The following is a 57522-nucleotide window of genomic DNA, read 5'->3' on the forward strand; positions in this document are numbered from 1 at the left end:
CCGGGACCGGAACGGTGGACGTACGGGCCACCACGCCCGGCGGTACCAGTGCGCCGTCCCCCGCCGATCGCTTCACCTACATTCCCGTACCCGTGGTGACCTCGCTCAGCCCGTCCGCGGGCACGACGGACGGCGGTACGGTCGTCACGGTCAACGGCACCGGCCTGAGCGGCGCCACCTCGCTCACCTTCGGCCCCGGCAACCCGGCCGGCGGTCTGTCCTGTACCGCCACCACGTGCACGGCCACCGCCCCCGCGCACGCCGCGGGCCCGGTCGACGTACAGGTCACCACCCCGGGCGGCATCAGCGCCGTGGTCGGCGCGGGCCGGTACACGTACCAGCTTCCGCCCGCCGACATCGACGTGGACCTGACCGCGCAGCCGGGCCTGAGCCTCCTCGTTCCGTACCTCACCTATACCCTGACCGCCCACAACACCGGCCCCGGTACGGTCACTTCGGCCACGCTCACCGCGACGCTGCCGCCGGGCTCGTCCGCCACCGCCCTGTCCCCGGGGTGCACCGCCCTGGGGGCCACCGTGACCTGCGTCTACGGCACCATCGCCAACGGCACCGCTTCCGCCAAGACGTTCCGGGTCCCGCTGGGCCTGCTCTCGCTGGGCCGCGTCTCGGTCACCGCCACCCGGACGGTGTCCGCTCCGGCCGACCCCAACCCCCTGAATGACAGCGCGACCGCCGCCTGCACGGTCGTCTCCGTCCTCCTGGCCACCTGCCCCTGATCCCCGGACAACACCCGGAATCACCGACGGACCACGCCCGCCTTCCCGGGCGCGGCCGCGGCCCCCGCAAGCCCACCGGCTCGCGGGGGCCGCGTCCCTTCCGGGCCGTCGCGACGGATTCCTTGACTTTGTCCGGCCGCTGCTCGACCCTCAGCGCACCCCCGCCTGCTTCCTCAGGGGCCCCACAGCGCGGAGGACGTATGGGACAGCTCGACGGCAAGGTCGCGGTGGTCACCGGCGGTTCGTCCGGCATCGGCCTGGCGATAGCCGCCCGCTTCGTCCAGGAGGGCGCCCGGGTCTTCCTCACCGGCCGACGGGAGGCGGAACTCGCCGCGGCCGCCGACGCATTGGGCAGCTCGGTGATCGCCGTCCCGGGGGACGTGACCAGGGAGTCCGACCTCGCCCGCCTGTACACGGCGGTGGAGGCGGCGGGCAGCCCCCTGGACATCCTGGTGGCCAACGCCGGAGGCGGTCAGCCCACCGGACTCGCCGATCTCACGCAGGACCAGTTCGACCTGACATCGAACCTCAACTTCAAGGCGACCTTCTTCACCGTCCAGCACGCACTGCCCCTGTTCAAGGACGGCGGCTCGATCATCCTGCTCGGCTCGGCCGCCGGCTCTGCCGGGTCCAGGCGCTTCGGCGTGTACGCCGCGACGAAGGCCGCCGTCCGATCGATGGCCCGCAGCATGGCCCTGGAACTGGCCGGCCGCGGAATCCGCGTCAACACGCTCAGCCCCGGCCCGATCGCCACCGCGTCCCTGGCGCAGGCCCCCGCCGAGGTCGTCGAGGAGGCGACGGGCCGCGTTCCCCTCGGCCGCCCCGGCCGCCCCGAGGAAGTCGCTGCCGCCGCACTGTTCCTCGCCTCACGGGAAAGCAGCTACATCACCGGGATCGAACTCTTCGTGGACGGCGGCGCCCGCCAGGTCTGACGGGGAGGACCTCAGCAGCCGGTGGATCAGGTCACGGACAGAGCGGCGCGCCCCGACCCGCTGCGGGGCGCGCAGGGTTATGGCCTCGCTCTCCCTCTATCGCGTCCTGCCCTCCGACCGGCGCGAGCAGGTCCTCGCCGACACTGCGCAGGTCCTGGAGGCCCACGGCGGCGGCATCGAGATGACCCTGTCCAGCGACCTCTTCCTCGCCCGGGTGCGGTGAGTGGCCCAACAGGATCATCCCGCCCGGCGCCAGACCTGACGACAGCCCGCAAGAACCTAGGCGGACCTGCGGCGCAGCGCACGGCGGACCCCGTACAGGACCACGAGCAGCACGATCACGACGATCGCGATGATCACGAGCTTCCCGAAGAACCCGCCCTTCTTCTTGCTCTTCTTGCCCTTCTTGGGGCCGGTGGTCGCCCGGTTCTGGGACGACATCGGCGCGCGCAGGCCGGTTGCCGGGCCGGCACCGACCGCGAGGGCGTCGTGCGGGAGCGCCGCCGCGGCGGGAGCCTGCCGTGCGGCCGGTGTGGCTGCCGCGGTGGTTGCTGCGGGGCCCAGCAGCAGCCCGGCGAGCACGAGGAGCGGTACGAGTGCTGCGGCCGCTGCGGAGCGCTTGCCGGGGGGACTGCTGTTCTTCGTCACTGTCTCTCCTGTTGTCCGATGCCCGGCCGGGCAGGTGGCATGCCGAGGCGACCGGGGTCGTGGAGCATCGTCGACGAGTTCGACTGCCCGGGCAAGGGGCGTGGACTGTTTTCTCCTTGCAACAGGCCCGAGGACCTCAGCCCGCGATGCGGGCCATCCACGCCTCGACCTCGTCCGACGAGCGCGGCAGACCCGCCGACAGGTTCTCGTGGCCGTCGGCCGTCACCAGCAGGTCGTCCTCGATCCGGACTCCGATGCCGCGCCATTCCTCGGGCACCGTGAGATCGTCCGGCTGGAAGTAGAGGCCGGGCTCCACCGTGAGCACCATGCCCGGCTCCAGCACGCCGTCGACGTACTCCTCGTTGCGGGCCTGGGCGCAGTCGTGGACGTCCAGGCCGAGCATGTGGCCGGTGCCGGCCATGGTGAAGCGGCGCTGCAGACCGAGTTCGTACGCGCGGTCCGACGGACCCTCGATGAAGCCCCACTCGACCAGCTTCGCCGCCAGGTACCGCTGCGCCGCCAGGTGGAAATCGCGGTACGCGGCCCCCGGCTTCACGGCGGCCATGCCCGCCTCCTGGGCCTCGTACACCGCGTCGTACACCTCGCGCTGCACGGACGTGAACGTGCCGCTGATCGGCAGGGTGCGGGTGACGTCGGCGGTGTAGAGGGTGTGCGTCTCCACGCCGGCGTCGAGCAGGAGCAGGTCGCCGGGGCACACCGGCCCGTCGTTGTCGGTCCAGTGCATGATCGTGGCGTGGTCGCCCGCGGCGCAGATCGAGCCGTAGCCGACGGAGTTGCCCTCCAGCCGTGCGCGGCGGAAGAAGGTGCCCTCGATCCACCGCTCGGAGGACGCGACCGCCCGCGAGAGCTCGCCCACGCAGTCGGTGAATCCGCGCACGGTGGAGTCCACCGCCTTGCGCATCTCGCCGATCTCCCACGCGTCCTTGACGAGGCGGAGCCCGCTCAGAACCTCCTCGAGTACGGCGTCGCGCTCCGCGTCGGTGGTGACGGCGGCCTCCAGCGCCGGGTCGACGCCGCGGACGATGCGGGTGGGCACGTCAGGGGCGGAGGCCAGGTCGCTCGCCGCGGTGCGGACGTCGCGGCAGGACAGTCCGAGCAGGCGCTCGGACTCGGCGAGGGAGGAACGCCGGCCCATCCACAGCTCGGCGGTGTAGCCGAGCCAGAACTCGTCCGTGTCCCGGCCGTCCCGCGGCAGCTGGTAGCAGTACGCGTCGTGGCCGCCGTCCGGGCGGGGTTCGAGGACGAGCGCGCCGTCGCGGGCTTGGTCCCCGGTCATGTGGACGTAGCCGGAGTACGGGCGGAACGGGTAGGTGTCGTCGTTCGAGCGGGCCTTGAGGTTGCCGGACGGGATCACCAGCCGCTCGCCGGGGAAGCGCGCGGAGAGTGCGGCGCGGCGGCGGGCCGCGTAGGGAGCCTGCTCGTCGAGCGGGAGGTCGCGCCGTTCGGTGTCCGCCCAGCCCGTCTTCATCAGAGCGGACAGTTCTGCGGAGACCCCCGAGTAGAGGCCGTTCTTCCGACCCTTCGCCACGTCGTGCACCTTCTTCCGGATGGGTTCGACTGCCGCGCGAGGCCTCGGCGGCTCCCGGACGGTACTGCGGGACGGCGCGACGGAGGGGGTCGGCGGTGTCAGTGGCACCGATCGGCCACTCCTGCCCCGCGGGCGTCGATAATGCGGTGCATGGCGAACACGAAACTGGGCGAGGCCCTGCGGCTCCTGGGGATCGATCCGGTGGCGGGCCGCGTGTACCTGGCACTCCTGGAACTGGCCCCCGCTCCGCTCGGCGCGATCGGGGCGGCAGCCGGACTGGACAGCGCCGGGCTCGCCGCGGCGTACGGCGAGTTGGTCGATGCCGGGCTGGCCAGCGCCGCCGGGGAGGGAGCCGACGTGGTGGCGCCGGTGCCGCCCGCTGCGGGCCTGGAGATCCTCGCGCGGCACCGGGCGGCGGAGCTGGAAGAGTCGCGCATCACGGTGGGCGGCGCGTTCGAGACGTTCCGACGCCAGCGGCTCGCGGCGTACAACGACAACCTGGTCGAGGTGGTGACCGGTGACGCCATCGGCCCGCGGATGCGCCAGGCGTGGGCCAGCGCCCGCGAGCAGATCCGGCAGCTGGACTCGCCGCCGTACTTCCCGCTGACCGGCGCCACCGACGACGCACTGGCGACACTCGCTCGCGGCGTGACGCAGCGGGTCGTCTACTCGAAGGCGTCGCTGGAGGTGCCCGGGCAGCTGGAGACGGCCATCGAACCGTGCATCGAGGCGGGCGAGCAGGCCAAGGTGGCGCCGTCGGTGCCGGTCAAGCTGGTGATCATCGACGAGGCGTACGCGCTGGTGTCCCTGTCCATCAGAGAGGCGGACGTGCACAACACGATGCTGGTGGTACAGCCGTGCGGTCTGCTCTCCGCACTGATCGCCCTGTTCGAGCAGACCTGGCAGGCGGCCCTGCCCCTGCACGGCCGCACCACCCGCCCGGCCGGCTTGCCGCCGGCCGACCGCCGCCTGCTCCGCCTCCTCGCCGGAGGCGCGAGCGACGAGGTCATCGCCCGTGAACTGGGCGTCAGCCGTCGCACGTTCTTCCGCCGGCTCCAGATCCTGATGGCCCGCTTGGGCGCCGAGAACCGCTTCCAGATGGCCCTCCAGGCGCAGCGCTGCGGCTGGCTGTGAACGGGGAGCCGCCTGCGCCGAAGACGGGCCCGTCGGTCCGCCCGAGGCCAGGGTCGGCACGATGGGCCGAGTCGCTCGTCTCATCGCTTTAATCGCGCTTCCGGGTGTGGCGGGCCGAGGAGGATCTACCACCGTATTGGTAGATCCTCCTCCCATCCCAGCGGGGCAGCTTGCCCCGAGGGCTTTCGTGATCACACAGTGCGGTCCGGGCGGCGAAACCGAACCCGCGCCGTTCTGCCCCGATGATCAACAGGTGAGGAAATGCGAAAGCTCTACGCCCTTTTGCCGGTGGTGGCGGTGGCGGCCACGGCATTCCCGGCCGCACCCAGCTATGCCGCGTCCACGCTCGTCGTCTCCGCCACCGGAGTCACGGCGCACTGCCCGAACGCCACCTTCACGACGATCGGGGCCGCCGTCGCAGCGGCGGCAGCCGGTGACACCATCCATGTCTGCCCCGGCATCTACAACGAGATCGTCGAGGCCAACAAGGCGAATCTCACGCTGGAGGGCGAGACCACCCTCCCCGCGGACTGCGACCGGTTCGTGGCACCCGACCCGACGGTCGATTCCATCATCGAGGCCACGACTCCCACCGGCGAGGGGATCGTGAACCTCCGCGAGGACGGCATCAGGTTTCAGGGCTTCACGGTCCAGAACAACCCGGGCTCCCCCCTCGGCGGCTACGGCATCAACACAGTCGTCGGTCACTCCGGCTACCTGGTCACCAACAACGTGATCCAGGGCAACCCGGCGGGGATGTACTACAACACGAGTGGGACGACACAGTCCCAGGTCACGCGCAACTGCATTCGCCTGAACAACACGGGATTCCAGGAGCAGCCGGCGGCCGGAAACGGCATCTACTCCGACCAGGGCCTGGACAACGCGCTGATCGACAACAACGCGTTCTTCCAGAACAAGAACGGCGCGATCACCCTCGACAAGTACCAGAACATCGTGCGGGTCGACATCAACCACAACGTCTCGCACCAGGACGCCGCGCTCCTGAACATCTTCCGCTCGAACAACAGCGTAGTCGCCGACAACCAGGCCGTGGGGAACACCGGAGCCGCCATCTTCATCGGAGACGACAACCACGGGCTCCAGGTCCTGCGGAACAACATCCAGGGGAGCAACGACGGAGTTCGCTCACGAACCTTCTCGAACGTGGGGAGCGATCAGGTCCTGATCGACCACAACACCATCCAGAACGCGAAGCGCGACGGTATTTCCGCCGGTCCGAATTCGCTGACGGATTCCACCGTCTCGGACAACAGCGTGACCGGCAGCGGGCGCGACGGCGTCCTCATCGAGGACAACGGCGGCAACGGCGGCAACGTGGTCACCCGCAACGTGCTGCAGAACAGCGTCCAGTACGACTGCGAAGACCTCACCACGGGCACCGGCACGGCCGGGACGGCGAACACCTGGACGGACAACCAGGCCGCGACGAGCAACCCGGCCGCCCTGTGCCCCGCGAGGCCCTCCCTGACCATCAAGAAGACGCACAAGGGCGACTTCGCCAGGGGGAGCAAGGGCACGTACACGATCACGGTAGGCAACGCCGGGCCCGGCCCCACGGACGGCAGCACGGTCACCGTCCATGACGTCCTCCCCCAGGGGCTGACCGCCGTGAGCATGTCGGGCACCGGATGGACCTGCTCCGTGGCCACGCTGACCTGCACGCGCAGCGACGTGCTGGCCGCCGGAGCCAGATACCCGGCGATCACTCTTACCGTCAACGTGCCTTGCTCGCGCAAGACGGGGCAGGGGATCGATACGGTGACCGTCACCGGGGGCGGTGACAGCGCGACGCACACCGCCACGGACCCCACGACCATCAAGCGCGGCAAGCACTGCGAGGACCACAAGCCTCACAAGCCCAGCAAGCCTCACAAGCCCGGTAAGCCCGGTAAGCCCCACAAGCCTGGCAAGCCCCACAAGCCCGTCCACCACCGGCCGGTAGCCGTCAACTGAGGCCCGGGCCTCGCCGCAGAACTGCAGTCGGCCTCGTGGATCATCGCGGCCGGGCAAGCCTGAAGCAGGAGGCTGGGCGATCCCAGGGGAAGCCTGGGCAAGCCTCGCCGCTCGGAGGCTTGCCCGGCCCGGCGGCGGCTCGCTGAGGTGGCGACCGTCCTGCTCGATGTTCCGGCCGGGCCGTCGTGGAGGAGGACCTGGTGGAGAGGTTCGAGGCGGGGAGACGGTCGTACGGCGCGACGTGTACCGCTCTGGCCGGGTGCGGAGCGAGCAGGCGTTACGGGTCATCGCCGACACGAGCGAGGCCCTGGCATCCGCCTGCGCACCGAGGGAGTTGCGGAGGTGGTGACCAGCACCAGTGCAGGTCGCGGTCGAGAGGCAAGCGGCCCGTGCCCCGCATGTGATCAGTATGTCGTGATCGTGTCACGATCCGGCGGGGCCCGCCCGGATGGGCGCAACCAGGCGACATAAAGACGATATTAAAGTGACGTGCGCCTGCCAAGGCGCCTACCTGCTCGTCACTCTTTACAACGGGATTGAATGTGAAGCTTCGTCATGTCCGCGCAATAGCCGTCTTCGGTGTCGCCGTCGTCGCACTCACGGGAGCTCGCGGCTCCCACGGAGGCAGCTGTGGCGGCAGCCACGGCTCCAGCTCCTCGCACTCCGGCAGCTCGGGCAGCTCGGGCAGCGGTACCACCGGCGGCAGCGACAGCAGCAGCAACAGCGGCTCGTCCGGCAACTCCTCCGTTACGGGCGGTTCGAGCAGCGCCAACAAGGCCGAGCGTGACATCAAGATCGACAAGTGCCGCCTGGACGAATCGGGCAAGAACCTCGTTGCCCGGCTGACCGTCACCAACAGCAGCTCGTCGAGCTACACCTACAACATCACCATGAAGTTCGAAGGCGCGCCCGGGTCGAGCGCCCTCGCCGCCACGGCCAGGGTCACCAACCTGACGGTCAAGGCCGGTGGATCCCAGCAAGCCGAGGCCACGACGCCGTACACCGGCAAGGGCGACGGAAGCGAGTACAAGGAGTGTGTCGTCTCCAGCGCGTCCAAGAGCATCTCCTGACACACCGTCCTCCGGCCGGGCGGCGTGCTGGTGCAGACCCGGCGTGGGAGGCTGGTTGCCCCCGCTCCGACCTGGTGGGGCCGCGGAGCGGCTGCCTGGGGACCCGGTTCTGAACGGCGACATCTTCAGGGACGGTGTTGCCTGCGTTCTGCCCCCAACCCCGCTGCCAACGCTGCCCGCTCCACCAAAGCAGTGCGCCGCACCGGCAGGCGGTGCCTTCTCGGCCTCGCCTGCCGGCCCGGCCGGCGGCCCCGTCTCCGTTCCGCCCGGCGTCCCCCACTCCTTGGAGGTGCGGAGCCAGGTGATGGTCCGCTCGACGACCCGGCGTTGGACTCCGAGTCCGGGTCCGTGCGGGACGCCGCGGCGGGCGATCACCGGTTTGACGCCCGTGCCCAGACGAGGCGTCGGCATCTGTCGTGGTCGTAGCCGCGGTCGCCGAGCAGGCTGTCGGGCCTCTTCCGTGGTCGGTCCGACCAGACCCCGCGACCGACGGGTTCTTCTGGAGCAGTGGTAGCAGCTGGATGACGTCGTTGCGGTTGCCGCCGGTCAGCGAGACGGCGAGCGGGATGCCCTGGCCGTCGACGATGAGGTGGTGCTTGCTGGCCGGACGTGCGCGGTCGACCTGACTGGGCCCGCCACGAAGCCCGGCTCCTAGGGCAGGTGCTCCCACTGGATCCCGGATGCAACGCGAACAAGATGCCGCACACGGCCTGCCGGTCCGGGACTCCACCGCACCGGTCGGCCCGCTCGGCACGGACAGCGGGAACAGGAGGGGGGCGCCGGCCCGCGGCCGTGCGTGGAGCTCGCCCACGCGCGCCCCCGCGACGTAGGCCGGCGCCACGTGCTGGCACAGTTCGGGCCGGCCCGCCCGGGCGTTCTCCCGGGACTCTTCGGTTCGTACGGGCTCCACCGCGGCGCCGACGATGCCCGAGAGGCACGCTACCTCCCGGTATGCGTGCACCACCACAGCGCTGAGCAGCCGTTCGAACATCCCCACGTCAGCGCCGCGGCGGGGTCGGCCGGCACGGCCGCCCCCTCGTCGGCGAAGGCACCGGGCGCCGCTGACGTACGACGTCATGTGGCCGGCGAGCTCGGCAGTTCCGCGGCGACCAGACGTCCGACCCCCGCTCCGCGCCCGCTGCAGAACCCGCACTCGTCCCCGACCGGGTGGCGCCTCACCCCAACACGGCGCCACCCGGGGGCGAGACGTGTCAGACGTTGACGCAGGTGTTGCCGGCGGCCGGGTTGATCGCCCCGATGATGTTGATGGAGTTGCCGCAGACGTTGATCGGGATGTGGATGGGAACCTGGATCACGTTCCCGGACAGGACACCGGGGGAGCCAGCCGCAATACCCGAGGCATTGGCGTCGGCGGTCGCGACCGAGGCACCACCGAGGAGCGCGAAGCCGACGGCGAGGGCCAGCCCGGCACTCTTCAGGACACGCGACATGTGAAATCTCCTTGTACAGACGGCAAGCGCAGCCAAACCGCGCAGGGGCCCCGGACGGGGTCCGCATCTCTGCTTCGGCAGCCAGAGCCCCGGGCATCCGCCCATGCCCGCCGGATTCCCCCGAAGGAGTGCGCCGGACGGCTGCATTCGGCGTCACCGCGCCCCCTCGGTGCCCGGCACGCCTGCGGCGCCGACGGCGGTGGAGTGCAGGCGCGGGCGGGGTACCGCGTCGGGGACACTCGACTCTGCGAAGCCGCTGTACGGCCGCCGCCGGGCGTCCACCGCCGCGGCTGTCTGACGGAGCGACACCCCAGCCTCCACCGCCGCCTCGTCGGACGCTTACTCTCCGTGGAAGCCCGCAGCGGCATTACCTCCCCGCGAAGGAGCAGTCATGGCTGATCTGACGGACGCCCAGCGTTTCTATGCCTGGGGACGTTCCCAGTTCGAGAGTCAGGCCGCTCCGGTCGTCTGGGCCGGCCGTGTACTTCGCGGCGCCAGCCGGAACCTCGGAGCCTTCCCGGAGATCGGCGAGGCCCTGCTACTGGCTGAGAACGAGGAAGGCTTCGTGGTTATCGGCGCGTCGTTGCCATCGGATGCGGAGTCGGCGGTAGCCGTGAAACCAGGCGATGGTCCGCTCGACAACCCATCGGTGGATTCCGAGGCTGGATCCGTGCGGGACGCCGCGGCGGGCGATCACCGGTTTGACGCCCATCGCCCAGACCAGACGGCGGTACTTGTCATGGTCGTAGCCGCGGTCGCCGAGCAGGGTGTCGGGCCGCTTCCGAGGCCGTCCCACCAGGCCCGCAACCGACGAGATCTTATTCAGCAGGGGTATGAGCTGAGTGACGTCATTGCGGTTCCCGCCGGTGAGCGAGACAGCGAGTGGGATGCCTCGGCCGTCGACGACGTTGATGTGGTGCTTGCTGCCCGGACGCGCGCGGGCTTCTGTTAGGACATCAGCTCTTGCGGGCCAACGGTTGCCCGGCGAAGCTCACCCCGTCCAGGCCATGGGCCATGAGGTTGCGAATGTTGCCGTGATCAGTGCCGTTCGGCGTCGCCAGCACACTGCGATAGTGCTCACCGAATGCCAACAGCGCCTCTTGGTCGCTCAGCCCTTCCAGCAGGGCCAGTCCCAGCGTCTTGCAGGAACCCTCGTTCTCACCTGCGGCATTTTCCAGTTCCCCGTTGCGGAACGCCTGCGGCTGATACTCGTAATGCGCGGCTACGAAGGCCAAGGTGTCGGCGAACTCGTGCTCACCTGACGCAAGGCTTGCCCGCAGCGAGTTCAGATCAGTCATGTTGGTTCCCCTGGGTTGAACAGACGATCCGATTGTCGTCCGTGACCGGACGACAATACCCCCTTACGGCCAGCTGGTAAGAATGGCGCGACACGTCCGAACGAGCGGCATCTCCGCAGGTCACGATGTGCGTCTGTGCGACCCGCCGAGAGCCGGTTTCGGTCCGGGCGATCGGCCGAGAGGGCGGTGGTGGACGCCGTCGCCCTTCGGGCGGCAGTCGCGGAGACCGCGGGTCGGGGCCCGGCTACTCCGACGAGCTGAAGGCCGCCCTGGGCGGACCGCTCTACGGCGGCGGGCAGGTCGCGGCCGCCGGTAGCGCCCGTCATGCACTGGGGCGACGTCCGTGAGCTGGGGAGGAACCCGGGGGCCTGGCCAGTGACACCGGACCACGACCGTCCGCGCTGCGTGACCGCGTACGGCCGCACCGACCGCAGGTCCTCTACGACGGCATCCCGCTGGTCGGTGTGACTCCCTCCGCCCTCGACGCGGCCGTGATCCAGCATGCCGAGAAGCACGACCTGCGCCTGCGTTTCAGCCCTATCGGAGCGGCCGGCCTGGAGGGGCTCAACCTGGCCTTGGGCACGACGAGGGTCGGGGACGCCACAGTCAGCGAGGCCACGTTCTTGGCTCTCCCGGGGAACACCCTGCCTACCCCGATTTGAGCACGAAGTTGTCCAGGTGGGCCAAGTATCAGGTTCTGACCGTTCTTCCGTGATGGCTATGCCTGGAGCAAAGGGCAGGTCTGAGGTTGGATGGCCGGATGGAACGTATCGAGGCTGAGCTGTTCACGGACCCGGGGAACGACGCGGTCGTCCGTCTCCCCCCGCGTAATTTCCCGGGCGTGCTGATCCAGGGAGACTCTCTGTCGATCATCCGCGCCGACATCGCCGAAATCGTAGAAGCATGCGACCAGGGCGACGTTGCTGAAGCCCGCGAGGCTGCGGCCATCCTCCTCTCCAACCTTGACGAGCTGCTGGCTCGCTACACGGCAGCTTTGAAGGCGCACGACATACCCATCCCCTTCTACCAGGCTCCTTGATCGCCCAGTTGCACCACGTCGCAGCTGGCAGCATGCGCTGAGGAGCGGAGATTGCGGGGACGTTCCGCCAGGGCATCACGTCGCCATGAAGGCCTGAGCGTGCCAGGATGCCGGGACATAACCGCCAGTACGTCGACGGGACAGGAGCCGGCCATGATCAGCGGTGCACATGTCATCCTCTACAGCCAGGACGCGGAGGCGGACCGCGCCTTCCTCCGTGACGTCCTCGACTTTCCCGGCGTCGACGCGGGTGGCGGCTGGCTCATCTTCAAGCTGCCCCCGGCCGAGGTGGCCGTGCACCCGACCGACGGCCCGCCCCAGCATGAGTTCTTCCTGATGTGCGACGACCTGGATGCACAGCTCGCTGAGCTCCGCGCGCAGGGCGTCGAGATCACCCGCCCGATCAGCGAACAGCGCTGGGGCAAACTGACTGCGATCCGGCTCCCCAGCGGCGCCGAACTCCCGCTGTACGAACCGCTGCACCCCATCGCCCACAGCCTGTGACCTCACGGCACTCCGCTCATCGGGACGAATCTCAGGGTGGCCGCGGAGCGTCGGAAGCCCATCCCTCCACGCCGCCCGGTTCCCGCAGTGCCGGCATCGGTCCGACGTTCGAGCCACCGGCCCTACGCGGGCCCGCGCCTCCGGACTTGCCCTTGACCCGTAGGGCACCATCCGCCTGGACATGGACAAGCGCCTCGACCTGGGGTCACCCCTTCGCCGTACCCAACCCAGCCCCGCCCTCCGGCGGATGCCGCCGACCGATCGAGTACAGAGAGACGATGAAGGATTTCCAAGACTTCACCGCCTCCGGATGGATGAACGAGGCGATCGGTGGGCACCTGCCAGGCCGCCCACCCCCGCCTGCTGAGTACGCTGATCGGCCGGATCAGCGCACTCGGTCGTAGACCATGGCGATCTCACCCAGATCGCCGGTCTCCTGATGGGTGAGCTTCCATTTCGAGCTCGGCAGGCCGTCGTCGAACAGCCGCTGCCCGCCCCCGACGATCTCGGGGACGACCATGAGATACAGCCGGTCCAGCAGGTCCTCCGAGAGAAGCGCCTTGATCACGCTGGCGCTGCTGTTGACGAGGATGTCGCCCTCACCGGTGGTCTTGAGGTCGGCGACGACGTCCGCAGCGGGGGCGTTCACCACGCGCGCGTTTTCCCACGGCGCCTCGGCCAAGGTGGTCGAGAAGACCACCTTTTCCGTGTCGACCAGCCACTTCGCATATCCACGATCACGTGGATCGGCGTTCTCGTCCGCGGCGACCGACGGCCAGTACCCCAGGAATCCCTCAGCGTTGACCCTGCCGAGCAGCGCGGTCGTCGCGCCTTCCCAGATGCGGGTGAGGTGGTCGCGCGCGACCTCGGTGGTCACGTACGGGGCGAACGCGCCGAAGTCGTTGGCTCCACCGGGACCGTTGTAACGCCCGTCGAGACTGAGGGCCAGGTTCGCGGTCACCCTGCGGCCGGTCGAGTTGGTCATTTCTCGCTCCTTGTGTCGGCACTGTCGGTGTCGTGCGGGTTCGCGGCGAGGGTCGCCACGAGTCGGTCGAGGCTCTGGCCGAAGCCGATCTCGATGCCGGCGATGAAGTCCGCGGAGTCGACGGTGCTGTCGGTGATCTGCCAGTGGGCGTCGAGGTCCGTGCCGGTGTCGGTGGGCGTCAGGCCGAGGTCGACGTGGGCGGTGAAGGCGATGCCCCCGTCGGGCAGCACCGGAGAGAGCCGGTAGGTCAGGCGCTCACCGGGGCGTACGTCCTCGACGACCCCCTCCGCCCGACCGGCGACGAGGTCAGAGCCGTCGGTGTCCTCGGCGTCGCGGTACTCCTGGACGATCCGCCCACCAGGTCGCGCCTCGAAGACGAGCTCGGAGACGCGCAGGTCATCCGGTGTCCACCATCGGGCGAGCAGGGACGCCTCGGTCAGCTGCTGCCAGACCAGCTCGGGGCGCCCCGTCAGCGACCGGTGGAACCTGAACGAGCGGCCGTCGGCCCACCCCGATTCCTCGGCGGCGAGCCGCTCCGCGCGGAGACTGAGTCCATAGCGGTCGTAGGTCGCTCGGGGGCCATCGACCTGGTCGGCAGTGTCGGCGAGCTGGTTGAGCGCCGCTGCCAGCTCTCGCAGAGGGGCAGGCCGAAGCGCATAGATCCGTCGCTGGCCCGTGCGCTGGGAGGTGACGATGCCGGCGCGCTCAAGGGTCTGCAGATGCTTGGTCGTCTGCGGTTGGCGTGCCTCGGCGAGCTGGGAGAGGACGCCGACCGGGCGGGGCCGCTCGGCCAGCAGTCTCACGAGCCGCCAGCGGGCCGGGTCGGCCAGTGCGGTGAGGAGTGCATCCATGGACGCCAGTATTCCTTGCAGCGAATATTCTTGTCAAGGAATAAGTAGCTGAGTCGTCGAGGCGCACCAGGATCAGCCGGGCCAGCCCTGGTGCGTATCCGGCCTTGGGGGAGGGCTTGCCGGTGTGCGGATGGACCGAGCCCGGCCGCGGGCGTTCGGGTTCCGTCGGCGACGCTGCGGGTTCGGTGCGTGCGGAGCCATCCGACCAGTGCGGAGGTCTCTGCCGGTGCCGGCAGAGCGGGTCGTGAGCGCAACTCTTCGCGGTCACCGGATGGTTGTCGTCCAGGATCAGGCTGCGCAGGTACGGAGCAACGTGAGCAGCGATCGTGCCGTCACGTCAGCGTCAGCGACGGCGTACCAGGGGATGGCGTCCAGCTCGATGACCGAACCGACACGGGGCAGATCGGCCCGGCCTTCGATCACCTGATGGCGCAGGTCGCCGTGCGGGAGGAAATCCGCGTTCCGAGACCCGGCGCGGGAAGGCCACGCGTGAAGCCCGACAGTCTGGCGGGCGACAAGGCATACAGCAACGGCCCTGTTCGCGAGTACCTGAGACGGCGGGGTATCCGCCACACGATCCCGGAGAGGACCGATAGCCGGGCCGCCCGTCTGCTCAAAGGCTCACGCGGCGGACGGCCGCCCGGGTTCGACGGGGACCGCGACAAGAAGCGCAACACCGTCGAGAGGGCTATCAACCATCTGAAGCATTCCCGCCCAGTGCGGGGCGCGGGTCGACGGGCTGCTTGTAGTCCTTCGGCACCTCGGCATCGGGATGTCGCCAAGGATTCGAACGGTGGGTGCCGGCCGACTCACAGGCCGAAGGCGCCGCCCTCGATGAGGATGAGCAGGCCGATGACGATCAGGACCAGGGGCAGCAGGATGTGGCCCCAGCGGGCGAGGGCTTTGGCGATGACGGGGCGGGTGGCGAAGTACCGGCCCGCGAAGCACCACACGGCCACCAGGACGAGGAACACCGCGACGTACACGCTCATCCCGCCGATGCCGGCGGTGGCGAAGACGGGCACGTAGACGCCGATGTTGTCGCCGCCGTTGGCGAAGGTGACCGCTGCGACCTCCAGCGGGCCCGGCCCGCCCTCCTTCGCTGGTGCGCCACCTCGTCGTCCCCGCCGTCGCGGTGGTCCTTCCACGCCTGCCAGGCCGCCTTGAGGCCCAGCGCGAGCGGGAGCAGACCGAGATAGGGGATGGCGGCCTCGGGCAGGAAGGTGGCGCCGAACGCGGCGGCCACCGCTACGGCCAGGATCGCGGCGAACCCCAGGTACTGGCCGAGCATGATGCGGCGGGTGGAGCCGCGGTGCCCGGCTCCCTGGGCGAAGAACAGCGCGCCAGGATCAGGATGTCGTCGATGTTGGTCACGGCGAACAGCCCGGCCGCCTGTCCGATGATGCCCGGGTCCACGAGTAGGTGTGCTCCTTGGATGTGGTGTCCGGTGACGCTACCGGTACCCCCCCATACCGAGCCCCTCGCGGGGCCGAGGCCGACCGCAGGCCGTGCCTGGGCGGAGCGGTCAGGCTGACCCTGGAAGAGGGGGCGGCCGGCCGACGGGGGGAGTGGGGGAGGGCATGGTGCGCTGCTGGTGACGGCGGGGGACCGATGACTCATCGTTCGATTACCTCGCAGCGGCTGCCTACGGGGCAGACGGGTCAGGCTCCCTTGACCCCCGGCGGGCCTGTCAGTCTTCCTCTCGCAGCGGGACGTGGCCTGCCGCCTTCTGCACCGTGGCCTCCAGCTCGTCGCGGTCCAGACCGATCGCCTCCGCGTAGTGGTCCAGGGCCGTATCCAGCAACCACCAGGGCTCGCGAGCGTCTTCCCAGGCGTCCCGCCAGGTCACGTGCTGCTCGTCGGTCCACTGAGCCGCGTCGCCGAGTTCCTCCTGAAGGCGCGTCAACTCGGCGTGCGCTTCGTCGGTCGCTTCCTGCATCTCGATCAGTTCGTCCAGGACGTCAGACAGTTCGATTTCCACTCCGGGATCTTAAGCGTCAAGACCCGCCCGGCTCGCAGTGCCGCCGGATCGTTAGGCCGCCGCTCGGGTAGGGTCCCCGGCCAGCCGGCCGGCCACGCCATGTGATGGGCCAGGGCGGCCCCGGCCCCGCCCGGCAGGATGCCGACGGCAGAAGGGACAGGGCGACAGCGCCCACTTCCCCTCAGCCTCTAAAGCCGCACTTGCTGTCTGAATCCTTGAATGATGCTGTAGACGCTAGCTCAGACAGCCGCTAGAGTCCGCATCTGCGGATTACATGGAGTGCAGGTCGGATCCCTGTGCAGTGTGTGGAGCGTGGCTCACGAGGGCTCTCCCTACCGAGGGACAGGGCCAGGGCCGCATCGCAACCAGGTCAACGCTGCGTCGGCAAGGGATGAGCAAGACGATCAGCAAGTACCCGGTCCCGTACGTCGGTTAGCCATCGGTCAGCGCGAGGCGTCTGCGCAGTACCCGTCGTCCACACCCAGCCGAACCCGCACCTTCTGCGGCAAGCCCCGGCGCCGAGCTCCGCTTCCGACCACCACGTCGACGAAGACCCCGGACCGTCACCGCGCCCCGGCGTCGATCCCCGAGCGGTCGGACCCCTGCCACGTCCCGCCACGTCGAAGACACGTTCAAGCAGAGAGAGAAGCCCATGACAAGGATGTTCCCGCGGCGCTCCACCATCCCAGGCAAGGCCCTGATCCTGGGCGCCTTGCTGACAGTGGCAGTGCCAGGAACCGCCTACGCCAACACCGTGAGCGTCACCGTGAAGACCCCCGGTGCCACCAGCGGCCCCGCGAGCGCCAATTCTGAGATCTCGACCCACGCGGACTGTTCGAGCGGCCTGATCTCCGGCGGTGGGATCAACCAGGCCCTCGGCACCGGCGGGGCAGTGAACGGCAACCACGTCAACGGCACCTCGCCCAGCCCCGACGGCACCACCGAATACACCGGCACCACCGGTGTCGTCGGCACCGACCTCACGCACTGGCTCGGCATCGGCGGCACCGGTGGCCAGGTCAACGCCTCCTTCTCCACCACGCCTTACGCGATGTGCTTCACCAGCAACCTGATCAACCACACCCAGGTCGTCATGAACAAGGCCAACACCCCCACCACCGGGTCGACGGTCGGCCGCGTCACCGCGACCTGCCCGGCCAACACCCGTCTGCTCGGCGGCGGCGCCCGGACCACCCCGGGCAATACCGGCTCCCTCAAGCCGATCGCGAGCTTCCCCACCTTCAATGACAGCGCACACGGCTTCGGTCAGAAGGCCGCGGCCAACGGAGAGACCAACCCCGACTCCTGGACCGCCGTCGGGTGGGACAACAACAACGCCTCCAACCAGACCTTCGCCTACGCGATCTGCAGTGGGAACGGCATCAACGTCAGCGGCGTCACCGTGAAGGTCCGCTACAGCGAGGTGAGCGGCCCGACCGCCGGCAGCACGGGCCTGAAGGCGACGGTCACCTGCGGTGGTGGGGACGGGAAGCTGGTCAGCGGTGGCGCCGCCATCAGCGGGGGCAACGTGACCACCACCAACTTCACCGGACCGGGCTCGGGCGGTGACCACCTCAACGGCAGCTACCCCAGCGACTCCGGCGGCAACCCCGTGAGTGACGGGACCACTACGGCGGCGTCCTGGACGGCCTTCACCCACACCGGTGGAGCGTCCTCGCCCAACACCTACACCGACGTCTGGGCGCTCTGCGCCGACGACGGCGTCTGAGTCACCGGCGCCACCGGTTCACGAGCGGGCGCGACGCCGACCGCAGCCCGCCCGTGGACCACCCGTTCCACCCGTTCCACCCGCACAACGCCGCATCCGAACGACGCCCGCTCTCATGCCACGTCCGCCGTGCGTTGACACCAGAAAGACAGAATTCGATGAACAAGAAGTCCCTGCACCGTTCCGTCCTGGCGAAGGTGCTGGTCCCGGGCGCCCTGATCGCCCTGGCGGTCCCGGAAATCGCCTACGCCGACGTCGCGAGCGTCACCGTGAAGGTCCCCGAAGCCACCATGGGCCCCGCGACCACCTTCACCGGTGTCTCGTCCCACTCGGACTGCGCCGGCGGTCTCGTCTCCGGCGGCGGGGTCAACCAGACCATCGGCACCGAAAGCACGCGCAACGGCAACCACGTGCTGGGCATGGCTCCCAGCCCCGACGGCCTCACCGAGTACACCGAGTCGCCCGGGGTCGTCGGTACCGACGTCAGGCACTGGCTTGCGTTCGGCGGCAGCGGGGGCAACGCCAGTCCCGCCTTCTCCACCACTTCGTACGCGGTCTGCCTCTCCACCCCACGGATCAGGCACACCCAGGTCGTCATGAACCGGAAGGCCGGGCCCTCCGCCCCGCAGTCGGCGGAGGTCGTCGTGGCGACCTGTCCTCCCGGCACGCTGCTGCTCGGCGGCGGCGTGCGAAACACTCCCGCCAGCGTCGGCAGCCTCAAGCCGGTCGCCGGCTTCCCCACCTTCAACGACGCCGCACACGACTTCGGCCGGAAGGCCGCTGCCGACGGAGAGACCAACCCCAACTCCTGGACCGCAGTCGGGGGGATCGGCGGCGGACACGGCAACAACGACAACACGGCGTACGCCTACGCGATCTGCACCGGTGACCGCGTCAACACCAGCGGCATGACGACGAAGGTCCACTTCCGCGAGGTGGCCGGCCCGACCGAGGGCGGCACCGGCCAGACGGCGACCGTCGGCTGCGCCGACGACAACGGACAAGACCGGGGCGGGCGCGGCCGCAACGGAGATAGGGGCGACAGGAGCATCCTGATCAGCGGGGGCGCCGCCACCAGCGGAGGCAACGTGACGACGAACGGCTACACCAAGGCGGGCTCGGGCGGCACCCACCTCAACGGCAGCTTCCCCAGCGACGCCGACGGCAGTCCGGTCAGTGACGGATCCACCACGGCCGCGTCCTGGACGGCCAACATCCACGCCGGAGGATCACCCTCGCCGAACACTTACACCGACGTCTGGGCACTGTGCCTGACCATGCACCACGAGCACCAAAGGTAGCGATCGCTGCCATGTGAAGGCGAGCAGCGGGCACGAGGAGATGAAGCGGCGTCGCAAGGAAGACCTGCGCGACGAGGGCCGGTTGCGCGCGCGGCCCCGGCTCGGAAACCCGATCCCCCGCCGAGGGCCGCGCCCGCAGTGCGGTGCGCGGCCCGCCCCGTGTGCTGGCTCGCGGCGCCGAGCTCGCGGGGTGGCCGCTGCCGCGCGGCAGCCACCTTGACCTGCGGATCGTTCCTGGTGCTCTGACCGGATAGGTGCTCCGGCTTCCGGACCGCCCTGCGATCATGTGCGCATGGATACGGGGGGATCTACTCATACGCGGCGCATACCGGGCGCCTCTCGGCGGCGTCGGGTCAGTTCCGCATTCTTCGCGGTGGCGGCGGTGCTGGCCGTGCTCGTCGCGCTGGCCGTAGTGGTCGTGGTGCTGCCGGGGCTGGTGGTCGAGCGCGATCTCGGCGGGGCCAGGATCTCGGCCGCTGAACGGCTCGCAGCTGTGAACAACGTACGCACGACGCTCGTGCAGGTGGTCGGTGGCGCTGTCGTCCTCTTCGGCGCGTACGCCACCTGGCGGCAGTTGAGGGTCAACCAGGAGGGGCTGCACGCCACCCGGGAGGGACATATCACGGACCGCTTCAGCCGGGCGGTCGACCAGCTCGGCAGCGAGAAGACGGACGTGCGGATCGGCGGTCTCTACGCGCTGTGGCGGATCGCGGACCATTCGGCTCGCGACAGGGAGGCGGTCATCTCGATCAAGGCCGCGTTCCTCCGGACTCACCTGCCATGGCCTCCGCAAGCGCAAGACTCGCCGACGGCGGAAGCCTCGATCAACTCCGTGCCTCCGCTGGAGACCCGTGCCCCGGATGCCCAGGTGGCGCTCACCGGCCTGGGAGTCCTGTGCCAGGAACGCCGGCCCGACTGGCTCAACGTCAGCTACACCGACCTGCGTCGGGCCGACTGCGACGGACTGTGGCTGCACCACATCAATTTCGACGGCGCCTGCCTGGAAGCGGCGAGCATCTACCAGGTCAACCTGACCAAGGCATCGCTGATCGCGGCCAACATGCGGCACGTGGAGCTCGGGACGTCGATCCTCCACCAGAGCCGCTGCATCGAAGCCGACCTGCGCGGCGCTCGCATGGTCAGGGCCGACCTCCGCGAGGCCGACTTCTCCGGGGCCGACCTTCGGGAGGCGAATCTACGCAAGGCGCGGGGCCATGGCACCAAGTTCACCGGCGCGGATCTGAGACTCGCTGACCTCCGAGGAACCGACCTCACCGGTGCCGACCTGACACGGGCGAAGCTGGAGGGCGCACTGGCAAGCGACGTCACCATCTGGCCGACAGGCTTCGACATCCAGGCGGCCGGCGTCGTCATGGTCGAGGACCCCGGTGCCGAGCCGAGCATCCTGCTGCAAGCCGCCGCGCTCGCGAGGAACGTCCCACCCCTGCACTCGGCCTGATGCTTCAACCGAGGCGTCCCGTCGGGCGGGTGCACGAGGGGTCGTCCGCCTCAGCGGATGCCCATCTCGCTGCGGATGCGGGCTCGTCCGCTTCGTTGTGCTGCGAGGACGTCGGGGTGGCGGGCGTTCTTGTTGCGCCAGCGCAGGTGGGCGTGCAGGGCCCGGGTCTGGGCGGTGTGGTTGGGGCGGCGGGAGTTGTCTAAGCGGCCGGTGCTGCCAGACGGAAGCTCACGCCGATCGCTTCGAGATCCGGCTCATAGGCGCCGTGCCGGCGGGCGCACCGGGCCAGGTCCCGGTCGTGGCGGAACGAACCGCCGCGGGTGATGTGCCGGTCGAAGGCCCAGTCCTCGGTGCTCGGCACCTCGGCGGGCGCGCCCGGGTAGGGAGCGTAGAGGGTAGAGGTCCACTCGTCGGCGTTACCCGCCATGTCCAGTACCCCGAAAGGGCTGGCGCCCTTGGGGAACGAACCGACTGGCGTCGTGGTGCCGATACCGAGGTCCACCAGATTGGCCCGGCCGGTGCGGTACTCCTCACCCCATGGAAACTCCCGGCCGTCGTCGCCCCGCGCGGCACGCTCCCACTCGTCCTCCGTGGGCAGCCGTACACCGAGGCCGAGCCGTTCCCCGAGCCACCGGCAGTAGGCCGTCGCCGCCTCCCAGGCGACCCCGATGACCGGGTGGTCCGCCGGCCCCCGTGGGGCCGGGCGGCCGGTGGCCGCCGCGAAGAGGGCCCACTGGCCGACCGTGACCGGGGTGCGGGCGATCCGGAACGCCGGGACGTGGATCTCCGCGCGCGGTGCTTCCTTCATGTACCACTCCACCGGCACCCCGGTGTCCGCATACCGGCGGGCCACTGCCGCCACCTCGTCGACCGGCGTACCCCGACGCAGCAACCCGGCAGGTACCTCCACCCAGTTCACGTGCTCCACCCGCATGGCTCCTCCTCGGCTCGAACGGACAACCCTCATGATCACCTCGATGGTTGGAGCCGGCATCGGCCGATGGACCCATCTCTACAGCGACCTTGGAACCAGGACATCGGGCCACGGACCGGCTGTGCTCCTGCATGGCGAGTGGCGCACGTTCGCGGGCTCTGTCGCTGATCTTGTGATGTCGGGCGGCTGAACTGCCCCGCCTCCGGCGCGGGCCGGAGGCGTGAGGAGCCGGGCCGTACGAGGTGGTGGATGCCCCGCGCCAGCCGAACTGAGCTCAAGTAGGCTGGACTGCAAGGGAAGTTGGAGGGAGGGGGGATCATGGGAGGGGCTCCGGCCACCCTCGTTCAACTGGCATTGATTGTCTTGTTCGTCGCTCCCGGGGTGACGTACCAACTCCTTCGGGAGCGTCGGCGCGGGTCGACACCAGGCGAGCAGGACATCGCCCAACGGGTGCTGCGAGCATTGATCGCATCCGTTGTGCTGGACGCGCTTTACGTTTTGGCGATCGGCCCGCAATTGATCGCATTGTTCGATGTCGGGCAGGGGTGGGATGGCCTGCGTCAGCACCCCCGGTCGGCTGCAGCCCTCATCTTGGGACTGGTCTTCGCCGTTCCCGCTGGAGCCGCGTGGGGGTTATCTGAGCTGGAACGCCGCAGACTCCGGGGCAGCTATCGCAGCACGCCGACTGCTTGGGACCACGCGTTCCGTGACTGCCCACCGTCTTTCGTACGTGTCCGCCTGAAAGACGGTTCCTGGATTGGAGGGTGGTATGGAGCGAAATCCTACGCCACTTCCTTTCCTCACCCTCCAGAGCTTTTCCTGGAGCGGTCCTATCGAATGAAGAGCGATGGCGGCTTCAGCTCCGAGGTCGCTCGATCCATGGGGATATACGTGAAGTGCGCAGACATCGACTTCTTTGAAATTCTCGCAAACTCGGATAGCGGAGGTACGCGATGAGTCAGGGTGAGAACGAGGCAGGACGGGAAACCGCCTCCAACGATGTGAACTCCGAGGTGTCGAGCTGGCTTTCCCCCGGTCGGGTCGGGGATCAGGAGCAGATCCGAGAGGGCTACAGTCCTGCCGATGACACGGCCCACCCGGGCGTGCTCCCCGACGGACCTGCGGGCGTTTCCTCCAGTAGCACGGAGATCATCTCAACCATCTCCGACAGCACACGCAGTACCCCTGGCACAAGCGGTACAGGCAGCACGGGCGGCGGCTCCGGCCTGGAAAGGGGCTGAAGCCACCCACCGGGCCATAGCGGTCAGCCGGCGGTCAGCGACCCCGGCCACCCCCGGTAGTTCTTGGACTGCTCTGCCACCGCGTGGTCCCGGGTCGGAGCGAGGCTGCCGTCCACGATGAGCACTGTGCCTTTTGCGAGCCGCTGGCGGGGCTGGAGCGCGAGCATAGGCCCGAGGTGGTCGATGATGCGGTCCGTCAGCCGGGGATGAGGCAGTCGAAGATGCTTGCACGGGCGAGCCGTTCGGCCTCCATCTGGGTGAGTGCGGCCCGGCAGGCATCTTCATCGACGGGAACCTCGGCGACCCGGAACTGACCCCGCAGACCGTGGCCGACCGGCACAACATCTCGCTGAGGAGTCTCTACCAGCTCTTCCGGAACGAGCCCGTGAGCGTGGCCGCGCACATACGCCGGGCCGTCTGGAGCGAGCCTCCGCCGAACCACCTCTGCGCCCGCACGCCCGCCATACCGGACCGCACACGGAGTTGAGGGGCGGGCGGCTCTACCAGATGGTGGCGAACCCGAGCCGCAGGCGCTCCTGGTCGTTGGCGACGCTGAGCGCGCCGTTGCGGACGCTGGTGGCCTCCTCGGCCGTCAGCCCCCGGCCGAAGATCCGGACGTCATCCAGGTCGCCCTTGAAGAGCTCGGTGACCCCGGCCGGCTGGTTGGGGAAGTCCGGCCGGGCACCGACGTGGATGGTGAACTCGTCGGACGGCGTGATGTCCCCGGCCGGAGCGGCCGCGGTGAACTCCTGGCCCCCGTCGACGGACAGTATGAGCCGGCCGTTCTGCCGCTTGAACACCGCGTGGTGCCAGTTGCCGTCGTTGTAGGACGACGTGGTCTTCACCTCGGCGTACGCGTCGCCGGTGCTGATGGCGGCACGCAGCTGGTTCTTGCCGGGCTCGGCCTTCAGCCAGAACTGCCGGACCTTGTCACCCATGCCGTAGCCCCAGACGATGGGCAACCCGCCCGACGTGGCCGAGTGCTTGAACCAGGCCGAGACCGTGAAGTCGCCCTGTCCCAGGCGCAGCGACGGGGAGCAGTTGACGACCCGCAGGTAGTCGTCCTGGCCGTCGAAGGCCATGGCCTTGCCGGCGCCGCGGTCGGTGAGCTGGGCCCCACCGTGGATGACGGCGTGGTTGCCGTAGCCGTTGGGGCCGGTGTCCGCGGTGCGGGGCAGCCGCAGCTCCTGCTGGGCCGCGTCCATCTGGCCCTCGGTGAAGGAGGTGAAGCTGACGTTGCCGTGCGGGATGTTGTTCGCGTTCTCGTACAGCACGCCGATGGTTCCGGTGGGCGACAGCGTCAGGTCCGAGTAGCCGGCCCGGCCCGGGGTGACCACCGTACCGACGGTCTGCCAGGTCTTTCCCTCGTCGAACGACGAGCGCACGGCCAACTCCCGTCGGTCCTCCAGGGTGTTCGGACCCAGACGGGCCGGGGCGGAGATGAGCAGCCGGTCCCGGGCACCTCCCATGTCCTTGGCGCTCGCGCGCAGCAGCGAGCCGAAGGCCGGGGCGGTGTCGAGGTTGGCCACGGGCGTGAACGGCGCGGCGAAGGTTGCGCCGCCGTCCGCGCTGGTCGCCGCCAGCCGGTGCTCGTTGGTGTTGCACCTGACCGAGCTCCGCGCGTTCACGTACAGGCCGCCGTCGGTGGTCTCCGCGACCGTCAGCTCACCCGGGTAGGCGGCGCTGTTCTCGACGTCGGAGCGCGCACCGAGGGCCCAGGTCAGCCCACCGTCGTCGCTGTAGTAGAGCTGACCGCCGGCCTTGCCGTCCTTGGTCGTGTGGTCACCCGTCACGACGAGCCGGCCGTGGTGCGCACCGCGGCTGAGCTGGACGCCGTGCCCCGGCCCCGTGGATACCCAAACCCAGTCCGCGGGCTTCAGGTGACCCAGCGAGGCCCCGCTCTGCCATGCGGCCCCCTCGTCAAGACTGTGCGCCACGCGCAGGCTGCGGGCGCCGCGGTTGAGGGTGCCGTCGGGGTTCTCGCTCCACGTGCTGGTGGCGTACAGCAGGGAGACCCGGCCGGTGACGGCGTCGACGACCGGCGAGGGGTTCCCGTTCGCGTCGGCGTCGTTCGCACCGGCGACCACGGTAAGCGGCCCCCAAGTCTTCCCGCCGTCCGTCGACTTCTTCATCACGATGTCGTTGTGCCCGATGTCGCTGCAGGTGCTGACCCGGCCCTCCGCGAACGCGAGGAGGGCACCGGAGCGCGTGGTCACCAGGGAAGGGATCCTGAAGCAGTAGTAGCCCTCGCTGCGGGTGGCGAACGGCGTGGTCGTCTCCGACCCCACTGACGCCGCGGCCGGCGCCGCCCGAACCACGGCGGTGGCCCCGAGCACGGCGAGCCCCAGGGCCGCGACCGTCCACACGGGCGGAGCCAAACGACGTGCGCCTGGGCGTTGCTGACGAGCAGTTGGCATGGAACGCATCTCCTGCTTCTACAGGTGGCACCTCGCATGGCACGCCGACAGTCAGGCGTGTGCGGGTGAGTGGAAGGAACCCCGACGAACGACCGTCACCGACGTTCAGCCGTAGCCGAACCTGGCCCGACCCGCGTTCGGGCGCCACCGTTCGCGCCGGGGCCGTTCGTTTGGCGGAGGATCCCCCGCGGCAACGCCATCGCCGCGTGTGGGCATTCCCTGGCCGGAAAGGTGGTGCGGGGACCGCTCTGGGTCCGAGAACATGGCGGGTATGCGGCAGAGGTCACCTCAGGAGAAGAAGCGGCTGAGCTATCTGAAGGACCGCCGGAACGTCTACGGCGAGAACCAGAAGAGCTCGCGGAGGAACATCCCGCGCTCGCGGCGGGCCCAGCTCGGCATCAATACTGCTCCGCGCAACCAAGAACGGCTGCGGCGCATCCGGCGGGCGTCGCGACGATCCTAGGAGCGGATCCGAAGAGGGGGGGGTGAGTCCCGACGCGACTGTTGAGGACCTCCGACCCACCGCCGGCAATCCCGGGGCCCTGCGCTGCCGCCTCGCGGCGAGGCAGCGGCCGATACCGTTGCCGTGGTGCACCGCCGCCCGCAGATGGCTCACCCTGCTGCTGCCTCCGGTGCCCGGGCCGCCGCCTATCTGCCGCTCCGCCGTTCTTCCGTTCCAACGGAGCGATCACCCGCGGCCCGGCTTCGTCCCGCCGACGCCACCACGCCGAGTGCTAACCCTGCCCCCTTCCCGCGCGCCAGCGGGTGTACACCGGGCTGAGCGCGCTCGTGGTCAGGTAGCCGTCGGTGACACGGCGGAGGACCTCGGGAGCATGGGCATCGAGGGGGGTGTCGTGGCGCCAGGCCAGGACGTGGCGGTACCACAGGGGGTTGCCGGTCAGGGGGCGGACCGTGGTGCCCGGGGCTTCGATGAAGTTGGCCTGGCAGAGGCTGACGGCCAGGCCGGCGCGGACGAGCTCGATCAGCTGGCGGCCGTCGGCCTCGTACGGGGTGTACGGGCGGCGGCCGGTCAGGGCGCAGACGGAGGACCAGTACTCGGGGGTCCGGTCGCTGTCGGGACGGGGGACGGCCCAGTCCTCGTCCAGGAGGTCGGACAGTGAAACCTCGTCCCGGAGGGCGAGAGGGTGGGCGTCCGGGAGGAGTGCGAAGACCGGCTCGGTGGCCACGGGGTGGAGTGCGATGCCCTCACGCGACGGCAGCTCCTGGTCCGGGTGGTCGCCGAGTACCGCCGCTTCCAGCCGGCCCGCCACGAGGTCGTCGAGCAGGGGGACCGGGGCGTACTCGCAGCGCGTCGTCACCTCGGCCGCGGGAAGCACGGACTTGACCGCCAGGACCAGGTGGCCGAGGAGTGGCGCGCCGACCGAGCCGATGCGGATCTGGTCGGCGGCACGCAGCCGGCGGGTGGCCCGGCCGGTGTCGGCCAGGAGCCCGTCGATGCCCGGGAGGATCGCGCGGGCCCGGCCCAGGACCAGTTCGCCGAAGGGAGTGGGGACCGTGCCCGTCTGCCGACGGTCGAACAGGGTCCCGCCCAGCAGGGTCTCGATGCGGCGCAGTTGGGCGCTGAGCCCCGGTTGGGTCAGGCCCAGCGCCGAGGCGGCACGGGTGAGACTGCCCGCCTCGGCGATCGCGCACACCACCCGTAGATGCCGTACCTCCAGATCCATCGTCAGCTGCCGTTGCCGCTGCTCGCCGGGTTCTTCAGGCCGATCGTCGCGTAGTCGATCTGCCCGCCGAACGACATGTGACCGAAGGCGCCCGCGATGTTCGTGCCGAGGAGCAGCGGCATGCGCTCGATGACGGCCGGGACCGTCGGGGCCTTGGCGAGGATCTGGCCGTCCAGCTCCTGCCAGGCGGCGTTCGCCTGCTGGACGTCGGTCATGGCGGCGATCCGGTCCATGCTCTCCATGGTCGCCGCGTCGCGGAAGAGCGAGTGGTTGCCGGAGTTCCCCTTCTCCTTGATGGAGCGGCCGTCGAAGACGAAGGGCAGGAAGGTCGAGCCCGAGGGGTAGTCCGGGCACCAGCCGGTGTAGACGAGGTCGGTGCGGCTCTTGGTGTCCCCGATGGTGTCGTAGAAGGCGGACGGGTCGACGGTCTCGATGGTGACCTTGATCCCTGCGCGGCCGAGGGACTGCTGTACCGCCTCCGCGATCCCCTTGTCGCCGGTCGGGACCGTGATGGTCGTTGCGAAGCCGTCCGGCTTTCCGGCCTCCCGGAGGAACTCCTTCGCCTTGCCCACGTCGCCGGTAGCGGGAATCCCGAGGGTGTCGGGCTGCTTGCCGCCGAAGAGCGGGGCGGGCATGAGGGCCGTGGCCACGTCGCCCAGTGCGGGGCCGCCGGCGGCGGTCAGGACGGCCTCGCGGTCGAGTGCGTACTGGACGGCCCGGCGCAGCCTGATGTCGTCGAAGGGCGGTCGGCCGGTGTGCATCTGCACCATGTCCGTGCAGTTGGAGGATTCGGCCAGCAGCCGTGCCTTGACCTCGGCCTTGGTGAGGACCTTGGGGGTGCTCTCGGGGCGCAGCTTGCCCCAGGCGACGGCGGAGGCGTCGGCGCCGGCACTGGCGATCAGCCGGTCGTCGATCTGATTGGCCCGCAGGCCCATCGTCACGACCACCTTGTCGGGGTAGGCCTTGCGCACGGGGTCCGTGGCCGGGTCCCAGTGGGGGTTGCGGACCAGGACGAGCAGCTTGTCGCGGTCGTACGTCTCGATCTTGTACGGGCCCGAGGAGAAGGGGCGGCTGTCGTACTGGGGGCCCTTCTCCTGGGACTTGGGGACCGGGGCGAAGGTGGGCAGCACCGTCGCGTAAGGGAACTCCGCGAAGGGCTTGCGCAGTTCGAAGACGATCGTGCGGTCGTCGGGCGTCTTGACGGAATCGAGCTGCCTGCCCTCGGCCGGGCCGCGGTAGCCCTCGGCGCCGGCGAGGTAGCGGGCCGCGTAGTCGGGGCCGCCGGGCAGGTCGGGGGAGAAGGAACGCTCCACGTTGTACTTGACGTCCTGGGCGGTGATGGGCGATCCGTCCTCGTACTTCAGGCCCTCCTTGAGTCTGAAGGTCCAGGTCCGGGCTCCGTTGGACGGGGTGCCGAGGTCCTCGGCGAGATCGGGGGACAGTACGCCGCCTGCTGTGCCGGGCTCGGCCTTGTACGTCACGAGGGTGCGGTAGAGCAGGCGGGTGGCGAAGTCCATGTCGCCGATGACCCAGTTGCGGGCCGGGTCGAGGTGGCTGAAGTCCTGGTTGGACAGGACGGTCAGGGTGCCGCCCTTCTGAGGCGTACCGCCTATCACCCTGCCCGTGTTCGCGGTTGCGGGGTTGCTGCGGTCGCCGTCGCCGTCGGCCTTCTTGTGGCCGGAACAGCCGGCGATGCCCAAGGCGAGGGTCGCCGCCAGCGCGGCGGCGAAGGCGGTGCGGGTGCGTGGGTCCATGAGGGGTCCTTCCCGGAGCGGTGTCCGCACCATAGTTATGTGACATTGCACTGACAAGATCCCGGGCAGTGGTCGGCTCGCCCCAACATGGCGTTATGGCCATGCGGGAGCTCCCCGGCGCAGGGGTGCCGGACCATGCTGATCCGGCACCCGCCGACCCTCGCCCTACGGCCGTCCCCTCCAGCCGGGAAAGGGATTCATGAACCCCGCCTACGCCACCGTCGACCACGTCTTCAGCGTCCCCCTCGACCACCGGGCCACAGGCGGTCCGTCCATCGAGGTCTTCGCTCGCGAGGTCGCCGATCCGTCCCGCAGCGGCGAACAACTGCCCTGGCTGCTCTACCTGCAGGGCGGCCCGGGCGGCAAATCCCCTCGCCCTTCGGCCGGTTCGCCCGGCTGGCTGCTCCACGCGCTGAAGACCCACCGCGTGCTCCTCCTCGACCAGCGCGGCACTGGCCGCTCCACCCCGGTCACCGCGCGCTCCGCCGCCCGCTTCGCCTCACCGGACCGACTCGCCGCCCACCTCGCCCACTTCCGCGCCGACGCGATCGTGGCCGACGCCGAGCTGATCCGCCGCAGACTGTGCGGCGAGGACACTCCCTGGGAGACGCTGGGGCAGAGCTACGGCGGCTTCATCACCCTCACCTACCTCTCCCGAGCCCCCGAGGGCCTGCGCGCGTGCTACGTGACCGGCGGGCTGCCGGGTCTCACCGCCACCGCCGACGAGGTGTACGCCCGTACCTACCCGCGCGTCCGCGAGCGCGTCCTCGACTTCTACGCCCGCTACCCGGACGACGCCCCCCGCCTCCGCAAGATCGCCGACCTCCTCGCGGCCGGCGTCGTCACCCTGCCCGACGGGGACCGCCTCACCTCGCGCCGCGCGCGCACCCTGGGTCTGGTCCTCGGCATGGGCGACGGCTTCGAGCGGTTCCACTGGTTGCTGGACGAAGCCCTGGGCCCGGACGGAGAGTTGACCGACACCTTCCGCCACCAGGTGATGGCCCTGACCGGTTTCACCGACAACCCGCTGTTCGCCGTGATGCAGGAGACCCTGTACGGCGGCCAGGGCGCGGGGCCGACCGGCTGGGCCGCCTCCCGCGCCCTGGCGGAATTCCCCGAGTTCGCGGAGGACGCCGACCCCCTGCTGCCCACCGGAGAGATGATCTACCCCTGGATGTTCCGGGAGATCGCGTCCCTGCGCCCCTTCGCGGAGGCCGCCGACCTCCTGGCCCACCGCACCGACTGGCCCCCGCTCTACGACCCCCACCGCCTCGCCGCCAACGAAGTCCCCCTCGCGGCGGCCGTCTACCACGACGACATGTACGTGGACGCGGGCCTCTCCCTGCGCACGGCGCGCGAGATCGGCGCGACGCGCGTGTGGGTCACCAACGAGTGGGAGCACGACGGCGTCACCGCCTCCGGCGGCCGCGTCCTGTCCCGCCTGATGGACCTGGCCGCAGGCCGCGCGTAGCCCCGCACCACCCGACTGACCGCGTAGCCCTTCACTCGACTGACGACGGGAGTCCCCATGCCCACCCCGCCCCACCGCCCGCGCCTCGCCGTCGCCGCGGCCGCCGCCGCCGTCGTCTCCTGCCTGGCGTCCCCGGCCACGGCCGCCGCGGCCGAGGGCCGTGCCCCGGCCTCCGACTGTGCGTTCCCCGGCAGGACCGGATGGACCGACGAGGGTCACGACACCGACCGCACCCTCTTCCAGCCGTCCACCGGCACTCGCCGCGTGCTGACGCTCTTCGTGGACTTCCCCGACGCGCCGGCCACCGACTCCACGCAGCCCTACGCGGCCCAACTCGCACCCGCCGCAGACTGGTTGGAGACGGCCGCATACGGCCGGATCCACCTCGACGTGACCGTGCTGCACCGCTGGATCCGCATGCCGGCGACCTCCGACTCGTACGGGTTCGCACGCGGCCTGACCTTCGAGGCCCACGAGAAGTACGTACGGGACGCGATCGCGGCCGCCGACCCCCAAGCGGACTTCTCCCGCTACGACATGGTCTACGTCGTCCCCACCAGGGCCGCGACGGCCATCTCCTTCTCCCCGACCTACATCCACGACCCCGCCACCCCGGGCGTGACCGCCGACGGCACCCGGCTGAAGTGGGCCGTGACCTTCGGCCAGGACATGTGGCGCTGGGGCTTCAAGGTCGCCGCCCACGAGACCGGCCACACCTTCGGCCTGCCGGACCTGTACGCCTTCACCGGTGCGACCCACCGTTACGTCGGAGGCTGGGACGTCATGGGCAACATCGCCGGACACGCCCCGCAGTTCCTCGGCTGGCACTCCTGGAAGCTCGGCTGGATCCGCGACCGCCAGGTCGCCTGCCTCGCGGGAGCGGGACGCCGCACGGTGGCGCTGACCCCGGTGGAACGCCCCGGCGGCACGAAGATCGCCGTAGTGCGGACCGGCGAGACCACGGCCTACGTCGCAGAGTCCCGCCAGGGCCAGGGCGTCCTCGTCTACAAGGTCGACTCGGCCGTGCAGACCGGCGAAGGGCCCGTCCGTGTCATGAACGACCATGTGGCGTACGCGCCTGGCGAGACCTTCACCGACCCGGACGCGGGGGTCCGGATCGACGTCCTGCCGGGGAATGCGGTGCGGATCGCGCGTGCGCGGTGAACGCGGACCACACCTCGCTTGAGGCCGGTGATGAGGCCCTCCCGGTGTCGTGATTCCTTCCTTGACAAGGTAGTGGGCCGCCCTCAAACTGACGTTGCGTTCACCGCAATTCGTTTCGCTATACGCACCGGAGTGTCATGATGATTCCCGCGTGCCGACTCGCCGACATCCCGCGAGGCGAGGCCTGCCGGCTCGAGTTCGATCCCCCGATCGCGGTGTTCCATACCGAGGATGGCGAGGTCTACGCCATCGACGACACGTGCACCCACCAGGACGCTTCGCTGTCCGACGGCTGGCTGGAGGGGTGCGAGGTCGAATGCCCCCTGCACGCCTCGAGGTTCGACCTGCGCACGGGCAGCGTCGACTCTCCGCCGGCCAAGCGCCCGGTCCGGACCCACCAGGTCCACGTCGAGGACGGCATGGTCTACGTCGTGCTGTCGGACGCGGCGCCGAACCTGCGCCCCCGCACGGCCGGTTGATCCACCAGCGCGAGAGTCCCGGACCACGACCTTCCGCGAGGAGTGCACGTGACAACGACCGGCCTGCCGGAGAGCCTGATCGCCACTCTCCCCGGTGACCACTACACCGCCCCCGAGATCTTCCGGCTGGAGCAGGAGCGCATCTTCGAGACGATGTGGTTCTGCGTGGGACGCTCGTCCGAGCTGGCCGAGCCGGGCGCCTTCCGGACCGTGGACGTCGGCCGCGAGAGCATCCTGGTGACCCGCTCCCGCGACCGCGCGATCCGCGCCTTCTTCAACGTGTGCCGGCACCGGGGCGCGAAGCTGTGCACGGAGGAGGCCGGGGCGGTCAAGCGGGCGTTCCAATGCCCGTACCACGCCTGGACGTACGACCTCGACGGCAAGCTGCTCGCCGCACCGAACCTCACCAGCATGCCGGACGTCGGCCGGACCGAGTACGGGCTGGCGCACGTGCCCGTACGCGAGTGGCTCGGCTACATCTGGGTCTGCCTCGCGGACGACCCGCCCTCCTTCGAGGAGGAGGTCATGGGCGCGGCCGCGCTGCGGCTCGGCGACGCGGCCGCGGTCGAGCGGTACGCCGTCGCCGACCTGGAGGTCGGACGGCGCATCGTCTACGACGTCAGGGCGAACTGGAAGCTCATCATCGAGAACTTCATGGAGTGCTACCACTGCGCCACGATCCACCCCGAACTCACCGAGGTGCTCCCGGGGTTCGCGGACGGCTACGCGGCGCAGTACTACGTCGGACACGGCGCCGCGTTCGGCGAGGGCATCCAGGGGTTCACCGTCGACGGCTCCGAGGGGCTCGACCGCATCCCCACGGTCTCACCGGACCAGGACCGCAAGTACTACGCGATCACCGTGCGGCCGCAGGTCTTCATCAACCTGGTGCCGGACCACGTCATCCTCCACCGGATGTACCCGGCCGCGGCCGACCGCACGGTCGTCGTGTGCGACTGGCTGTACCTCAAGGACGTGGTGGAGAGCGGCAAGGACATCAGCCGCTCCGTCGAGCTCTTCGACCGGGTCAACCGCCAGGACTTCGACGCCTGCGAGCGCTGCCAGCCCGCCATGAGCTCCCGCATGTACGCCAAGGGCGGTGTACTGGTCCCCAGTGAGCACCACATCGGGGCGTTCCACGACTGGGTGCGGGCCCGGCTGGGCACCGGGCCGGGGCAGCCCCGGTAGCCGTGCGCCGTCTCGGGGAGCGGGGATCCCCTGGTGGCGGCTCAGCCCAGGTGGCCCATGCGGTGGCTGATCTCCTGCGCGCCCGTCACCAGCAGCGGGGCCAGTTCCCGCATGCGCTCCTCGGTGAAGCGGTAACCCGGCCCCGATGCGCTGATCGCGGCCATGACCACACCGTCCCGGTCGCGGATCGGGGCGGCCATGGCGTGGAGGCCGATCTCGTACTCCTCGAACGTCATGGCGTATCCGCGCTCCAGCGCTTCGGCGAGGTTCTTCTCGAGCTTCGTCCTGGCGGTCAGGGTGCTCGGCGTGTACTTCTTCAGGCCGGCCTCGGCCAGCAGCTGCACGCGTTGCTTCGCCGGAAGATGGGCGAGGAGCACCTTGCCGCTGGACGTGGCGTGCAAGGGGGTGAGCTGCCCGACCCAGTTGTGCGCCGTCACCGCGCCCGGACCGCGCACCTGGCAGAGGTTGATCGCGTACCGCTCCTCCAGGATGGCGATGTTGACGGTCTCGCCGAGCTCCTCGGCGAGCCGCTCGCAGACGGGGCGGCCCTCCTGGGTGATGTCGATGCGCCCCGTGACCGCGCCGGCCAGGCGCACGATTCCGAAGCCGAGGCGGTACTTGCCCCGCTCGGTGGCCTGTTCGACGAGACCGCGCGCCTCCAGCGCGCCGAGCAGCCGGAACGCCGTCGACTTGTGGACGTCGATCTCCGCCGCCACTTCGCTGACGCCCGCCTCGCCCCGCTGCGCGAGGATCTCCAGCACGGTGACGGCGCGGTCGACGGACTGCACCCCGCCCGCCGGGGCCCCTGCCGTTTCGGTGGCTGCCTCGTAGTTGCTCATGACGAAACTATACGCGCCGTCACCAACAACCGGCCGGGAGGCCGAACGCGCCTGAAGTTGCGAGGAACGCAACCTGGTGCGCATCACGGCACCCGTACTAGCATGCGCCGCGTATCGACGGCCGGGGGCAGCCCCCGGCCGGAGACGACGGGGGAGGGACAACACAGCGATGGTGCCCCAGAGTTACGACTTCGTCATCGTCGGCGGCGGCTCGGCCGGCAGCGCCCTGGCCAACCGGCTCTCCGCGGACCCCGGCAACCGCGTCCTGGTCCTGGAGGCCGGCCGGCCCGACTACCCGTGGGACGTCTTCATCCACATGCCCGCGGCGCTGACGTTCCCCATCGGCAGCCGCTTCTACGACTGGAAGTACGAGTCCGAGCCCGAGCCCCACATGAACGGGCGGCGCATCTACCACGCCCGCGGCAAGGTGCTGGGCGGGTCCAGCAGCATCAACGGAATGATCTTCCAGCGCGGCAATCCGCTGGACTACGAGCGCTGGGGCGCCGACCCCGGCATGGAGACCTGGGACTACGCCCACTGCCTCCCGTACTTCAACCGGATGGAGAACTGTCTGGCCGCGGATCCCGAGGACGAGTTCCGCGGCCGCTCGGGGCCCCTCGTCCTGGAGCGCGGCCCGGCGTCGAGCCCCCTCTTCCCGGCCTTCATGGAAGCCGTCGGGGAAGCGGGCCACCCGCTGACCGACGACGTCAACGGCTACCGGCAGGAGGGCTTCGCGGCCTTCGACCGCACCATCCACCGCGGGCGGCGGCTCTCCGCCGCCCGGGCCTACCTGCACCCGGCCATGAAGCGACCCAACCTCGACGTGCGGACCAGGTGCTTCGTCACCCGGATCCTCTTCGAGGGCAAGCGCGCCGTCGGCGTCGAATACCGCCGCGGCCGCGGCGCGCCCCGGCAGGTGCGGGCCCGCGAGGTGATCCTGTGCGGCGGCGCGATCAACTCCCCGCAGCTGCTCCAGCTGTCGGGCGTCGGCAACGCCGACGAGCTGCGGGCCCTCGGTGTCGACGTCGTCCACGATCTGCCCGGCGTGGGGGAGAACCTCCAGGACCACCTGGAGGTGTACGTCCAGTACGCCTGCAAGCAGCCGGTCTCGATGCAGCCCTACCTCAAGTGGCGCCACCGCCCCTGGATCGGCCTCCAGTGGCTGCTGCGCAGGGGCCCGGGTGCCACCAACCACTTCGAGGCCGGCGGGTTCGTGCGGAGCAACGAGGAGGTCGCGTACCCCAACCTGATGTTCCACTTCCTGCCGATCGCCGTCCGCTACGACGGCTCCGCGCCGGCCGGCGGGCACGGCTACCAGGTCCATGTCGGCCCCATGTACTCGGACTCCGCCGGCTCGGTGAAGATCAAGAGCAAGGACCCCCGGGAGCACCCGGCCCTGCGGTTCAACTACCTCTCCACCGAGCAGGACCGCCGCGAGTGGGTCGAGGCGGTCCGCACCGCCCGAGACATCCTCGGCCGGCCCGCACTGGCCGCGTACAACGACGGCGAGATCTCGCCCGGACCGGCCGTCGAGACCGACGAGCAGATCCTCGAATGGGTGGCCAGGGAAGGCGAGACCGCCCTGCACCCGTCCTGCACCTGCAAGATGGGCACCGACGCGATGGCGGTCACCGACCCGGCGAGCCTGCGCGTGCACGGTCTGGAGGGCCTGCGCGTCGTGGACGCATCGGTCATGCCCTACGTGACCAACGGCAACATCTACGCTCCCGTCATGATGGTGGCCGAGAAGGCCGCCGATCTCATCCTGGGCAACGAGCCGCTGCCGCCGTCCAAGGCCGAGTTCTACCGGCACCACCGCCTCCGCGGCGAGGGCCTCCGGCCCTCTTGACGTACGGGACCCCGTGGGCGATCGTGTCGTTCCATTCCGAGCAATACGATGCGCAATACGCAACGCACAGACCGGTGTTACCCCTAAGAAGGGCTCCGCGCGTGGCAGATCTGTACGTCGGTGGCACATGGCGCGAAGCGGTGGCGGGCGGCCGTCGGGAGATCATCTGCCCTGCCGACGGCAACCCGGTCCGGACCGTCTCCGAGGGGACGCGGGCCGACACCGAAGCGGCGATCGCCGCGGCGCGCCGCGCCTTCGACGAGGGCCCGTGGCCGCGCACGCCCGAGCGGGAGCGCGGGGCGCTGCTGCTGCGCACCGCCGACGTGATGGAGCGCGACGCCAAGGAATTCGCCCGCGCGGAATCCCTGGACACGGGCAAGCGCCTGGTGGAGAGCGCCTACGACATCGCCGATGTCGTGGCCTGCTTCCGGTACTTCGCCGGGATCGCCGGTACCAGCGCCGGCCGGGTGGTCGACACCGGCCGCGAAGACGCCATCAGCCGGGTCGTCTACGAGCCGGTCGGGGTGTGCGGGCTCATCACACCGTGGAACTATCCGCTGCTCCAAGCGGCGTGGAAGGTCGCGCCCGCACTCGTCGCCGGCAACACCCTGGTCCTCAAGCCCAGCGAGCTGACCCCGTCGACCTCCATCCTGCTGATGCGCGCGCTGGAGGAGGCCGGACTGCCCGCCGGGGTGGCCAACCTCGTGCTCGGAGCGGGGGCGGAGACGGGCGCGCCGCTGGCGGAGCACGCCGGCGTGGACATGGTCTCGTTCACCGGCGGCCTGGAGACGGGCAAGCGGGTGATGGCGGCGGCCGCGGCCACCGTGAAGAAGGTCGCGCTGGAACTGGGCGGCAAGAACCCCAACGTGGTCTTCGCCGACGCCGATGTCGAAGCGGCCGTGGACTTCGCCCTCACCGCGGTCTTCCTGCACTCCGGGCAGGTCTGCTCGGCCGGTGCCCGCCTGATCGTCGAGGACCCGCTGCACGACGCCTTCGTCGACGAGGTGGTGCGCCGCGCCCGCGCCATCCGGCTCGGCGGCCCCTTCGACCCCGACGCCGAAACCGGCCCGCTGATCTCCGCCGGGCACCGGGCCAAGGTCGAGGAGTACGTGGCTGCGGGCCTTGCGCAGGGCGCCGTACTGCGCTGCGGCGGCGGCCGCCCCGACGACCCCGCGCTCGCCGCAGGCTCCTACTACCTGCCGACCGTGCTCGACGGATGCCGCCAGGACATGAGCGTCGTACGTGAGGAATCCTTCGGACCGGTGCTCACCGTCGAGCGGTTCTCGGGCGAGGACGAAGCCGTACGGATCGCCAACGACACGGAGTACGGACTCGCCGGGGCGGTGTGGACGCAGGACGCGGGCAAGGCGCAGCGGGTGGCCCGGCGGCTGCGGCACGGCACGGTCTGGATCAACGACTACCACCCGTACGTCCCCCAGGCGGAGTGGGGCGGCTTCGGGCATTCGGGCGTCGGCCGCGAGCTCGGCCCCACCGGCCTGGACGAGTACCGCGAACCCAAGCACATCTGGCAGAACATCCGACCCCGGGCGCAGCACTGGTTCCGCGGCTGACCCGGTGCCGCCGCCGACGACGAGTACGGCCGGGCCATCCGAAGAGAGGTCGACAGTGACCGCAACGAAGACTCAACTGCCGTCGCAGCGGGGGGCGCCGGAGGACGGGACCCCCGTGATCTCCGTCCGCGGACTGTGGAAGGTGTTCGGACCCAAGGCCGCGCGGGTGCCTGATGCGCCCGAGCTGTGCGCACTGTCGCGCCGGGAACTCATGGAGCGCACCGGTTGCACCGCCGCCGTGCGGGACGTCGGCTTCGACGTGTCGCCCGGCGAGGTCTTCGTGGTCATGGGCCTGTCCGGATCCGGGAAGTCGACCCTGGTGCGATGTCTGACCCGGCTGATCGAGCCGACGGCGGGCGAAGTGCTCTTCGAGGGCGAGGACATCCGGGGCGCGGATCCCAGGAGGCTGCGCGAGCTGCGGCGGCGCAAGTTCGGCAACGTCTTCCAGCACTTCGGGCTGCTGCCGCACCGCCGGGTCCTGGACAACGTCGCCTACGGCCTGGAGATCCGCGGCATGGGCAGGGCCGAGCGCGCCCGGCGCGCCGGGGAGGTCGTCGAACTGGTCGGCCTCGCCGGGTACGAGCACTCCTACCCCGACGAGCTCTCCGGCGGCATGCAGCAGCGGGTCGGGCTCGCCCGCGCCCTCGCCGGCGACCCGGACGTCCTCTTCTTCGACGAGCCGTTCTCCGCGCTCGACCCGCTGATCCGCCGGGACATGCAGAACGAGGTGGTCCGGCTGCACCGCGAGGTCGGCAAGACGATGGTGTTCGTCACCCACGACCTGTCCGAGGCGCTGAAGCTCGGCGACCGCATCCTCATCATGCGCGACGGCCGGACGGTCCAGTGCGGCACCGGCGACGAGCTGGTCGGCGCGCCCGCCGACGACTACGTCAGGGACTTCGTCGCGGACGTGCCGCGCTCGCAGGTGCTCACCCTGCGGTGGATCATGCGCCCCGCCCGCCCGGACGACCCGCTCGACGGTCCGGAGTTCGCCGCGGACACCGTCGTCCGCGAAGCGGTGCGCGCCGTGCTCGCGGCGGACAAGCCGGCGAAGGTCGTCGAGAACGGGCGGCTGCTGGGCGTCGTCGGCGACGAGGAGATCCTCGCGGTCGTCGCCGGCCCGCAGGGCGGTGCCTAGTGGCCGTCGCAGTGGCGCAGGCGCCGGCGCGGCGGGCGCCTGCACGGGGAGGCCGCGTCCTGGTCGCGGCTGCCGTCCTCGTCGGGTGGGCCGCTCTGTGGCTGGTCCTGCGCGGCAGCCACACGCTGCCCCTGGGTACGGCCGAACTGACCCCGCTCCACCGGGAGTTCAACGAGATCAACGACGCCGTCGGAGCCGGCCGCAACAGCAATCCGGTCTTCCTCTACGGCTTCAACGAGATCCGGCTGGTCATCGACAACCTGGTGGGGTTCCTCCAGGCGCTGCTCTCGCAGCCCTCCTTCGGCCGTCCGGTCCCCGTGGTCGGCTGGCTGGGCGTCGTCGCCCTCGCCGGCTACGCCTCGTGGGCGCTGGCGAACGTACGGGTGGCCGCTCTGGCCGTCGCCGGATTCGTCCTCTTCGGTCTGCAGGGCCTGTGGCGGGAGAGCATGGACACGCTCGCCCTGACCGTGGCGGCCGTCCTCGTCGCGCTGCTCATCGGCATCCCGCTCGGTGTCTGGGCCGGGCTGTCCGACCGGGTGCACCGCCTGGCGACCCCGGTGCTCGATTTCATGCAGACGATGCCGACGTTCGTCTATCTGGCCCCGCTGACGCTGTTCTTCCTCATCGGTCCGGCGTCCGCCACGATCGCCACACTGATCTTCGCGATGCCGCCCGCCGTACGCATCACCGCCCATGCGATCCGCTCGGTGCCCGCCGTCACGGTCGAGGCGGCCGAGTCGCTCGGTGCGACCCGGCGCCAAGCGCTCACCACCGTGCTGCTGCCGATGTCGAAGCGGACCATCGTGCTGGGGGTGAACCAGACCATCATGGCCGCGCTGTCCATGGTCACCATCGCCGCGCTGATCGACGCGCCCGGGCTGGGCAAGACGGTCGTCAAGGCGTTGGAGACACTCGACGTGGGCGTGGCCTTCAACGCCGGTCTCGCCATCGTCGTGATGGCCATCTTGCTCGACCGGGTGACCACCGCGGCGAGCGAGCGAAGCAAGATGGGGGTCCCCCCGGCCGAAGGCCGGGGGAGGGGGGAGCGCGGCCGACGGGTCGGCCGCTCGGCGCGGTGGCGCCGTCCCCTGCTCCTCGCGGGCGGCGTCGTTACCGCCGTGTGTGTATGGCTCTCCCACACCTACGTATGGGCGGCGCAGTTCCCCGGAGACACCGGCGTGGGCAGCGCGATCGCCCGCTCGGCGGACTCTGCCACCGCCTGGGCGCAGGGCAGCCTCACCGGTGTGACGAACGGTCTGCGCGAGGTGGTCACCACGCTGCTGCTCAACCCCTTCGAGGCGCTGCTGACCGGTTCCCCGTGGTGGCTGGTCGGCGTGGTGGTCGTGGCCTTCGCCGCGCTGCTGGGCGGCTTGCGGGCTGCGGCGACCGCGGGGGTGTGCGTGGCACTGATCGTCGGTACGGGCCTGTGGCGGGACAGTATGACGACGCTGGCCTCCAGCATGGTGGCGACGGTCATCGTGATGGCCCTCGGCGTCGTGGTGGGCGTGTGGATGGGGCGCAGCGCCCTGGCGGACCGGCTGATCCGCCCCGTGCTCGACGCGGGCCAGACCATGCCGGCCTTCGTCTATCTCGTGCCGTTCCTGGCGCTGTTCGGTGCGAGCCGGTTCACGGCGATCGTGGCGGCGATCGTCTACGCGGCCCCGGTGACGATCAAGATCATCGCGGACGGGGTGCGAGGGGTACCGCGGACCACGGTGGAGGCGGCGGTATCGGCCGGCTCCAGCGCCTGGCAGGTCATCACGAAGGTGCAGCTCCCGATGGCGCGCGGGGCCCTCGCCCTCGCGGCGAACCAGGGGCTGGTCTACGTCCTGTCGATGGTCGTCGTCGGCGGGCTGGTGGGGGCGGGCGCCCTCGGCTACGACGTCGTGGCGGGATTCTCCCAGGGGCAGTTGTACGGCAAGGGACTGGCGGCGGGCCTGGCCATCGTGCTGCTCGGTGTCATGTTCGACCGGATCACCCAGGCGGCGGCGCACCGGGCCGCACGAGCCCCCAGCGGGCACTGAGGCAGGAGAAGGGGCACGACACATGGCAGGAAACCTCAACACAGGACCGGTGCCGCTGCGGCGGCCCGCCCGGCTGGCGGCTCTGGCCGGCCTGTCGGCGCTCGCCCTCGCGCTCAGCGGATGCGACGGCGCGAAGGTCGGGGAGGCGGGTGCCGGACCCTCGGGCACAGGGGGCGGCGCCGGGAAGTGCGGCTCCTTCAACCTCGCCGTCAACCCGTGGGTCGGGTACGAGGCCAATGCGGCGGTCATCGCGTACGTCGCGAAGAAGGACCTCGGCTGCGAGGTGACCAAGAAGGACCTCAAGGAGGAGGTCGCCTGGCAGGGATTCGGCACGGGCGAGGTCGACGCGATCGTCGAGAACTGGGGCCACCCGGATCTGAAGAAGAAGTACATCGAGCAGCAGCAGACGGCCGTCGCCGCCGGTGAGACGGGCAACAAGGGGGTCATCGGCTGGTACGTCCCGCCGTGGATGGCGCAGAAGTACCCGGACATCACCCAGTGGCAGAACCTGAACAAGTACGCGGAGCAGCTCAGGACCTCCGAGTCCGGCGACAAGGGTCAGCTGCTGGACGGGGATCCGTCGTTCGTCACCAACGACGGCGCCCTGGTGAAGAACCTGAACCTCGACTACAAGGTGGTGTACTCGGGGAGTGAGGCCGCGCTCATCCAGGCGTTCCGCCAGGCCGAGGCCAAGAAGACTCCCGTGATCGGCTACTTCTACGAACCGCAGTGGCTCTTCTCGGAGTTGAAGCTCGTGAAGGTCCAGCTGCCGGAGTACAAGGCCGGCTGCGACGACGACCCGGAGAAGGTCGCCTGCGACTACCCCCTGTACGCGCTGGACAAGATCGTCAGCAAGAAGTTCGCCGATTCCGGCAGTCCCGCCTACCAGCTCGTGAAGAACTTCAGCTGGTCGAACGAGGACCAGAACCTCGTGGCGAAGTACATCGCGCAGGACAAGATGTCGCCGGAGGACGCAGCGAAGAAGTGGGTGGAGGGCAACCGCGCGAAGGTCGACGCCTGGCTCGGGAAGAAGGGCTGAGCCGGCCGCGTCCCCCAGCACCCCCACGTGCCCGGCGGGCTGTCTCGACAGCCCGCCGGGCACGGCTGTTTCCGCCTTTCCCCGCACGGGTGTTGGGGGAATTCGGGCCTCTTGACACCACCCGGGGCGACCGGCAGTGTGAGTTGCGCAACCTGCACCACGTTGCGCTGACGGCAACTCTACTTCTTGCGAACCGGAGGGGCGGCGATGGCGGGACCGCGCGTGGTCATCATCGGAGCGGGTGTCGTGGGCGCGGCACTGGCGGACGAACTGTCCTGCCGCGGCTGGACCGAGATCACCATCGTCGACCAGGGACCGCTCCCCGCCACCGGTGGATCCTCGTCCCACGCCCCGGGCCTGGTGTTCCAGGCGAATCCGTCGAAGACCATGACCGAACTCGCCCGCTACACCGTCGAGAAGCTCGCCGCCCTCGATGTCGACGGACAGCCGTGCTTCCTCCAGGTCGGGGGGCTCGAACTGGCCACCACACCGGAGCGCCTCACCGAGCTGGCGCGCCGCCATGGCTGGCTCACCTCCTGGGGCGTCGAGGCGCGGCTCGTCGGACCCGACGAATGCGTGGCACTGCACCCCCTGGTGAACCGTGAACGCGTACTCGGCGGACTGCTGGTCCCCACCGACGGCCTGGCCAAGGCGGTCCTCGCCGTGGAGGCGCAGATCCGCGCCGCCCGGGCACGGGGCGTCCGCGTACTGGACCGCCACGAGGTCCTGGACATCCGCACCCGGGCCGACGGGACCACCGGCGGTGACCGCGTCACCTCCGTGGTCACCGACCGGGGGGAGATCCCCGCCGACGTCGTCGTGTGCTGCGCCGGGATCTGGGGCCCCAAGGTCGCCCGCATGGTCGGCATGAGCCTGCCGCTGACCCCCCTCGCCCACCAGCTGGCATGGACCGGGCCCGTCCCCGCGCTCGCCGGACAGACAGCGGAAGCGGTCCGCCCCATCCTGCGCCACCAGGACGCCGACCTGTACTACCGCGACCACTTCGAGCGGCTCGGCATCGGCTCCTACGGTCACCGCCCCATGCCGGTCTCCGCCGACGACATCGCCCCGCCGGACTCCGCCGGGCAGATGCCCTCCGTCCTGCGCTTCACGGCGGACGACTTCGCCGACGCCTGGACCGAGACCCGGTCCCTGCTGCGCGCGACCCGCGACACCAAGATCGAGGAAGGCATCAACGGCCTGTTCTCCTTCACCACCGACGGGATGCCCCTGCTCGGCGAATCACCCGAGGTGAAGGGATTCTGGGTCGCCGAGGCCGTGTGGGTCACCCACTCCGCCGGCGTCGGCCGCGCCATGGCCGAATGGCTCGTCGACGGCCACTGCTCCTCCTTCGACCTGCACGAATGCGAGATCAACCGCTTCGAGCCGCACCAGCTCGCCCCCGCGTACGTACGCGCCCGCTCCTGCCGGAACTTCGTCGAGGTCTACGACATCCTCCACCCGCTCCAGCCGCCCGGTGCTCCGCGGCCCCTGCGCACCAGCCCCTTCCACGTCCGCCAGCGCGAACTCGGCGCCTTCTTCCTGGAGGCCTCCGGGTGGGAACGGCCCCAGTGGTACGCCGCGAACGAGCCGCTCCTGGACCGCTGGGACATCCCGACCCCCAACGACTGGGCCGCACGGATGTGGTCGCCGATCGTCGGCGCCGAGGCGCTGGCCACCCGTGAGAGCGTCGCCCTGTACGACATGACGGCCCTGAAACGGCTCGCGGTCGAAGGACCCGGAGCCGCGGCCTTCCTCCAGCGCCTGACCACCTCCGACATGGACAAGTCCGTCGGCTCGGTGACGTACACCCTGATGCTCGACGAAAACGGCACCATCCGCAGCGACATCACCGTGGCCCGGCTCGCCCGGCACCGCTTCCAGGTCGGAGCCAACGGCAACCTCGACCTCGACTGGTTCACCCGGCACCTCCCCGAGGACGGCTCCGTCGCCGTACGGGACATCACCGCGGGCACCTGCTGCATCGGCCTGTGGGGGCCCAAGGCACGCGAGGTGCTCCAGCCGCTGGCCGACGCCGACTTCTCCAACGAGGGCCTGCGCTACTTCCGGGCCCGGAGCGCCCACATCGGGGCCGTCCCCGTCACCGCCCTGCGCCTCAGCTACGTCGGCGAGCTCGGCTGGGAGCTGTACACGAGCGCCGATCTGGGGCTCAAGCTGTGGGACACCCTCTGGGAGGCCGCGCAGCCGTACGGCGGCATCGCGGCGGGCCGGGGCGCCTTCAACAGCCTGCGCCTGGAGAAGGGCTACCGCGCCTTCGGCACCGACATGACGTACGAACACGATCCGTACGAAGCCGGCGTCGGCTTCGCCGTGAAGAGGGAGAAGGGCGATTTCATCGGCCGCGCCGCCCTGGAGAGGCGCGCCGCCGACGTTCGGCGCCGCCTCACCTGCCTGACCATCGACGATCCGAGCGCCGTCGTCATGGGCAAGGAGCCCGTGTACGAGGGGGACCGGCCGGTCGGCTACGTCACGAGCGCCGCGTACGGGTACACGATCGGCAAGGGCATCGCCTACGCCTGGCTGCCCGTGGAGCTCTCCACGCCCGGCCGCGCCCTGGACATCGGCTATTTCGACCGGCGCATCGCGGCGGTCGTGGCCGAGGAGCCGCTCTTCGACCCGGCGATGCGGCGGCTGCGCGGCCTGTCGGGAGACGCCCGATGAGCCCCCGGCCCCCGGGCGCCGACCTGCCCGAGCACCCGGCATGGCTGTGGCGCACGCCCGAGCCCCGGCGCAGCTACGACGTGGTCATCGTCGGCGGTGGCGGCCACGGCCTGGCCACCGCCCACTACCTGGCCAAGAACCACGGCATCACCGACGTCGCCGTCCTCGAACGCAGCTGGCTCGCCGGCGGCAACATGGCCCGCAACACCACCATCATCCGCTCCAACTACCTCTGGGACGAGAGCGCCGGGATCTACGAGCACGCGCTCAAACTGTGGGAAGGGCTGGAGGAGGAGCTCGACTACCCCCTCCTGTTCTCCCAGCGCGGCGTGCTGAACCTGGCCCACACCCTCCAGGACGTCCGGGACGGCGTGCGCCGCGTCGAGGCCAACCGGCTGAACGGCATCGACGCCGAGTGGCTCGACCCCGCGCAGGTCAAGGAGGTCTGCCCGATCGTCGACACCTCACCGGACGTGCGCTACCCGGTCATGGGCGGCACCTACCAGCCGCGGGCGGGCATCGCCAAACACGACCACGTCGCCTGGGGCCTCGCCCGCGCGGCCGACGCCGCGGGCATCGACCTCATCCAGAACTGCGAGGTCACCGGCATCGACGTGCAGGACGGCCGGGTGACCGGCGTGCAGACCTCCCTCGGCCCGATCGCCGCCGGCCGCGTCGCCCTCTGCGCGGCCGGCCACTCCTCCGTACTGGCCGCGATGGCCGGCTTCGAGGTGCCCCTGCAGAGCCACCCCCTGCAAGCCCTGGTCTCCGAACTGCTGGAGCCGGTCCACCCCACCGTGGTGATGTCCAACGCGGTGCACGTGTACGTCAGCCAGGCCCACAAGGGCGAACTGGTCATGGGCGCCGGCATCGACGCCTACAACGCGTACACGCAGCGCGGCGCGTTCCACATCATCGAACGCCAGATGGCGGCCGCCCTCGAACTCTTCCCGGTCTTCGCCCGCGCGCACGTCCTGCGCACCTGGGGCGGGATCGTCGACGTCAGCCCCGACGCGTCACCGATCACCGGACTCACCCCCGTGGAGCACCTCTACCTCAACTGCGGCTGGGGCACCGGCGGCTTCAAGGCCACCCCCGGCGTCGGCTGGGCCTTCGCGCACACGATCGCCCACGACGCCCCCCACCCGCTCAACGCCCCCTTCACGCTCGAACGCTTCACCACCGGCGCGCTCGTCGACGAGCACGGCGCGGCCGCGGTGGCCCACTGAGGAGCCCCGACGATGCTGCTCATCCCCTGTCCCTGGTGCGGGCCCCGCGACGAGGCCGAATTCCACTACGGCGGCCAGGCACACGTGCCCTACCCCGCGGACGCCGCGGCCCTGAGCGACGAGGAATGGGGCCGGTACCTCTTCTTCCGCGACAACCCCAAGGGGCCCTTCGCCGAGCGGTGGAGCCACGCGGACGGCTGCCGCCGCTGGTTCAACGCCGTCCGCGACACGGCGACCAACGAGATCCTCGCCGTCTACCGGACCGGCGAGCCGAGGCCGGTGACCGCATGACCGCGCAGCCCTTCCGCCTGCCGCACCACGGCCGCGTCCAACGGGACCAGGTGCTCTCCTTCCGCTTCGACGGCGTGGAGTACCAGGGCCACCGGGGCGACACGCTCGCCTCCGCCCTGCTGGCCTGCGGCGTCCACCAGGCCGGTACCAGCATCCGGCTCGGCCGGCCGCGCGGGATCTTCACCGCCGGAGTCGATGAGCCGAACGCGGTCGTCCAGATCGAGGCGCCGTTCCCCGAACCGATGCTCGCCGCGACGACCGTCGAGCTGTACGACGGGCTCGTCGCCAGCAGCCTGCCCGGGCAGGGACGGCTCTCCACCGCACCGGACCCCGCACGGTACGACGCCGTACATGCCCATTGCGACCTGCTGGTCGTCGGCGCGGGCCCGGCGGGTCTCGCCGCCGCCACGGCCGCCGCCCGCAGCGGGGCGCGAGTGATCCTCGCCGACGACCAGCCCGAGCCCGGCGGCAGCCTGCTCGGCACCGGCGAGTTGCCGGGATGGGCGGCCGGGGCGGCCGCGGAGCTCGGCGCGGCGCCCGAGGTCCGTGTGCTGGCCCGCACCACCGTCTTCGGCTACTACGACGACAACCACGTACTCGCCGTGGAACGCCGCACCCACCACCTCGGCGCGCAGGCCCCCGCGTACGTCTCGCGCGAGCGGATCTGGCGGATCCGGGCACGCCGGGTCGTCCTGGCGACCGGCGCGCACGAACGCCCGCTCGCCTTCGCCGACAACGACCGCCCCGGCGTGATGCTCGCCGGAGCCGCCCGTACGTACGTCAACCGGTTCGGAGTCGTCCCGGGCCGCCGCGCGGTCGTGTTCACCACCAACGACAGCGCGTACGCGGCCGCACTGGACCTGGCCGCGGCCGGCGTGGACGTCGTGGCGGTCGTGGACACCCGGACCGAGCCGGGGGAGTGGGGGAGCCGGGCCGCCCAGGCCGGCATCGACGTGCTCGCCGGGCATGCGGTGACGGGCACGGGCACGGCGGGCGCACCGCGGATCTCCTCGATGACGGTGTCCCCCCTCGGACAAGGCGCCGCCGCCCGCGAGGTCGCCGCCGACCTCCTCCTCGTGTCCGGCGGCTGGAACCCGGTCCTCCACCTGTTCGGCCAGGCGGGCGGGCGCCTGCGCCACGACGCGGCGCTGGGGACGTTCGTACCGGACGGCTGCCGTCAGGCCGTGGAGGTCGTCGGCGCCGCGGGCGGCGAGTTCGCCCTGTCCCGCTGCCTGGCCGAGGGCCGGGCCGCGGGCGTCCGGGCGCTGGAATCCGAGGGCTTCGCCGTCCACGAGGCCCTCCCGCTCCCGTCGGTGGCCGACCGGCCCCGGACACCTCCCCGGCACCTGTGGGTGGTGCCCGGGGCCGACACCGCCCGCTGTTTCGTCGACCTCCAGCGCGATGTCACCGTCGACGACCTCGCCCGTGCGGCGGGCGCCGGCCTCCGGTCGGTGGAACACCTCAAGCGCTACACCACGGCGGGCACGGCGAACGACCAGGGCAAGACCTCGGGTGTGCTCGCCGGCGCGGTCGCCGCGCAGCTGCTGGGCGTCGACCCCGCCGAGATGGGCACCACGACCTTCCGTGCACCGTACGTGCCGGTCTCCTTCGCCGCGCTCGCCGGCCGCGACCGCGGGGTGCTGCACGACCCCGTACGCGTGACCCCGCTGCACGACTGGCACGCCGCGCACGGCGCCGTCTTCGAGAACGTCGGCCAGTGGAAGCGCCCTTGGTACTACCCGCGGCCCGGCGAGGACATGGCGGCGGCGGTGCTGCGCGAATGCCGGGCCGCCCGCGAGGGCGTCGCCGTCATGGACGCCTCCACCCTCGGCAAGATCGACGTACAGGGACCGGATGCCGCGGTCTTCCTGGACCGGCTCTACACCAACATGATCAGCACCCTGAAGGTCGGCATGATCCGCTACGGCGTCATGTGCCGCGCCGACGGGATGGTCTTCGACGACGGCACCGCCATCCGCCTCGCCGCCGACCGCTTCCTCGTCACCACGACCACGGGCAACGCGGCGGCCGTACTGGACTGGATGGAGGAGTGGCTCCAGACGGAGTGGCCCGACCTGCGCGTGCACTGCACCTCGGTCACCGAGCAGTGGGCCACCGTCGCCCTGGTCGGGCCGCGCTCCCGGGACGTCCTGCGCGAGCTGGCCCCGCAGCTCGCGGTGGACGCGGCCCGATTCCCGTTCATGGCCTGGCGCGACACGGCCGTCGCGGGGATCGCGGCCCGTGTCTGCCGGATCAGCTTTTCCGGCGAGCTGGCCTACGAGATCAACGTACTGCCGTGGGAGGCCCAGGCGTTGTGGACGGCACTGTACGAGGCCGGCCGCCCGCTCGGCATCACCCCGTACGGCACCGAGGCCATGCACGTCCTGCGTGCCGAGAAGGGCTATCCGATCGTCGGCCAGGACACCGACGGCACCGTGACCCCGCAGGACCTCGGCATGGACTGGGTGGTGTCCCGGAAGAAGCCCGACTTCATCGGCAAGCGCTCCCACACCCGGGCCGACACCACCAGGCCCGATCGCAAGCACCTCGTGGGGCTGCTGCCGGACGACCCCGCGGCCCTGCTGCCCGAAGGCACCCAACTGGTCGCCGCCGCCCCGCTGCCCGAGCCACCGGTGCCGATGCTCGGCCACGTCACCTCCAGCTACCGCAGCGCGGCACTCGACCGGAGCTTCGCACTCGCCCTCGTCAAGGGGGGCCGGGACCGCATCGGCGACAGGCTGTACGCGCCGGTGCGAGGGGAGCTGGTCCCGGTCACGGTCGCACCCGCCGTTCTCCACGACCCCGAGGGGGCACGCCGCGATGGCTGACACCGCACACGACGGCGGCCTGCTGAGCCCGCTGTCGCCGTACGCCGGACACCTCGCCTCCGCCACCCGCGCCTCGGGAGGGACGCTGCGACTGGCCGAACTCCCTTTCCTCGCCCAGGTCAACGTGCGGCTGGATCCCAAGGGCCCGGCCGCGGACGCCGTCGCACTCGCCCTCGGATTCCCCCTGCCGCTGGAGCCCAACACCGTTGCGCGGGGCGGCGGCCTCGCGGCCCTGTGGCTGGGCCCGGACGAGTGGCTCGTCGTCGGCCCGGCCGGAACGCGCACCCGCCTCGAAGCCCGGCTGCGCGAGGCCGTCGGCGACCGGCACGCGGCGGTCGTCGACGTCTCGGCCCAGCGCTCCACCCTGCTCGTCGCCGGAGCCCGGGCCCGCGAACTCCTCGCGCACGGCTGCTCCCTCGACCTGCATCCCCGCACCTTCGGCGCGGGCCGCTGCGCCCAGACCACGCTGGCCCGGGCCCAGGTGGTGCTGGTCCCGCGCGAGGGGCGCGGGCCCGGGTTCTGGGTCCTGGTGCGCTCCTCGTTCGCCGGCTACCTCGCCGCATGGCTCCTCGACGCCGCATCGGAGTACACCCTGGGCCGAGCGGACCCGACCCGGGCGTGACCCGCAGGACGGACCGCCCACCCCCACACGGGGGGAGGGCGGTCCGCTCACCGACGCCGGCTCACCGGGATCAAGGCGACCGGCTCACCTGGACCGTGGTGAGTGCGCCGCCCGCGGCCTCCTTCACCACCGCGATACGGGTCCCCGTGTCCGGCACCTTGACCCCCACCTGCGGCAGCTCCGCGTTCCAGTACGAGCCCCGGTGGTCGTCGAAGACGGACACCCCCGGACGCGACGGGACCACCGTCGGCGTGCCCGCCTTGTGCAGCACGATCCGGTCGCTCGCCCGCAGCGAGAACGGCGCGTCGAACGTCTGCGCGCGGGCGTTGAGCAGCGAGCCGTCCGCGTTCCGCAGCGGATCCGGCCGGGCGTCGACCGGCAGCAGCATGCCGCCGCCCGGGTGGGCCTTGGTGGTGTTGTCGCTGTAGGCCGTGTCCCACAGCCAGATCAGCACGCCCTGCTGGTACGGGTAGAACTCCACCTGGTCGCCGGTGAAACCGAAGTTGTACGGGCCCGTCTTGAGCTGGGCCCCGTAGCCGGTGTAGCGCCGGTTCTCCACCAGGTAGGCGCGCGGGTGCGACTCGCTGCCCGTGCGGCCCTCCGTACGCGACCACTTGACCGCGCTCCAGCCGTTCGTGCCCTGCTCCGCCCCGTCGCGCAGCAGCTCACGCCCGTCCGCGGTGATCCGGATGTCGTCGAACGTGACGCCCTTGCCGTGGGTGTTGCCGTCGGACGTGACGCGCAGCCGCAGCTGGAAGTTCCGGCCCGCGAACGCGTCCAGAGGGACCCCGAGTTCCGTCCAGCCGGCCGACGTCCCGGACACGCCCTTCGCCGGGATGGCGCTGCCGCCGACCGTACCGGGCAGCGCCGTCCAGGTCGTGCCGCCGTCAGTGGAGGCCTCCACCGTCAGGAAGTCGAAGTCCTGCTCGGTGTCGTACCAGACCCTGGCGTCCAGCCGGGCGGGCCCGGCCGAGCCGGTGAGGTCGACCGTCCGCCCGAGGGTGTTGTCCATGTAGTCCCCGGTGCCGCTCCACCACTGGCTGGCGCCCTCGTACGGGTCGGTCAGCTCGGTCCGGGTCTGCGACGGCGGCAGGTGCACCAACAGGGCTTGCGGATCCTCGGTGTTGTAGCCGGAGACCCCCAGCACCGCGCGCGTCCTGCGGCCCGCGTCGGCCTCCGTGTACTCCAGCCAGCCGAGCTGGAGCTTGCTCCACGGGTCGAGGTCGCCGGGCCATGCGCCGGTGGTGTTGCGGCCCTTGGCCAGGTACGAGCCCGAGGACATCAGCGACCAGAAGTTGACGCTGTTGTCCCCGTCCGAGCTGTACAGGTCCGGGAGCCCCAGGTCGTGGCCGAACTCGTGGGCGAACAGGCCCGCCCCGCTGTTCTCGCCGCCGGTCAGGTAGTCGCCGGCCCAGATGCCGGAGTCGCCGACCGGCGTGCCGCCCGCCTTGTTGCCCTCGGGGCCCGCGCTGCCGGCCTGGTTCCAGTACGCGAACCAGCGGTGCGCCCAGACGGCGTCCTTGCCCTGGGCCCCGCCGCCCCAGGTCTGGTCCTTGCCGGCGTGCACGACGACGAGGTGGTCGAGGTAGCCGTCCGGCTCGTCGAAGTTCCCGTCGTGGTCCGCGTCGTAGCGGTCCCACACGTCGTACTCGGCGAGCTGCGCCTTGATCTGCTCGGGCGTACGGCCCTTCGCGCGCTCGGAGTCGTACCAGGAGGTGGTGGCGTCCCGGATCAGGTCCCAGTTGGTGCGGCACTGGCCGGGCTCGGAGCAGTGGTCGGTGCCGTACCGGGCCTCGTTCCAGGGGAGTTTGACCCAGTCGGAGACCGTGCCGTCCATGTCGTAACGGCCGGAGGACTGGAGCCGGTAGTAGGCCCGCATGGACGCCGACTCGGGGTCGGTCGAGAAGAACTGCCTCTCGTAGAAGGCCCGGTCGAAGTCCTTGCGCCACAGGGTGTGGTTGTCGCTCGCGGCAGGTTTGCCGATGGTGTTGTGGCGGGGGCCGGGGGTGCCGCCGAAGCGGGGCTTGCCCTCGAACTCGGTGGTGTTGTCGACCTGGTCGCCGAACTCGGCGAGGATCACGAAGACCTTGTCCTTGCGCTCCTGGGCGAGTTCGACGTACCGCTTGCCGACCTTGGCCTGGCGCGGGAGCGTGCCGTCGGCCTCCGCCTTGAGGGCGGCGGGGCCGCCGGCGGCGACGCTTTCGAGCGCCTGGCGGCGCAGGGCCTGGCGCTGGAGCTCCAGGGGAGCGGGCGGCGGCGAGGCGGCTTGCTCGCTCTGCAGCTGTGCACCCGGGGGAGGGGTCGGGGGCGCAGTGGCGGCGAGCGCGGGGGTGGTGAGGAGGGCGAGGGATATCGCCGCTCCCACCACGGTGAGTCTGCGCAACGTGGCGTGCCTTTCGCTGAGTTGGGGCGGGGGAGTGGGATGGAGCGCAGGTAATATTTCACATGTCACAGGTGATGGATAGAGTGCGCTCCGACAAGCGCGTCGGGTTCTCCGCTTTCACCCGAACCGGAGGGAGTCGCCGTCCCGCCCACAGGCCCTGCCTGTCCCGCTCGACCACCCCGGCCCGGTTACGGCAGGGCGCGGTCAGCCTGCGCCATCCCCGGCTCTCCGCTGACAGCCAGTGCCCCGGCGCACCCACCGGGACCATGCCGGCAATCAACTCGGTTCGACCCCGCCCAAGTTCAGCGGCAAAGGTCCCGCCGATCGACGAGTTCACGGCGACGTATCACGACACCGTGATCCACAACGCAAGATCACTTTGACGACAGACCCTGGTCCCGCAGGACCTTCACGGCCCGGTCGAAGGCCGAGTCCTTGTTCTGGTCGAACTCCTCCGTGGTGAAGACCGGCTCGGTGAGGTGCGGCGGGATGCCCGCGCCGTCGAAGGTCCTGCCCGACCGGGTCAGCAGCTCCTCGTTCGGCAGCCGGACCGACATGCCGTTGGGGAGCTTGCGCACCATGACGTCCGAGAAGACGCCCTGCGTGGGCTGCCCGATCCGCACGGTCCGGCCGGGCCGGTCCAGGAGGGCCTGGGTGAAGGTCTCTCCCGCGCTGACGGTCGAGCCGCCGGTCAGCACGGCGACCGGCCCGGTGTAGCGGGGGCCCTGGGCGGGCGTGACGTACAGGGGCTGGGGGCGCGTGTGCCGGGTGGGGTCCGCGGGATCGTTGCGGGCCCGCTTGGAGTAGGCGAGGTAGGGGGTGTCGGTCAGCCGCCCGGCGATGTGGAGCCCCATGGCGTCGGAGCCGCCGCCGTTGATCCGCAGGTCGATGACCAGGCCCTTCAGGTGCCGGGTGCGCTCCTGGCTGAGGACCGTGTCCAGCGCCTTGTCGAGCTCGGCCAGCTCGGCGGCGTAGGAGGCCTTGCCGCCCGTGTAGCCGCCGAAGCCGGAGATCCGCAGGTAGCCCTGCCCGCCGGGGAGGTCGGCGTAGGTGATCCGCCCGGCGGCGAAGTCCTGGAGGTTCCGGGCGTCCTTGAGGTCGCGCTCCACGACGAACTTCTTGACCTTGGCGTCGAGCTTCCCGTCGGGTTGGACCGTGCCGGGGCGGACCTGTGCGAAGGACCGGTCGGGGTCGCCGTCGCTGTCGCCGTCGACGTCCCAGACGGCGACGTGGGCGTCGTGGAGCGGCTCCACCATCTTGCCGAAGACGGCGAAGAGTTCGGCCGGGGTCGTCCCTTCGTGGACCGTGGGCCGGTACCGGTCGCGTACGGCGTGCCAGTCGATGCCCTTGGCGGCGAAGAAGGGGTAGTTCTCCTCGAAGGACTGCCAGAAGACGTCGAAGGAGGCGAGCGGACCCCCGGGGGCGGAACGCCTGCAGGCGTCGGGCAGTTCCGTCATCCGGCGCAGGTTCCGTTCGCCGACGTCGCCGTCCTGCCGTACGGAAGCGCGGTCGCGGTCCCCGCGGGTGCGCACGGTGAGGACGGTGCCTTCGGGCGTGGTGTAGGCGCCGGGGCCGGTCCGCTGCGCGGTGTCGCCCGTGATACAGCTGACGGCGCTGGTCTGGTATTCCTGGAGGGTTCCGTTCCGGATGGACAGCACGGTGCCGTAGCCGTCGGTGCGCCAGATTCCGTCGGTGGCCGACTGGTGGGCGGTGGCGGCCGGCGCGGCTGCGCCGACGAGGGCCAGGGCGACGGCGGTGGCCGTGACGATGCGCACGATCTTGCCTTCTCTGTAGGCGACTTGCTGGGTACCGCCCCACCGTCGCCGACACGGGATCAACCGGGCCATCCGGCTGTCCGGCCGGTCGGGGGTGGGGCCAGCCCCCGCTACCCGCGGTACCCGGGACGGACACGACCAAGGACCTCCAGCGTGACCCCGGGCCCGGCACAGCCGAGTTCCGGTGTACGGCCGGCGAGGCGGCGCCGGCCGTACACCGGGCTGTCACCTCCCAGACGGTGACGCACGCCTCGCCGGCTATCCGAACAGAATTCCCGACCCAGAAGACCAGTGCTGCGGCCGGAAAGGTTTGCCGGGTCGCAGTGTTCGGTGCGGTGCATCGCAAGGGGGAGGGGTACGGCTTGTACTGGACGTACTTGGGCGGTCCGACAACGCGGCGAGGTGCCGTGCCGGGCGCCGTGACACCGTGAACCTTTCCGGTCACAGCACAAGACAGACCGTACAGTTCGGACGAGCGTCAGAAGTACAGGACTTCCGCGCCCGCGGCGCAGGTGCCCACGTAGATGTTGCCGTCGCCTCCGCGGTACAAGAGGCATTCTTTGAGCTCGATACGACGCACGTTCCCCGCAAAGGTGTACTCGCCGATGCCCACGACCGCCTGGTTGCCGCGGGTGTTCCGGACCTCTATGTCGCGGATGCCGCCGTCCGAGTACACCGCGTGGATCTTGAGCGCCGCGCCCTTGCCGTCGCCCGCCGTGTCCTTGAGCTCGCCGCTCAGGTGGACCCGGCCGTCGGCCGCCTTCCCGTAGTATCCGTGCGCCCAGGCGCCTCCGATGTCACCGCCGGTGCCGGTGACATCGAAACCGGAGCCGGCAGAGGCCGGTCCCGCGACCAGCAGCAGTGCGGCCGGGACCGCGGCAAGGGTCAGGGCGGCCTTCGTCGTGAGCTTCATCGTTCCTCCGTCGTCTGGTCCACGTAGCACGGGACGGCGGGAAATGTAGCCCGGGCGGCGGAGCCTCCTCGACCCACCCCGGGTTGATCTTCGGGCCCACCACGGGGGTAGCCGGCCTACCCCCTGCGGTGTACCCGGCCCGGCCCAGCGTCCTATTTCGGTTGAACTTTCGCGGGCGGCCCGCCCGCGGCACGCGGTGCATAGGGCGGGCACAGCGAGGAGGGACAGGTCCACCGTCTCTCGCTCGCGCTCAACTCGGAGTCCAACGCTGTGTCGTCGAGCGGACCATCGCCTGGCTCCACGGCCTCCGCCGACTCCTCATCCGATGGGAACGACGCGACGACATCCACGAGGCATTCCTCAGCCTCGCCACCTGCCTCATCACCCACCGACACGTCCAACGTCTTTGTCAGCACCTCTTGGAGGCCTCTGCGACGTCGGCCGCCTTGATGGCGGCCGGTCGCGGCGTGCGGACGAGCGGGACCGTCGCGCAGGCGGCGAGCAGGGACGCAGCGGCGACGGCGTACCAGCCGTGCCGGAACGCGGCGACAGCGTGGCCGGGGGTCGGGGTGCCGAGGATGCCGACCAGGATCGCGACGCCGAGGACCGCGCCGATCTGGCGGCCCATCGAGGTGATGGCCGAGCCGGTGGCGAAGCGGGCCGGCGGCAGGGCGGCCGCCGACGCCCCGGTCAGGACCGGGAGCGTCATGCCGACACCGAGGCCGGTCAGCATCATGCCGGGCAGGAGCGAGGCCGCGTAGTCCGAGCCGGTGTCGAGCGTTGCGGCCCACCACAGGATGCCGGCCGCGAACAGGACGGTTCCCGCCAGCGCGATGCGGCCCGCACCGAATCTGGCGACGGCGGGCCCGATCCGCAAGGCGACCGGCGGCACCAGCAGGGGGCCCGGCGCGATGGCGAGGCCGGTGCGCAGAGCCGAGTAGCCCCACACGCCCTGGCACCACAGCACTGCGCCGAGCAGCATTCCGGCGAACGCGACGGTGAACAGTGTCAGGGCGGCCGCGGCGGATGCGAATGCCGGAACCCGGAGCAGCGGCAGCTCGACGATCGGCACGGGGTGGCGGGCCGAGCGCAGCACGAACCAGGCGCCGAGCAGCACCGCGGCAGCCAGGACGCTGAGGGTGGCGGCGCTCGTCCAACCCCAGTCAGGAGCCTTGACCAGGCCGAGCGCGAGCGTTGCGATCGATCCGGTGAGAAGGGCGGCGCCGAACAGGTCGGGCAGCGGACTCTTCTCCGCCCCGGCGCGTGCGGGCGACGGCAGTACCTTGACACCGAGCGCGAACGCCGCGATCCCGACTGGCACGTTGACGATGAACACCCAATGCCATCCGGCCTCGACCAGCAGCCCGCCGGCCACCGGCCCGAGTCCGGCGGCGATTCCGCCGATCGACGCCCAGGCCCGTACCGCTCCGGCGCGCTTCTCGGGCGCCGTCGTGTCGAGCAGCAGGGCGAGCGACGTCGGCATCAGCAGCGCTGCGCCGGCGGCCTGCACGAGCCGTGCCGCGACCAGCGTTCCGACGTTCGGAGCGAGTGCGCAGCCGACCGAGGCGAGGGTGAACACCGCCAATCCGGTCAGGAAGACCGGCTTGTGGCCGGAGCGGTCGGCGACGCGGCCGGCGACTACGAGGAGCGCCGCGAAGACGATCGCGTAGCCGTTGAGGACCCAGGAGAGGGCGCCGAGGCCGCTGCCGCCGAACGAGCGGCCGATTTCCGGGAGGGCCACATTGACGATGAAGAGGTCGAGGTTCGACATGAAGACCGCGGCCGTGACCGTCGCGAACACGGCTCGGGACACCCTCTGTGGGTTTGAAATTCCAACTGCCATGGACCGGAGGCTAGCCCCCTGGGTTTGAAAACACAACGGACTCGGAGGAGGATGGGGACGTGACCTCGAATGCGAAGCAGGGCGAGAACGCGGTTCCGCACCCCGAAGTGCCCGGTCGGCCGTGCTCCGCGGCCGCCGCGCTGCAACTCGTCGGCGAACGCTGGGCCCTCCTGGCGATCCGCGAGATCTTCTACGGCAACCAGCGCTTCGACCGGATCGTCCGCAACACCGGCGCCCCCCGCGACCGCCTCGCCGCCAGACTGCGCGCACTGGAAGAGGCGGGCGTGGTCGAGCGCCGCGCCTACAGCGAGCGCCCATTGCGCTTCGAATACCACCTCACAGAGGCAGGCCGCGATCTCGCACCGGTGATGCACGCACTGCTGGCCTGGGGCGATCGCTGGGCGGTGGACACTCCGCCGGTATCCTTCCGACATCGCGGCGGACCCGGCTCCGAGCACGACCTCGATCTGACGTCGACGTGCCGGACCTGCGGCGAGGAGGTCGAGTCGGGAGGTCTCACGATCGACGTGCGGGCGCCTGGATGGGATCGCGCCGGGCCGATCGAAGGCTCCTGAACACAGCAGCGATCAGGAGTGAAGGGTCGCCTCGATGAGAGCAATCTCTGGACCGCACCACGGCCTGGCCACTGGCCGCTGAGCACACCACGGTGCGGCGCGAGTGCATCGCCGGCCGTGGTGCGCATCGCGACGCGGTCGGTGTGCACCGCGGCGGTCGGCGATGCGCACCCGGTTCTTCTCCGGGCCCTGCAGTGGTTGACGACGTCCACCTGGTAGTGCGGAGCCCGAGTCAGGGCAGGCGCGGCATGGGCAGAGGCCGGTACCGCCACCGCAAGCAGGGTGGTCGCGGCGAAAGTGCCTGCCCAGGACAGCGGTCATGCGACGAGCGCTCATGATCGTCCTAGCAGCCAAGCCTGCGAGAGGTCACGCCGGCTCGTGAGCCACGCCCTGAGTGGCCACGCCCGATCAGCGAAGGCTCCTCCCAAGATCGCGGAGGAGCCCCTGGCACGCCTCCAGAGCCACGTACGGTCACCAGCAGGCCCACCGCGGCAGAGAACTGGCGACAGTTGAATACGCGAGCTCACCAGTAGGGGACCCCCAGCAGGCAGTTCAAGCGCTTGGGGCGATCGCGTTGTCGCCGTTCGCATCAGGAGCGGCGGCGCTGCGGCGGGCACGCAGCGCGCGGACCCTGCCCCGGCTCGCACACGACGGGGACGGGCACCAACGTCGACGCCCAGGCGGATCGATGAAGACGCCCCGGCAGTCGTGTTCCGGGCAGCTCTTCAAGGCACGTCGGTCCGAGCTGCTCAGCTGGTCCACCGCCTGACGGGAGATGCGGGCCAGGGCATCCATGGTCGTCGTGGGTGGTTCGCGTCGCAGTCGGTCGTCCGCTGTCAGCCGGATCGGGTCGTCATGTTGGGACAGGAACCCGGCCAAGTCCGCCACGGCGCCTGCGGGCGGCGGCTGCTCATGGACGGTTGCCAACGCCAGGACGCGCAGG

47 protein-coding genes and 6 pseudogenes (2 of these 53 running past the window's edge) are annotated in these 57522 nt (G+C 70.6%); 28 read left to right on the top strand and 25 right to left on the bottom strand.

Annotated features, from left to right (window positions below):
- From ACFWBN_RS09060 to ACFWBN_RS09070, 3 genes are all read left to right on the top strand, one after another.
- Nucleotides 1-737 carry the end of an IPT/TIG domain-containing protein gene (locus ACFWBN_RS09060; RefSeq protein WP_385172886.1) on the top strand. The gene continues 1096 nt to the left of window position 1, outside the view, so the window shows 737 of its 1833 coding nt (coding positions 1097-1833); the start codon falls outside the window, past its left edge; its stop codon occupies nucleotides 735-737.
- 200 nt (nucleotides 738-937) lie between these two features.
- Nucleotides 938-1669, top strand: a complete 732-nt coding sequence (locus ACFWBN_RS09065; RefSeq protein WP_385172889.1) for an SDR family NAD(P)-dependent oxidoreductase — start codon at nucleotides 938-940, stop codon at nucleotides 1667-1669.
- A gap of 79 nt (nucleotides 1670-1748) precedes the next feature.
- On the top strand, nucleotides 1749-1892 hold the full coding sequence (locus ACFWBN_RS09070) for a hypothetical protein (protein WP_385172892.1): 144 nt from the start codon (nucleotides 1749-1751) through the stop codon (nucleotides 1890-1892).
- 56 nt (nucleotides 1893-1948) lie between these two features.
- Here the strand turns inward: ACFWBN_RS09070 and ACFWBN_RS09075 are convergent, their stop codons facing one another.
- Together ACFWBN_RS09075 and ACFWBN_RS09080 are read right to left on the bottom strand one after the other, a co-directional pair.
- Nucleotides 1949-2317 (bottom strand): hypothetical protein, encoded by a 369-nt coding sequence (locus ACFWBN_RS09075; RefSeq protein WP_385172895.1) that lies wholly within the window; start codon nucleotides 2315-2317, stop codon nucleotides 1949-1951.
- A 136-nt stretch (nucleotides 2318-2453) separates the two neighbouring features.
- Complete coding sequence (locus ACFWBN_RS09080) at nucleotides 2454-3866, bottom strand: aminopeptidase P family protein (RefSeq protein ID WP_385172898.1); 1413 nt, start codon at nucleotides 3864-3866, stop codon at nucleotides 2454-2456.
- 150 nt (nucleotides 3867-4016) lie between these two features.
- Between ACFWBN_RS09080 and ACFWBN_RS09085 the strand changes: the two genes are divergently transcribed.
- The 3 genes from ACFWBN_RS09085 to ACFWBN_RS09095 all read left to right on the top strand — a co-directional run bounded on the left by ACFWBN_RS09085 (nucleotide 4017) and on the right by ACFWBN_RS09095 (nucleotide 8047).
- Nucleotides 4017-5000 carry a LuxR family transcriptional regulator gene (locus tag ACFWBN_RS09085; RefSeq protein WP_385172901.1) on the top strand — a complete coding sequence of 328 codons (984 nt, stop codon included), beginning with the start codon at nucleotides 4017-4019 and terminating at the stop codon, nucleotides 4998-5000.
- A 261-nt stretch (nucleotides 5001-5261) separates the two neighbouring features.
- A complete protein-coding gene (locus ACFWBN_RS09090) occupies nucleotides 5262-6977 on the top strand; it encodes a right-handed parallel beta-helix repeat-containing protein (RefSeq protein ID WP_385172904.1) in 1716 nt (571 codons plus the stop codon).
- 542 nt (nucleotides 6978-7519) lie between these two features.
- Complete coding sequence (locus ACFWBN_RS09095) at nucleotides 7520-8047, top strand: hypothetical protein (RefSeq protein ID WP_385172907.1); 528 nt, start codon at nucleotides 7520-7522, stop codon at nucleotides 8045-8047.
- 294 nt (nucleotides 8048-8341) lie between these two features.
- Here ACFWBN_RS09095 and ACFWBN_RS09100 read toward each other — a convergent pair.
- From ACFWBN_RS09100 to ACFWBN_RS09120, 5 genes and pseudogenes are all read right to left on the bottom strand, one after another.
- Nucleotides 8342-8738: pseudogene (locus ACFWBN_RS09100) on the bottom strand (transposase); the annotation flags it as partial.
- A gap of 520 nt (nucleotides 8739-9258) precedes the next feature.
- Nucleotides 9259-9498 carry a chaplin gene (locus ACFWBN_RS09105; protein ID WP_385172910.1) on the bottom strand — a complete coding sequence of 80 codons (240 nt, stop codon included), beginning with the start codon at nucleotides 9496-9498 and terminating at the stop codon, nucleotides 9259-9261.
- A gap of 153 nt (nucleotides 9499-9651) precedes the next feature.
- Complete coding sequence (locus ACFWBN_RS09110) at nucleotides 9652-9807, bottom strand: hypothetical protein (protein ID WP_385172913.1); 156 nt, start codon at nucleotides 9805-9807, stop codon at nucleotides 9652-9654.
- Between the two features lie 229 nt (nucleotides 9808-10036).
- Nucleotides 10037-10438 (bottom strand): annotated as a pseudogene (locus tag ACFWBN_RS09115) (IS5 family transposase); the annotation flags it as partial.
- A 16-nt stretch (nucleotides 10439-10454) separates the two neighbouring features.
- Entirely contained in the window at nucleotides 10455-10796 is a 342-nt protein-coding gene (locus ACFWBN_RS09120; protein ID WP_385172916.1) for a HopJ type III effector protein, read from the bottom strand.
- Between the two features lie 760 nt (nucleotides 10797-11556).
- On the opposite strand from ACFWBN_RS09120, the gene ACFWBN_RS09125 reads away from it, so the two are divergent.
- Both ACFWBN_RS09125 and ACFWBN_RS09130 read left to right on the top strand, forming a co-directional pair.
- Nucleotides 11557-11835 carry a DUF6959 family protein gene (locus tag ACFWBN_RS09125; RefSeq protein ID WP_385172919.1) on the top strand — a complete coding sequence of 93 codons (279 nt, stop codon included), beginning with the start codon at nucleotides 11557-11559 and terminating at the stop codon, nucleotides 11833-11835.
- Between the two features lie 153 nt (nucleotides 11836-11988).
- Entirely contained in the window at nucleotides 11989-12339 is a 351-nt protein-coding gene (locus tag ACFWBN_RS09130) for a VOC family protein (RefSeq protein WP_385172921.1), read from the top strand.
- 385 nt (nucleotides 12340-12724) lie between these two features.
- Here ACFWBN_RS09130 and ACFWBN_RS09135 read toward each other — a convergent pair whose 3' ends face one another.
- The 6 genes from ACFWBN_RS09135 to ACFWBN_RS09160 all read right to left on the bottom strand — a co-directional run bounded on the left by ACFWBN_RS09135 (nucleotide 12725) and on the right by ACFWBN_RS09160 (nucleotide 16156).
- Nucleotides 12725-13324: a dihydrofolate reductase family protein gene (locus ACFWBN_RS09135; RefSeq protein WP_385172924.1), complete on the bottom strand. Its 600-nt coding sequence runs from the start codon at nucleotides 13322-13324 to the stop codon at nucleotides 12725-12727.
- The gene (locus tag ACFWBN_RS09140; protein WP_385172927.1) at nucleotides 13321-14175 is read right to left on the bottom strand and encodes a metalloregulator ArsR/SmtB family transcription factor; all 855 of its coding nucleotides are present in this window, start codon (nucleotides 14173-14175) and stop codon (nucleotides 13321-13323) included. The genes ACFWBN_RS09135 and ACFWBN_RS09140 overlap by 4 nt, the downstream gene beginning before the upstream one ends.
- 809 nt (nucleotides 14176-14984) lie before the next feature.
- Nucleotides 14985-15200 (bottom strand): cadmium resistance transporter, encoded by a 216-nt coding sequence (locus ACFWBN_RS09145; RefSeq protein WP_385172929.1) that lies wholly within the window; start codon nucleotides 15198-15200, stop codon nucleotides 14985-14987.
- The gene (locus tag ACFWBN_RS09150) at nucleotides 15164-15466 is read right to left on the bottom strand and encodes a hypothetical protein (RefSeq protein WP_385172932.1); all 303 of its coding nucleotides are present in this window, start codon (nucleotides 15464-15466) and stop codon (nucleotides 15164-15166) included. Before ACFWBN_RS09150 ends, ACFWBN_RS09145 begins: the two co-directional genes overlap by 37 nt.
- Complete coding sequence (locus ACFWBN_RS09155) at nucleotides 15424-15591, bottom strand: hypothetical protein (RefSeq protein ID WP_385173108.1); 168 nt, start codon at nucleotides 15589-15591, stop codon at nucleotides 15424-15426. The genes ACFWBN_RS09150 and ACFWBN_RS09155 overlap by 43 nt, the downstream gene beginning before the upstream one ends.
- Nucleotides 15592-15865: 274 nt before the next feature.
- On the bottom strand, nucleotides 15866-16156 hold the full coding sequence (locus tag ACFWBN_RS09160) for a hypothetical protein (protein ID WP_385172935.1): 291 nt from the start codon (nucleotides 16154-16156) through the stop codon (nucleotides 15866-15868).
- Between the two features lie 652 nt (nucleotides 16157-16808).
- Here ACFWBN_RS09160 and ACFWBN_RS09165 point away from each other — a divergent pair.
- The 3 genes from ACFWBN_RS09165 (at nucleotide 16809) to ACFWBN_RS09175 (ending at nucleotide 20645) form a co-directional block, all read left to right on the top strand.
- Entirely contained in the window at nucleotides 16809-17885 is a 1077-nt protein-coding gene (locus tag ACFWBN_RS09165) for a hypothetical protein (RefSeq protein WP_385172937.1), read from the top strand.
- Nucleotides 17886-18043: 158 nt separating this feature from the next.
- A complete protein-coding gene (locus ACFWBN_RS09170; protein WP_385172940.1) occupies nucleotides 18044-19186 on the top strand; it encodes a hypothetical protein in 1143 nt (380 codons plus the stop codon).
- Between the two features lie 373 nt (nucleotides 19187-19559).
- On the top strand, nucleotides 19560-20645 hold the full coding sequence (locus ACFWBN_RS09175; protein WP_385172943.1) for a pentapeptide repeat-containing protein: 1086 nt from the start codon (nucleotides 19560-19562) through the stop codon (nucleotides 20643-20645).
- 50 nt (nucleotides 20646-20695) lie between these two features.
- Here the strand turns inward: ACFWBN_RS09175 and ACFWBN_RS09180 are convergent.
- A pseudogene (locus tag ACFWBN_RS09180) lies at nucleotides 20696-20848 on the bottom strand (IS630 family transposase); the annotation flags it as partial.
- Complete coding sequence (locus ACFWBN_RS09185) at nucleotides 20845-21579, bottom strand: formylglycine-generating enzyme family protein (RefSeq protein WP_385172946.1); 735 nt, start codon at nucleotides 21577-21579, stop codon at nucleotides 20845-20847. The pseudogene ACFWBN_RS09180 and the gene ACFWBN_RS09185, both read right to left, overlap by 4 nt.
- A gap of 318 nt (nucleotides 21580-21897) precedes the next feature.
- On the opposite strand from ACFWBN_RS09185, the gene ACFWBN_RS09190 reads away from it, so the two are divergent.
- Nucleotides 21898-22536 carry a DUF6338 family protein gene (locus ACFWBN_RS09190; protein ID WP_385172948.1) on the top strand — a complete coding sequence of 213 codons (639 nt, stop codon included), beginning with the start codon at nucleotides 21898-21900 and terminating at the stop codon, nucleotides 22534-22536.
- A gap of 337 nt (nucleotides 22537-22873) precedes the next feature.
- Here ACFWBN_RS09190 and ACFWBN_RS09195 read toward each other — a convergent pair.
- A pseudogene (locus ACFWBN_RS09195) lies at nucleotides 22874-23011 on the bottom strand (IS5/IS1182 family transposase); the annotation flags it as partial.
- A gap of 309 nt (nucleotides 23012-23320) precedes the next feature.
- The gene (locus ACFWBN_RS09200; RefSeq protein WP_385172951.1) at nucleotides 23321-25198 is read right to left on the bottom strand and encodes an exo-alpha-sialidase; all 1878 of its coding nucleotides are present in this window, start codon (nucleotides 25196-25198) and stop codon (nucleotides 23321-23323) included.
- 310 nt (nucleotides 25199-25508) lie between these two features.
- On the opposite strand from ACFWBN_RS09200, the gene ACFWBN_RS09205 reads away from it, so the two are divergent.
- The gene (locus ACFWBN_RS09205; RefSeq protein WP_385172954.1) at nucleotides 25509-25700 is read left to right on the top strand and encodes a hypothetical protein; all 192 of its coding nucleotides are present in this window, start codon (nucleotides 25509-25511) and stop codon (nucleotides 25698-25700) included.
- Between the two features lie 271 nt (nucleotides 25701-25971).
- Here ACFWBN_RS09205 and ACFWBN_RS09210 read toward each other — a convergent pair whose 3' ends face one another.
- Complete coding sequence (locus ACFWBN_RS09210) at nucleotides 25972-26922, bottom strand: LysR family transcriptional regulator (RefSeq protein WP_385172956.1); 951 nt, start codon at nucleotides 26920-26922, stop codon at nucleotides 25972-25974.
- A 2-nt stretch (nucleotides 26923-26924) separates the two neighbouring features.
- Nucleotides 26925-28676 carry an ABC transporter substrate-binding protein gene (locus ACFWBN_RS09215; RefSeq protein WP_385172959.1) on the bottom strand — a complete coding sequence of 584 codons (1752 nt, stop codon included), beginning with the start codon at nucleotides 28674-28676 and terminating at the stop codon, nucleotides 26925-26927.
- Between the two features lie 199 nt (nucleotides 28677-28875).
- On the opposite strand from ACFWBN_RS09215, the gene ACFWBN_RS09220 reads away from it, so the two are divergent.
- From ACFWBN_RS09220 to ACFWBN_RS09235, 4 genes are all read left to right on the top strand, one after another.
- Nucleotides 28876-30147: an alpha/beta fold hydrolase gene (locus ACFWBN_RS09220; RefSeq protein ID WP_385172961.1), complete on the top strand. Its 1272-nt coding sequence runs from the start codon at nucleotides 28876-28878 to the stop codon at nucleotides 30145-30147.
- 57 nt (nucleotides 30148-30204) lie between these two features.
- Entirely contained in the window at nucleotides 30205-31311 is a 1107-nt protein-coding gene (locus ACFWBN_RS09225; protein ID WP_385172964.1) for a M6 family metalloprotease domain-containing protein, read from the top strand.
- A gap of 137 nt (nucleotides 31312-31448) precedes the next feature.
- Complete coding sequence (locus ACFWBN_RS09230; RefSeq protein WP_385172967.1) at nucleotides 31449-31790, top strand: bifunctional 3-phenylpropionate/cinnamic acid dioxygenase ferredoxin subunit; 342 nt, start codon at nucleotides 31449-31451, stop codon at nucleotides 31788-31790.
- A gap of 48 nt (nucleotides 31791-31838) precedes the next feature.
- On the top strand, nucleotides 31839-32978 hold the full coding sequence (locus ACFWBN_RS09235; protein WP_385172970.1) for an aromatic ring-hydroxylating dioxygenase subunit alpha: 1140 nt from the start codon (nucleotides 31839-31841) through the stop codon (nucleotides 32976-32978).
- Nucleotides 32979-33019: 41 nt separating this feature from the next.
- On the opposite strand, the gene ACFWBN_RS09240 is transcribed toward ACFWBN_RS09235, so the two are convergent.
- Nucleotides 33020-33817, bottom strand: coding sequence for an IclR family transcriptional regulator (locus ACFWBN_RS09240; protein WP_385172973.1), 798 nt, complete (start codon nucleotides 33815-33817; stop codon nucleotides 33020-33022).
- Between the two features lie 169 nt (nucleotides 33818-33986).
- Here ACFWBN_RS09240 and betA point away from each other — a divergent pair, with 169 nt between their 5' ends.
- The 9 genes and pseudogenes from betA (at nucleotide 33987) to ACFWBN_RS09285 (ending at nucleotide 49090) form a co-directional block, all read left to right on the top strand.
- Entirely contained in the window at nucleotides 33987-35666 is a 1680-nt protein-coding gene (gene betA, locus ACFWBN_RS09245; RefSeq protein ID WP_385172977.1) for a choline dehydrogenase, read from the top strand.
- A gap of 101 nt (nucleotides 35667-35767) precedes the next feature.
- Complete coding sequence (locus ACFWBN_RS09250; protein WP_385172980.1) at nucleotides 35768-37237, top strand: aldehyde dehydrogenase family protein; 1470 nt, start codon at nucleotides 35768-35770, stop codon at nucleotides 37235-37237.
- Between the two features lie 76 nt (nucleotides 37238-37313).
- Nucleotides 37314-38375 (top strand): glycine betaine/L-proline ABC transporter ATP-binding protein, encoded by a 1062-nt coding sequence (locus tag ACFWBN_RS09255; RefSeq protein WP_385173102.1) that lies wholly within the window; start codon nucleotides 37314-37316, stop codon nucleotides 38373-38375.
- Nucleotides 38375-40399 carry an ABC transporter permease gene (locus tag ACFWBN_RS09260; RefSeq protein ID WP_385172983.1) on the top strand — a complete coding sequence of 675 codons (2025 nt, stop codon included), beginning with the start codon at nucleotides 38375-38377 and terminating at the stop codon, nucleotides 40397-40399. The genes ACFWBN_RS09255 and ACFWBN_RS09260 overlap by 1 nt, the downstream gene beginning before the upstream one ends.
- 22 nt (nucleotides 40400-40421) lie before the next feature.
- Nucleotides 40422-41438, top strand: a complete 1017-nt coding sequence (locus ACFWBN_RS09265; protein WP_385172986.1) for an ABC transporter substrate-binding protein — start codon at nucleotides 40422-40424, stop codon at nucleotides 41436-41438.
- A gap of 207 nt (nucleotides 41439-41645) precedes the next feature.
- Nucleotides 41646-44120: an FAD-dependent oxidoreductase gene (locus tag ACFWBN_RS09270; protein WP_385172989.1), complete on the top strand. Its 2475-nt coding sequence runs from the start codon at nucleotides 41646-41648 to the stop codon at nucleotides 44118-44120.
- Nucleotides 44117-45349: a sarcosine oxidase subunit beta family protein gene (locus tag ACFWBN_RS09275; RefSeq protein ID WP_385172992.1), complete on the top strand. Its 1233-nt coding sequence runs from the start codon at nucleotides 44117-44119 to the stop codon at nucleotides 45347-45349. The genes ACFWBN_RS09270 and ACFWBN_RS09275 overlap by 4 nt, the downstream gene beginning before the upstream one ends.
- A gap of 12 nt (nucleotides 45350-45361) precedes the next feature.
- Nucleotides 45362-48468: pseudogene (locus tag ACFWBN_RS09280) on the top strand (sarcosine oxidase subunit delta family protein).
- Nucleotides 48461-49090 carry a sarcosine oxidase subunit gamma gene (locus ACFWBN_RS09285; RefSeq protein ID WP_385172995.1) on the top strand — a complete coding sequence of 210 codons (630 nt, stop codon included), beginning with the start codon at nucleotides 48461-48463 and terminating at the stop codon, nucleotides 49088-49090. The pseudogene ACFWBN_RS09280 and the gene ACFWBN_RS09285 overlap by 8 nt, the downstream one beginning before the upstream one ends.
- A gap of 70 nt (nucleotides 49091-49160) precedes the next feature.
- Here the strand turns inward: ACFWBN_RS09285 and ACFWBN_RS09290 are convergent, their stop codons facing one another.
- The 3 genes from ACFWBN_RS09290 to ACFWBN_RS09300 form a co-directional block, all read right to left on the bottom strand.
- The gene (locus ACFWBN_RS09290) at nucleotides 49161-51473 is read right to left on the bottom strand and encodes an immune inhibitor A domain-containing protein (RefSeq protein ID WP_385172999.1); all 2313 of its coding nucleotides are present in this window, start codon (nucleotides 51471-51473) and stop codon (nucleotides 49161-49163) included.
- A 374-nt stretch (nucleotides 51474-51847) separates the two neighbouring features.
- Entirely contained in the window at nucleotides 51848-53248 is a 1401-nt protein-coding gene (locus ACFWBN_RS09295) for a S41 family peptidase (protein ID WP_385173002.1), read from the bottom strand.
- A gap of 478 nt (nucleotides 53249-53726) precedes the next feature.
- Nucleotides 53727-54161 (bottom strand): hypothetical protein, encoded by a 435-nt coding sequence (locus tag ACFWBN_RS09300; RefSeq protein ID WP_385173005.1) that lies wholly within the window; start codon nucleotides 54159-54161, stop codon nucleotides 53727-53729.
- A 254-nt stretch (nucleotides 54162-54415) separates the two neighbouring features.
- Between ACFWBN_RS09300 and ACFWBN_RS09305 the strand changes: the two are divergent.
- A pseudogene (locus ACFWBN_RS09305) lies at nucleotides 54416-54544 on the top strand (transposase); the annotation flags it as partial.
- 26 nt (nucleotides 54545-54570) lie between these two features.
- Here the strand turns inward: ACFWBN_RS09305 and ACFWBN_RS09310 are convergent.
- A complete protein-coding gene (locus tag ACFWBN_RS09310) occupies nucleotides 54571-55962 on the bottom strand; it encodes an MFS transporter (RefSeq protein ID WP_385173008.1) in 1392 nt (463 codons plus the stop codon).
- A 101-nt stretch (nucleotides 55963-56063) separates the two neighbouring features.
- On the opposite strand from ACFWBN_RS09310, the gene ACFWBN_RS09315 reads away from it, so the two are divergent.
- Complete coding sequence (locus ACFWBN_RS09315) at nucleotides 56064-56579, top strand: winged helix-turn-helix transcriptional regulator (RefSeq protein ID WP_385173011.1); 516 nt, start codon at nucleotides 56064-56066, stop codon at nucleotides 56577-56579.
- Nucleotides 56580-57131: 552 nt separating this feature from the next.
- Here the strand turns inward: ACFWBN_RS09315 and ACFWBN_RS09320 are convergent.
- On the bottom strand, nucleotides 57132-57522 hold the 3' portion of the coding sequence (locus tag ACFWBN_RS09320; RefSeq protein WP_385173014.1) for a CGNR zinc finger domain-containing protein. 212 nt of this gene lie beyond the right edge of the window; the window shows 391 of its 603 coding nt (coding positions 213-603); its start codon lies beyond the right edge, outside the window; its stop codon occupies nucleotides 57132-57134.

This window comes from Streptomyces sp. NPDC059989 (assembly GCF_042736975.1).
In the GTDB taxonomy this organism is placed as follows: Bacteria; Actinomycetota; Actinomycetes; order Streptomycetales; family Streptomycetaceae; genus Streptomyces.

Bases quoted from the DNA above. Each gene is read 5' to 3' on its own strand.
- ACFWBN_RS09065 (WP_385172889.1), top strand. From the start codon at position 938: ATGGGACAGCTCGACGGCAAGGTCGCGGTGGTCACCGGCGGTTCGTCC.
- ACFWBN_RS09070 (WP_385172892.1), top strand. From the start codon at position 1,749: ATGGCCTCGCTCTCCCTCTATCGCGTCCTGCCCTCCGACCGGCGCGAG.
- ACFWBN_RS09085 (WP_385172901.1), top strand. From the start codon at position 4,017: ATGGCGAACACGAAACTGGGCGAGGCCCTGCGGCTCCTGGGGATCGAT.
- ACFWBN_RS09090 (WP_385172904.1), top strand. From the start codon at position 5,262: ATGCGAAAGCTCTACGCCCTTTTGCCGGTGGTGGCGGTGGCGGCCACG.
- ACFWBN_RS09105 (WP_385172910.1), bottom strand. From the start codon at position 9,498: ATGTCGCGTGTCCTGAAGAGTGCCGGGCTGGCCCTCGCCGTCGGCTTC.
- ACFWBN_RS09120 (WP_385172916.1), bottom strand. From the start codon at position 10,796: ATGACTGATCTGAACTCGCTGCGGGCAAGCCTTGCGTCAGGTGAGCAC.
- ACFWBN_RS09125 (WP_385172919.1), top strand. From the start codon at position 11,557: ATGGAACGTATCGAGGCTGAGCTGTTCACGGACCCGGGGAACGACGCG.
- ACFWBN_RS09130 (WP_385172921.1), top strand. From the start codon at position 11,989: ATGATCAGCGGTGCACATGTCATCCTCTACAGCCAGGACGCGGAGGCG.
- ACFWBN_RS09135 (WP_385172924.1), bottom strand. From the start codon at position 13,324: ATGACCAACTCGACCGGCCGCAGGGTGACCGCGAACCTGGCCCTCAGT.
- ACFWBN_RS09140 (WP_385172927.1), bottom strand. From the start codon at position 14,175: ATGGATGCACTCCTCACCGCACTGGCCGACCCGGCCCGCTGGCGGCTC.
- ACFWBN_RS09150 (WP_385172932.1), bottom strand. From the start codon at position 15,466: ATGCTCGGCCAGTACCTGGGGTTCGCCGCGATCCTGGCCGTAGCGGTG.
- ACFWBN_RS09165 (WP_385172937.1), top strand. From the start codon at position 16,809: ATGACAAGGATGTTCCCGCGGCGCTCCACCATCCCAGGCAAGGCCCTG.
- ACFWBN_RS09170 (WP_385172940.1), top strand. From the start codon at position 18,044: ATGAACAAGAAGTCCCTGCACCGTTCCGTCCTGGCGAAGGTGCTGGTC.
- ACFWBN_RS09185 (WP_385172946.1), bottom strand. From the start codon at position 21,579: ATGCGGGTGGAGCACGTGAACTGGGTGGAGGTACCTGCCGGGTTGCTG.
- ACFWBN_RS09190 (WP_385172948.1), top strand. From the start codon at position 21,898: ATGGGAGGGGCTCCGGCCACCCTCGTTCAACTGGCATTGATTGTCTTG.
- ACFWBN_RS09205 (WP_385172954.1), top strand. From the start codon at position 25,509: ATGCGGCAGAGGTCACCTCAGGAGAAGAAGCGGCTGAGCTATCTGAAG.
- ACFWBN_RS09210 (WP_385172956.1), bottom strand. From the start codon at position 26,922: ATGGATCTGGAGGTACGGCATCTACGGGTGGTGTGCGCGATCGCCGAG.
- ACFWBN_RS09215 (WP_385172959.1), bottom strand. From the start codon at position 28,676: ATGGACCCACGCACCCGCACCGCCTTCGCCGCCGCGCTGGCGGCGACC.
- ACFWBN_RS09220 (WP_385172961.1), top strand. From the start codon at position 28,876: ATGAACCCCGCCTACGCCACCGTCGACCACGTCTTCAGCGTCCCCCTC.
- ACFWBN_RS09225 (WP_385172964.1), top strand. From the start codon at position 30,205: ATGCCCACCCCGCCCCACCGCCCGCGCCTCGCCGTCGCCGCGGCCGCC.
- ACFWBN_RS09230 (WP_385172967.1), top strand. From the start codon at position 31,449: ATGATGATTCCCGCGTGCCGACTCGCCGACATCCCGCGAGGCGAGGCC.
- ACFWBN_RS09240 (WP_385172973.1), bottom strand. From the start codon at position 33,817: ATGAGCAACTACGAGGCAGCCACCGAAACGGCAGGGGCCCCGGCGGGC.
- betA (WP_385172977.1), top strand. From the start codon at position 33,987: ATGGTGCCCCAGAGTTACGACTTCGTCATCGTCGGCGGCGGCTCGGCC.
- ACFWBN_RS09265 (WP_385172986.1), top strand. From the start codon at position 40,422: ATGGCAGGAAACCTCAACACAGGACCGGTGCCGCTGCGGCGGCCCGCC.
- ACFWBN_RS09270 (WP_385172989.1), top strand. From the start codon at position 41,646: ATGGCGGGACCGCGCGTGGTCATCATCGGAGCGGGTGTCGTGGGCGCG.
- ACFWBN_RS09275 (WP_385172992.1), top strand. From the start codon at position 44,117: ATGAGCCCCCGGCCCCCGGGCGCCGACCTGCCCGAGCACCCGGCATGG.
- ACFWBN_RS09285 (WP_385172995.1), top strand. From the start codon at position 48,461: ATGGCTGACACCGCACACGACGGCGGCCTGCTGAGCCCGCTGTCGCCG.
- ACFWBN_RS09300 (WP_385173005.1), bottom strand. From the start codon at position 54,161: ATGAAGCTCACGACGAAGGCCGCCCTGACCCTTGCCGCGGTCCCGGCC.